The organism is Nostoc paludosum FACHB-159 (assembly GCF_014698835.1).
GTDB lineage: Bacteria > Cyanobacteriota > Cyanobacteriia > Cyanobacteriales > Nostocaceae > Nostoc > Nostoc paludosum.
In genome coordinates this window covers 1-57,671 of sequence record NZ_JACJTU010000041.1, presented here as the reverse complement: position 1 = coordinate 57,671, position 57,671 = coordinate 1, and the positions used below count along the sequence as shown (strand labels likewise).

The 57,671-nt window shown below is 39.8% G+C and carries 55 protein-coding genes (1 of these 55 running past the window's edge); 19 read left to right on the top strand and 36 right to left on the bottom strand.

The genetic code is table 11. From position 1 onward, the window contains the following. Positions 1-879 carry the start of an nSTAND1 domain-containing NTPase gene (locus H6H03_RS29445; protein WP_190958597.1) on the bottom strand. 3,771 nt of this gene lie to the left of the window's left edge, so 879 of the gene's 4,650 nt are visible here — the first part of the coding sequence; its start codon is at positions 877-879; the stop codon falls past the left edge of the window. 578 nt (positions 880-1,457) lie between these two features. Further along, entirely contained in the window at positions 1,458-3,230 is a 1,773-nt protein-coding gene (ltrA, locus tag H6H03_RS29440) for a group II intron reverse transcriptase/maturase (protein WP_242058034.1), read from the bottom strand. A gap of 422 nt (positions 3,231-3,652) precedes the next feature. On the opposite strand from ltrA (H6H03_RS29440), the gene H6H03_RS29435 reads away from it, so the two are divergent. Continuing rightward, positions 3,653-4,210 (top strand): hypothetical protein, encoded by a 558-nt coding sequence (locus H6H03_RS29435; RefSeq protein ID WP_190958596.1) that lies wholly within the window; start codon positions 3,653-3,655, stop codon positions 4,208-4,210. Between the two features lie 200 nt (positions 4,211-4,410). On the opposite strand, the gene H6H03_RS29430 is transcribed toward H6H03_RS29435, so the two are convergent. After that, positions 4,411-4,935: a hypothetical protein gene (locus H6H03_RS29430; RefSeq protein WP_190958595.1), complete on the bottom strand. Its 525-nt coding sequence runs from the start codon at positions 4,933-4,935 to the stop codon at positions 4,411-4,413. Positions 4,936-5,201: 266 nt separating this feature from the next. Here H6H03_RS29430 and H6H03_RS29425 point away from each other — a divergent pair, with 266 nt between their 5' ends. Next, positions 5,202-6,107, top strand: a complete 906-nt coding sequence (locus H6H03_RS29425) for a competence protein CoiA (RefSeq protein ID WP_190958594.1) — start codon at positions 5,202-5,204, stop codon at positions 6,105-6,107. 212 nt (positions 6,108-6,319) lie between these two features. On the opposite strand, the gene H6H03_RS29420 is transcribed toward H6H03_RS29425, so the two are convergent. Next, positions 6,320-6,763: a type II toxin-antitoxin system death-on-curing family toxin gene (locus H6H03_RS29420; protein WP_242058041.1), complete on the bottom strand. Its 444-nt coding sequence runs from the start codon at positions 6,761-6,763 to the stop codon at positions 6,320-6,322. Beyond that, positions 6,732-7,340, bottom strand: a complete 609-nt coding sequence (locus H6H03_RS29415; protein ID WP_190958593.1) for a Panacea domain-containing protein — start codon at positions 7,338-7,340, stop codon at positions 6,732-6,734. Before H6H03_RS29415 ends, H6H03_RS29420 begins: the two co-directional genes overlap by 32 nt. Before the next feature lie 1,052 nt (positions 7,341-8,392). Here H6H03_RS29415 and H6H03_RS40635 point away from each other — a divergent pair. After that, positions 8,393-10,159 (top strand): CHAT domain-containing protein, encoded by a 1,767-nt coding sequence (locus H6H03_RS40635; protein ID WP_242058040.1) that lies wholly within the window; start codon positions 8,393-8,395, stop codon positions 10,157-10,159. Between the two features lie 66 nt (positions 10,160-10,225). On the opposite strand, the gene H6H03_RS29405 is transcribed toward H6H03_RS40635, so the two are convergent. Both H6H03_RS29405 and H6H03_RS29400 read right to left on the bottom strand, forming a co-directional pair. Next, entirely contained in the window at positions 10,226-11,236 is a 1,011-nt protein-coding gene (locus H6H03_RS29405) for a tyrosine-type recombinase/integrase (RefSeq protein ID WP_190958592.1), read from the bottom strand. A 394-nt stretch (positions 11,237-11,630) separates the two neighbouring features. After that, complete coding sequence (locus tag H6H03_RS29400; protein ID WP_190958591.1) at positions 11,631-12,095, bottom strand: hypothetical protein; 465 nt, start codon at positions 12,093-12,095, stop codon at positions 11,631-11,633. Between the two features lie 531 nt (positions 12,096-12,626). Here H6H03_RS29400 and H6H03_RS29395 point away from each other — a divergent pair. Next, positions 12,627-13,541 (top strand): hypothetical protein, encoded by a 915-nt coding sequence (locus H6H03_RS29395; RefSeq protein ID WP_190958590.1) that lies wholly within the window; start codon positions 12,627-12,629, stop codon positions 13,539-13,541. 99 nt (positions 13,542-13,640) lie between these two features. Further along, a complete protein-coding gene (locus H6H03_RS29390) occupies positions 13,641-15,020 on the top strand; it encodes a CHAT domain-containing protein (RefSeq protein WP_190958589.1) in 1,380 nt (459 codons plus the stop codon). Positions 15,021-15,046: 26 nt separating this feature from the next. Here the strand turns inward: H6H03_RS29390 and H6H03_RS29385 are convergent, their stop codons facing one another. From H6H03_RS29385 to H6H03_RS29325, 13 genes are all read right to left on the bottom strand, one after another. Beyond that, entirely contained in the window at positions 15,047-15,556 is a 510-nt protein-coding gene (locus H6H03_RS29385) for a hypothetical protein (protein ID WP_190958588.1), read from the bottom strand. A gap of 332 nt (positions 15,557-15,888) precedes the next feature. Next, complete coding sequence (locus H6H03_RS29380; RefSeq protein WP_190958587.1) at positions 15,889-18,336, bottom strand: DUF4350 domain-containing protein; 2,448 nt, start codon at positions 18,334-18,336, stop codon at positions 15,889-15,891. A 353-nt stretch (positions 18,337-18,689) separates the two neighbouring features. Next, on the bottom strand, positions 18,690-19,100 hold the full coding sequence (locus tag H6H03_RS29375; protein WP_242058039.1) for a TRADD-N-associated membrane domain-containing protein: 411 nt from the start codon (positions 19,098-19,100) through the stop codon (positions 18,690-18,692). Then, complete coding sequence (locus H6H03_RS29370; RefSeq protein WP_190958586.1) at positions 19,054-19,710, bottom strand: hypothetical protein; 657 nt, start codon at positions 19,708-19,710, stop codon at positions 19,054-19,056. Before H6H03_RS29370 ends, H6H03_RS29375 begins: the two co-directional genes overlap by 47 nt. 1 nt (position 19,711) lies before the next feature. Next, entirely contained in the window at positions 19,712-20,104 is a 393-nt protein-coding gene (locus tag H6H03_RS29365; RefSeq protein ID WP_190958585.1) for a PadR family transcriptional regulator, read from the bottom strand. A gap of 184 nt (positions 20,105-20,288) precedes the next feature. After that, on the bottom strand, positions 20,289-22,076 hold the full coding sequence (locus H6H03_RS29360; protein ID WP_242058038.1) for a hypothetical protein: 1,788 nt from the start codon (positions 22,074-22,076) through the stop codon (positions 20,289-20,291). Beyond that, positions 22,073-22,621, bottom strand: a complete 549-nt coding sequence (locus H6H03_RS29355; protein ID WP_190958584.1) for a hypothetical protein — start codon at positions 22,619-22,621, stop codon at positions 22,073-22,075. The genes H6H03_RS29360 and H6H03_RS29355 overlap by 4 nt, the downstream gene beginning before the upstream one ends. 26 nt (positions 22,622-22,647) lie before the next feature. After that, the gene (locus H6H03_RS29350) at positions 22,648-23,364 is read right to left on the bottom strand and encodes a hypothetical protein (protein WP_190958583.1); all 717 of its coding nucleotides are present in this window, start codon (positions 23,362-23,364) and stop codon (positions 22,648-22,650) included. Positions 23,365-23,376: 12 nt separating this feature from the next. Further along, positions 23,377-23,637: a hypothetical protein gene (locus tag H6H03_RS29345; RefSeq protein ID WP_190958582.1), complete on the bottom strand. Its 261-nt coding sequence runs from the start codon at positions 23,635-23,637 to the stop codon at positions 23,377-23,379. Continuing rightward, positions 23,638-23,886: a hypothetical protein gene (locus tag H6H03_RS29340; RefSeq protein ID WP_190958581.1), complete on the bottom strand. Its 249-nt coding sequence runs from the start codon at positions 23,884-23,886 to the stop codon at positions 23,638-23,640. Then, complete coding sequence (locus H6H03_RS29335) at positions 23,864-24,007, bottom strand: hypothetical protein (protein WP_190958580.1); 144 nt, start codon at positions 24,005-24,007, stop codon at positions 23,864-23,866. Before H6H03_RS29335 ends, H6H03_RS29340 begins: the two co-directional genes overlap by 23 nt. A gap of 74 nt (positions 24,008-24,081) precedes the next feature. Then, positions 24,082-24,645: a hypothetical protein gene (locus H6H03_RS29330; protein ID WP_190958579.1), complete on the bottom strand. Its 564-nt coding sequence runs from the start codon at positions 24,643-24,645 to the stop codon at positions 24,082-24,084. Further along, positions 24,642-25,016, bottom strand: a complete 375-nt coding sequence (locus H6H03_RS29325; RefSeq protein ID WP_190958578.1) for a hypothetical protein — start codon at positions 25,014-25,016, stop codon at positions 24,642-24,644. The genes H6H03_RS29330 and H6H03_RS29325 overlap by 4 nt, the downstream gene beginning before the upstream one ends. A gap of 312 nt (positions 25,017-25,328) precedes the next feature. On the opposite strand from H6H03_RS29325, the gene H6H03_RS29320 reads away from it, so the two are divergent. After that, the gene (locus tag H6H03_RS29320) at positions 25,329-25,514 is read left to right on the top strand and encodes a hypothetical protein (protein WP_199339123.1); all 186 of its coding nucleotides are present in this window, start codon (positions 25,329-25,331) and stop codon (positions 25,512-25,514) included. A gap of 554 nt (positions 25,515-26,068) precedes the next feature. Further along, positions 26,069-29,347, top strand: coding sequence for a DUF5906 domain-containing protein (locus tag H6H03_RS29315; RefSeq protein ID WP_190958576.1), 3,279 nt, complete (start codon positions 26,069-26,071; stop codon positions 29,345-29,347). 138 nt (positions 29,348-29,485) lie between these two features. Here the strand turns inward: H6H03_RS29315 and H6H03_RS40630 are convergent, their stop codons facing one another. From H6H03_RS40630 to H6H03_RS29300, 4 genes are all read right to left on the bottom strand, one after another. Then, positions 29,486-29,665, bottom strand: coding sequence for a hypothetical protein (locus tag H6H03_RS40630; RefSeq protein ID WP_242058037.1), 180 nt, complete (start codon positions 29,663-29,665; stop codon positions 29,486-29,488). A gap of 28 nt (positions 29,666-29,693) precedes the next feature. Next, on the bottom strand, positions 29,694-30,050 hold the full coding sequence (locus tag H6H03_RS40625) for a hypothetical protein (RefSeq protein WP_242058036.1): 357 nt from the start codon (positions 30,048-30,050) through the stop codon (positions 29,694-29,696). Between the two features lie 332 nt (positions 30,051-30,382). Further along, positions 30,383-31,219: a hypothetical protein gene (locus H6H03_RS29305; protein WP_190958574.1), complete on the bottom strand. Its 837-nt coding sequence runs from the start codon at positions 31,217-31,219 to the stop codon at positions 30,383-30,385. Further along, positions 31,216-31,713: a hypothetical protein gene (locus H6H03_RS29300; protein WP_190958573.1), complete on the bottom strand. Its 498-nt coding sequence runs from the start codon at positions 31,711-31,713 to the stop codon at positions 31,216-31,218. The genes H6H03_RS29305 and H6H03_RS29300 overlap by 4 nt, the downstream gene beginning before the upstream one ends. A 516-nt stretch (positions 31,714-32,229) precedes the next feature. Here H6H03_RS29300 and H6H03_RS29295 point away from each other — a divergent pair. From H6H03_RS29295 to H6H03_RS29280, 4 genes are all read left to right on the top strand, one after another. Then, positions 32,230-32,658 (top strand): plasmid mobilization protein, encoded by a 429-nt coding sequence (locus tag H6H03_RS29295; RefSeq protein ID WP_190958572.1) that lies wholly within the window; start codon positions 32,230-32,232, stop codon positions 32,656-32,658. 4 nt (positions 32,659-32,662) lie between these two features. Next, positions 32,663-34,318 (top strand): relaxase/mobilization nuclease domain-containing protein, encoded by a 1,656-nt coding sequence (locus tag H6H03_RS29290; RefSeq protein WP_190958571.1) that lies wholly within the window; start codon positions 32,663-32,665, stop codon positions 34,316-34,318. Positions 34,319-34,523: 205 nt separating this feature from the next. Continuing rightward, positions 34,524-35,216, top strand: coding sequence for a hypothetical protein (locus H6H03_RS29285; protein ID WP_190958570.1), 693 nt, complete (start codon positions 34,524-34,526; stop codon positions 35,214-35,216). A gap of 63 nt (positions 35,217-35,279) precedes the next feature. Further along, entirely contained in the window at positions 35,280-35,921 is a 642-nt protein-coding gene (locus H6H03_RS29280; protein WP_190958569.1) for a hypothetical protein, read from the top strand. Between the two features lie 336 nt (positions 35,922-36,257). On the opposite strand, the gene H6H03_RS29275 is transcribed toward H6H03_RS29280, so the two are convergent. From H6H03_RS29275 to parA, 5 genes are all read right to left on the bottom strand, one after another. Further along, the gene (locus H6H03_RS29275; protein WP_190958568.1) at positions 36,258-36,671 is read right to left on the bottom strand and encodes a hypothetical protein; all 414 of its coding nucleotides are present in this window, start codon (positions 36,669-36,671) and stop codon (positions 36,258-36,260) included. Positions 36,672-36,849: 178 nt separating this feature from the next. Beyond that, positions 36,850-37,107, bottom strand: a complete 258-nt coding sequence (locus tag H6H03_RS29270) for a hypothetical protein (RefSeq protein WP_242058035.1) — start codon at positions 37,105-37,107, stop codon at positions 36,850-36,852. 203 nt (positions 37,108-37,310) lie between these two features. Beyond that, on the bottom strand, positions 37,311-37,583 hold the full coding sequence (locus tag H6H03_RS29265) for a hypothetical protein (RefSeq protein ID WP_190958566.1): 273 nt from the start codon (positions 37,581-37,583) through the stop codon (positions 37,311-37,313). Positions 37,584-37,935: 352 nt separating this feature from the next. Continuing rightward, positions 37,936-38,160 (bottom strand): hypothetical protein, encoded by a 225-nt coding sequence (locus H6H03_RS29260; protein ID WP_190958565.1) that lies wholly within the window; start codon positions 38,158-38,160, stop codon positions 37,936-37,938. Next, positions 38,150-38,791: a ParA family partition ATPase gene (gene parA, locus H6H03_RS29255; RefSeq protein ID WP_190958564.1), complete on the bottom strand. Its 642-nt coding sequence runs from the start codon at positions 38,789-38,791 to the stop codon at positions 38,150-38,152. The genes H6H03_RS29260 and parA overlap by 11 nt, the downstream gene beginning before the upstream one ends. Before the next feature lie 281 nt (positions 38,792-39,072). Here parA and H6H03_RS29250 point away from each other — a divergent pair, with 281 nt between their 5' ends. The 3 genes from H6H03_RS29250 to H6H03_RS29240 all read left to right on the top strand — a co-directional run bounded on the left by H6H03_RS29250 (position 39,073) and on the right by H6H03_RS29240 (position 41,603). Next, positions 39,073-39,993 (top strand): HipA-like protein, encoded by a 921-nt coding sequence (locus tag H6H03_RS29250; RefSeq protein WP_190958563.1) that lies wholly within the window; start codon positions 39,073-39,075, stop codon positions 39,991-39,993. Beyond that, on the top strand, positions 39,990-40,772 hold the full coding sequence (locus H6H03_RS29245; RefSeq protein ID WP_190958562.1) for a DNA-binding protein: 783 nt from the start codon (positions 39,990-39,992) through the stop codon (positions 40,770-40,772). The genes H6H03_RS29250 and H6H03_RS29245 overlap by 4 nt, the downstream gene beginning before the upstream one ends. 600 nt (positions 40,773-41,372) lie before the next feature. Next, on the top strand, positions 41,373-41,603 hold the full coding sequence (locus H6H03_RS29240) for a hypothetical protein (protein ID WP_190958561.1): 231 nt from the start codon (positions 41,373-41,375) through the stop codon (positions 41,601-41,603). A 134-nt stretch (positions 41,604-41,737) separates the two neighbouring features. Here the strand turns inward: H6H03_RS29240 and H6H03_RS29235 are convergent, their stop codons facing one another. Further along, complete coding sequence (locus H6H03_RS29235; protein WP_190958560.1) at positions 41,738-42,118, bottom strand: hypothetical protein; 381 nt, start codon at positions 42,116-42,118, stop codon at positions 41,738-41,740. 321 nt (positions 42,119-42,439) lie between these two features. Between H6H03_RS29235 and H6H03_RS29230 the strand changes: the two genes are divergently transcribed. Continuing rightward, positions 42,440-42,937, top strand: coding sequence for a hypothetical protein (locus tag H6H03_RS29230; protein ID WP_190958559.1), 498 nt, complete (start codon positions 42,440-42,442; stop codon positions 42,935-42,937). 196 nt (positions 42,938-43,133) lie between these two features. On the opposite strand, the gene ltrA (H6H03_RS29225) is transcribed toward H6H03_RS29230, so the two are convergent. Further along, entirely contained in the window at positions 43,134-44,906 is a 1,773-nt protein-coding gene (ltrA, locus tag H6H03_RS29225) for a group II intron reverse transcriptase/maturase (RefSeq protein ID WP_242058034.1), read from the bottom strand. 422 nt (positions 44,907-45,328) lie between these two features. Here ltrA (H6H03_RS29225) and H6H03_RS29220 point away from each other — a divergent pair, with 422 nt between their 5' ends. After that, positions 45,329-45,640: a hypothetical protein gene (locus H6H03_RS29220; protein ID WP_190958557.1), complete on the top strand. Its 312-nt coding sequence runs from the start codon at positions 45,329-45,331 to the stop codon at positions 45,638-45,640. A 336-nt stretch (positions 45,641-45,976) separates the two neighbouring features. Here H6H03_RS29220 and H6H03_RS29215 read toward each other — a convergent pair whose 3' ends face one another. The 5 genes from H6H03_RS29215 to H6H03_RS29195 all read right to left on the bottom strand — a co-directional run bounded on the left by H6H03_RS29215 (position 45,977) and on the right by H6H03_RS29195 (position 52,746). After that, positions 45,977-46,990, bottom strand: a complete 1,014-nt coding sequence (locus tag H6H03_RS29215; protein ID WP_242058033.1) for a DUF1822 family protein — start codon at positions 46,988-46,990, stop codon at positions 45,977-45,979. 9 nt (positions 46,991-46,999) lie between these two features. Further along, positions 47,000-47,650 carry a sigma-70 family RNA polymerase sigma factor gene (locus tag H6H03_RS29210; RefSeq protein WP_190958556.1) on the bottom strand — a complete coding sequence of 217 codons (651 nt, stop codon included), beginning with the start codon at positions 47,648-47,650 and terminating at the stop codon, positions 47,000-47,002. 211 nt (positions 47,651-47,861) lie between these two features. Then, complete coding sequence (locus tag H6H03_RS29205; RefSeq protein ID WP_190958555.1) at positions 47,862-50,741, bottom strand: DEAD/DEAH box helicase; 2,880 nt, start codon at positions 50,739-50,741, stop codon at positions 47,862-47,864. 143 nt (positions 50,742-50,884) lie between these two features. After that, positions 50,885-51,994 carry a ParB/RepB/Spo0J family partition protein gene (locus tag H6H03_RS29200; RefSeq protein WP_190958554.1) on the bottom strand — a complete coding sequence of 370 codons (1,110 nt, stop codon included), beginning with the start codon at positions 51,992-51,994 and terminating at the stop codon, positions 50,885-50,887. Beyond that, complete coding sequence (locus tag H6H03_RS29195; RefSeq protein ID WP_190958553.1) at positions 51,991-52,746, bottom strand: ParA family protein; 756 nt, start codon at positions 52,744-52,746, stop codon at positions 51,991-51,993. The genes H6H03_RS29200 and H6H03_RS29195 overlap by 4 nt, the downstream gene beginning before the upstream one ends. A 171-nt stretch (positions 52,747-52,917) precedes the next feature. Here H6H03_RS29195 and recD2 point away from each other — a divergent pair, with 171 nt between their 5' ends. The 3 genes from recD2 (at position 52,918) to H6H03_RS29180 (ending at position 57,322) form a co-directional block, all read left to right on the top strand. After that, positions 52,918-55,239 (top strand): SF1B family DNA helicase RecD2, encoded by a 2,322-nt coding sequence (gene recD2 / locus H6H03_RS29190; RefSeq protein ID WP_199339122.1) that lies wholly within the window; start codon positions 52,918-52,920, stop codon positions 55,237-55,239. Between the two features lie 20 nt (positions 55,240-55,259). Further along, the gene (locus H6H03_RS39865) at positions 55,260-55,457 is read left to right on the top strand and encodes an AAA domain-containing protein (RefSeq protein ID WP_199339121.1); all 198 of its coding nucleotides are present in this window, start codon (positions 55,260-55,262) and stop codon (positions 55,455-55,457) included. 749 nt (positions 55,458-56,206) lie between these two features. Continuing rightward, positions 56,207-57,322 carry a hypothetical protein gene (locus tag H6H03_RS29180; RefSeq protein ID WP_190958552.1) on the top strand — a complete coding sequence of 372 codons (1,116 nt, stop codon included), beginning with the start codon at positions 56,207-56,209 and terminating at the stop codon, positions 57,320-57,322. Positions 57,323-57,671: the final 349 nt, after the last annotated feature.

The window sequence follows — 57,671 nt, the reverse complement described above, 5'->3', positions numbered from 1 at the left end:
CATGACAATAATTTGGGGAATATGTAGCGTTTCTAACTCAGATGCTAATCCCAAACCATCACAGGAATTGAAAATTGCTACAGCTAACCCATTGCTAATAGCCTTTTTCAAGCCATATTTGAGGTCATCAGTAGTTAAGCTTTCCTTGTTCTCATTAATGTATATTCGACCACTATCTCCCACAGTTTGACTATGACCTGCAAAAAACAGGATATCCCAAGGTCTTTCCCATAAGGAATCGTTGATTTCGTGACGTTGGGGCTGTACTAGAAAAGTGACATCGGCATCAGGTAAGCTGTTGAGCAACTTTCGGTCTGTTTCGATATCAATACCAGTACTGTTGCCCAAAATCGCCAGAATTTTGACTTGATCTCTTTTGGTAGGGGTTTTCGCTATGATAGGTTTTTGATAATCGGTTGCACTCAAAGCTAGTTCGGCATTGGGATATTCTTCCACTAAATCCCAAAGATGCCAAGGTATTTGTCGCAACTGCTGACTAGATGTGCGAATTAGCACCCGCACCAATTCTTTTTCTTGTAATTCCTTTAACCAACTCTCCCGGATAGGGCGAAAAGACTCCGAAAGCAGCCAGTTGTTTAGTTGCTTTTGTAACTCAGTTGCGGAATTTTTACAATCTTCGTGCTTCTGGGCAATAGAACCATCGTAAGTAACTTTTATAGCTTTGATACCGCGAGGAGAACTCCCTAAACTACGATAGTGCGATCGCCACTCGTCAATTGTTGTTTGTAAAGGAGCAATTGGGGGTAGATTACCAGTGATTTCTTTATGGGGACTAACACCTTCAGTCGCAATTGAAAGCGTTACCCGTACACCCTGCTGTAAATTGCCATCTAGCTTTAGAACAACCAACTTTGTCATCGGCAATACCACAATTGTGTGATGCACAAATCATCATGAGTATATATCTATAGTTGTTTGCTACTTTATGCAAAGGAATAAAGGCTGCAATTATCTTTTCAGGGGTGTACAAGTAAGTGGGATTCAGCCGGGATACGCGCAAATTGGGACATGTTGTAAAGTTATGTTACGCAGATGCTTGCAAATGCTTGATTTTGCGTTGTTTTAACACCAGTTCGAGCGCGCCACTCCCCGGGAAAACATCCCCTAAAACAACCATTTATGGGGTAAAAGTTGAAAAATTTTGATGAAACTCTTTCTGGGTAGCGTTTTCAGCCGTTGCATGGCGGCTGATAGCAGCTTCGCTACTTTCTCCCCTTTATGGGCAAGTTGGAGAGACTGAATCGCGTGAAGAGTTGATTTTAGTGTGCAAAAATTTGAATGTCTTAGTACCATTTTTGGGCAAGTTAGTAAATTGCAAAATTGGTTTCTGCAACATTTGTTTACAACGTGTCCCAATGTTAGGGTCGAGGGGAACATTACTGTTCCACCCCTCCCATCCGAAACCGTGCATGAAAGTTGTCCCTTCACACGGCTACTCAATGTGTTTCCCTATTGTCATGCAGGGACTTCTGACTACCATCAGTGGCAGTTTTGACATCGTGGCAATGACGGTGCAGTAATTGAAGATTGTTCCATTCCTTTTTACCTCCACAACTCAGGGGTTTGATGTGGTCAATCTCCAATAAATCACCTTCAAGAAAATTTAAGCCACATCCCATACATTTACCTTTCTGTTGCTTAAGGAGGTTCCTTTTAGTAGTAGGTAAATTGGGATGATTACTTAACCTTAAACTCCAGTAGATAGTGTCACCATCATAAAGACTTTTATCACTTCTAACTTTTACATAATCGTTAACACTGGAGTGAAATTCGATATGTGATAATAACTTTAATCCGTTACTATCTGGTCTAGTTGTGAATACCCAATGGTTGTCGCCTATGGTATGCCAATACTTTTGATGACCGTGATAAATACTTCCGGTTTGTCTTTTAGCCCATCTTCTTAGACGAAGATAAGTTATTCTATCTAACCGGGCGAAATCCCCAACAGTTCCAGCGTCTGAAACTCTATAAAATGTAGCCCATCCCCTAATAATAGGGTTAAGTTCTTTAATTAGTTCCGCTTGGGAACGTGACTTACATTTTATGATGATGCTTTTCATCTTATTTTTGTGAGCATCAATCGCCTTTTTTGAAGGGGTAATGAGGGTAATGAAACCAAGACGAGTACCGAAACTATTTTTGTTTTCTCGGTATTTACCCACTTTTTTATGCTGAATATGGTGTCCCAGAAAATCAAATCCTGCTTGACCATCTTCACTTAAATCTGGGTGCAGTGTATGTGCTACACGGGTCTTTTCTGGTTTCAGTTCTAAGCCAATACCTTTGAGCCAAATTCTGATGATTTCCTCACACCGATTAATGACCGCTCGTGATTCGTGTAAAACTATGAAATCGTCCGCATACCTAATGAAGGTCGGTTGGCAGATTTTATAGCCGAATTTGGTTTTTGACCCTCTTACCTTCCCACTTTTATTAGCCGGAAATTCTTGATTAATCAGGTCTTCTAAACCATGTAAAGCAATGTTAGCTAATAATGGCGAAATTACCCCACCTTGGGGTGTGCCAGAATTTGTAGCTATCAGTTCTCCTGAATCTATGACTCCAGAATTAAGCCAAGCTTTTATTTGTTGCTTAACTTTTCCCTTCATGTTTAGTTTCAAAAGTAATGCTTTCTGATCAATGCGGTCAAAACATTGCGAAATATCTGCATCTAGTACAAATTTAGCTTTTGATACTATGCAGTTTTTGATATGTTTAATGGCATCGTGGCATGACCTACCTTGTCGAAACCCATAACTGGATGCCTCAAATCGAGCCTCCCATTCTGGGTCTAAGGTAGCTTTGACTGCGGCTTGTAGGGCGCGGTCAAACATAGTGGGTATTGAAAGCGGGCGTTTTTCAGTTTTCCCTGGTTTGGGTATCCAAATTCTACGTGTTGGTTTGGATTTACCATTTATTCTTAGCCCTTTTGCTAGGTTGAGACGTGCTTCTGGGGATAAGGATTTTACCCCATCCACTCCTGCCGTCTTTTTACCTTGGTTATCTTGCGTTACCCTTCTTACCGCTAGTACCCTATTCGACCAAGACCTCATTAAAATTCGCTGAAGTTTACGGACTCGCTTGATATCACCACAACGCGAAGCGGCGTAGATGCGTTTTTGCAACTTGAAGACGTATTTCTCGACTTTGCGCCAATTTATATTTCTCCATCCCTCAGTATTCTCAATTGAATCTGACTTAGGCATATTCATTGCTACTTACACCCCTAGCTCTATGCACATTGCGGGTTACGTCTGCTTATCCCGGACGTTACTCCATCCCTTTTCGGGCTTTAACCGTTACTTCGGTTTGGGCGTTTGCTTCTTAACCCATCCCTCCCAAATAAAACTTTTAGCCTGACCGCCTACCTATGTATCGACCACCACAGGAGTTATAATTTGGTTTACTTCGTTCCTGATATCCATTGTTTTGAGTCTTTAGGGGATGCCTATCCACCGGGGGTCTAGGAAGTGCGCTGTTTCGGTTGCAAGAACCTAACAGTCCTTACCCTTTCGGTTATTTCCGAACCAAGGTGTGTCCGAAACACAAGCTTATATCCCTTGGTGAGATATGACGATGGCTCAACGACATTTCGCTTGCTCTCCCCATAAACTCTTGCTTGCGGCTGGTGTTTTCAGCAATTATCACCTTTATCCGCTTTCGTCCCCGCTTTACGGATTTGATAGTCATTCTCCTCCGTAGGGGCTACCATTTTCTGGTAGTTTACGTGCTTTCAACCCCGCACCAGGGTGGTAGGACTTGGTTTTATAATTCACCTCACCTACATGGGTATCAAGTTGTCATCAGTAGAGGATTAAAGTGCGGACTCAACCCCATCAGGGGTTACTCTACTGAAGCCTGGAATCCACCGAAATATTTGGTTTCTCCAGAACGAATCGCACTTGCAGGTATCCCGGCTGTACCCCGAATAGAGGTTGAGCGCCAAGTCTCCTGTCAAGCAGGTATTGCAGACGTAGTTACAAGAAATGCAATCTATGAGATTAAACTACATCTCAACAAAACCGAGGTCTTCAAAGCAATTGGGCAAGTTCTTCTGTATCGTCAATGTATAAACCCAAATTGTGAAGCTATTATTGTTTGCAAAAGTAGCCAAGTAAGAGATTTATATCAAGTTATCAAAGAACTTGATGTGCAAATTTTTGAATGGGAGCCAGAGCAAAAGTAAATATATACTTTATTCCAGCACAGGTGAGTGAGTGTGATCGCATTGCCTAATCCTCAGTTGAATGTCAAAGATGCGATTGCCCCGTTGTTATGTGGGAAACTGAGATTCTATCACCGATAAAGTTTGTTATTGGCGTTTTAGTGAAAGAGCGAGGTCTACATGACAGTGCAGATTTGAGAGGCTCAATCATTGTGATAAACTTAAAGCTTTAGTTCTGGAAATATTACCTTAATTTCATTCCAGAGTTCTATAATAAAGCTCCCTATCAAAAGAATTGCTCCAAAGATAGCTGTAATGATAGTTGGTAATAACAACCAAAACCATATGGAGTAAGTTCTCGCTTCATGTTCCTGTTCAAATTTTTGAATATCATTGATTATATTTGCAGAGTTATTCTCCCTCAACATTTGATTTATCTTTCGTTGATAAAGTGTAGAGTTAATCATGTTATATACTTCGGAGCCAATAAAGAAGCAAAGTGAAATTGCGATTAATAGCCCAGAACTTAGCATTGTTATTTTGGGTAAATCATCCTTTGCAGACTTCCAAAAAGTAAAGAAGCCAGCGTAACCCGCAGCAATAATTAGATTTGTATATGACCTAGTTTTTTCATAAGTACGGGTTTGCACATCCTTTAAGAAACTGATTACTTTTTTCTGTTTATCATCATTAATGTATTGCAAGACTTCGTTATGGCTCTTAATTAATTTCTCTTGATCTCCCATAACCTTTCTCATTAGCGGATCATACATCAATCAAACCTCACATAGCGTCTAAATTTATACTAAACTGTCAGGCTCATGCTTTTCTTATAAAAGTAAATACAACCAAAGACTAAATGTAACTAAGTTACAAGGTTTGAAAAGACTGGCTATATAGAAATTCCAGCTTTTATTTTATTAAAACCCAGCATTTTATAAATTAATGTATTATTTTATACATTAATTTCCCGTAGTAACTGTTAATCTTCACTGAAAAATAAAGGTATATTATGTTTTACGCACTGGATGAATCAGGAAATAAAATACTTCCAAAACCTAATATCAAAGGTTTTTGTCCTTGCTGCAAAGGAGAAGTAATTGCTAAATGTGGAGGCATAAAACTGCATCATTGGTCACACAAGACCCTTACACAATGCGATCAGTGGTATGAAATGACAGCTTGGCATTTGGGATGGCAAAGTTTGTTTCCTGTAGAATGTCGAGAAGTAGTAATCCAGAAAGACGATGTTAGCCATCGTGCTGACATAAAAATTAATAATTTAATTATTGAATTTCAACACTCGACTTTGAGTAAAGCTGAAATTGAAGAGAGAGAGTTATTTTACGGTAGTGATGCTAATAAACTAATTTGGGTTATTGATGCTACTAATAATCGTCTATATGATAAATGGAAAGAACAGTTAATTACCGAAGAAGTTAAACCCATTCTCATAGTTGATCAAGACAGTAATATTTATTTCAAGCTAGTAGGATATTCTAGTATTTCTATAAGTAGAAAGCTTTCTTTACCTATAGGATTAGTTGTAAGCCCTAAATTTCCTGTATTTCTTGATACAGGCGAATATATTGCTTGCCCACTTGAAAAATCAGCTTATGAAATAAGCCATACAACTTACTATTGTAAATGGGGGCATCAACAAGGAAGCTATAATGACTTCTTCATACTGGTAAACAAAGAAGATTTTGTTAGGTTATTACCTAGTTTACCAACAAATTTAAGCAAGTTTGAAAGTATTAAATTTTGTGATGAATATACTCTTTCTAAAAGAGAAGAGCGTATAAAAGATGCTAAATCTAGGGAAGAAAAAATAGCTATTAAGAGGAAATATTTTGAAGAGCGCGCCCGTCGCAAAGAAGAAAAATTGCTTGCTGAAAATAAACGTTATTTAGAATAACTTTGCGAAAACCAAAAAATATCAAGTGATCAATTCACTAAGAAATATAAAACGACCCCATATTTTTAATAAAGGATTTCAAAAATAATATGCTAAGAATGGATTGGAGTAAAAAAGTGCAATCCCTAGTCTAGAGCTAGTTTCGCCCCGATGTCGGTATACTACTATTTTCCGACTTGTATAGCTATAGAATATAGTGATAGCTATTGACCCTAACACCAATTATCCTCTTCTTCTATCTGTAATTGAAAAGTAATGAGATGAGATTCAATTATATTTGCTACGTCAGTTTTTTCTAATTCATCTGTAGATACTTTTAAAGCTAATTCATACAATTCATCATCGGATAAATCTAAGTTGTAGCCATTCACTCGTAAAAAAGCTTCCATTACACCAACAGACGTGCGTTTGTTACCATCAATAAAGGCGTGGTTCTTGGCAATGTGATAAAGATATGCTGCTGCCTGCTCTGCAATTGTGGAATGTAAAAATTCACCAAAAAAGGTAGCTTTGGGTTGAGATAGGGCTGACTCTAAAAGTCCTATATCTCTTATTCCAAAGCTACCCTCGAATGTTTCAATTAAATCATCGTGTATGGCGATGGTGGTTTCAACATCAATAAATTTAGGCTCTAGCAAGACGACGATAAACCTCATATCGCTCTTTCTTAGAAGCTAGATAAGCTTGAAAAGCCTCTGACTTCCTAATATCAGATTTTACAGAAGAAGTTACAGGTTTTACATCTGATTGCTGTTCAAAATTTTGGTTACTGGGTGGAAGCAGATGAGCTTTTAATGAATTATCGGAATTTACACGAACTTTGAAATGCTCTTTCATGGCTTCTTGAGTAATTACTTTTTGTGGATAAGCATCAATCCAAGTTGGCTCTTTGTGAGTCATCTTTACCAGCGAAAACGCATCTAAGTGACCAAGCTTTGAATAAATACCATTCAGCAATGCTATTTCAGATTCACTGTAAATGGAGATATCAAAATTGTCTGGTGCTGGAATAGGTGAAGACCCATAACAAGTAAATTCCTGCCACAATAAAGAGGTAACAGGCCCATGTTCCCATGCTTTAATCTCCTCAGCGAAGAGAGCTTTATCATAGAGAGCCAAATGAAAACCTTGAGCATAATAAACAAGTTTTTGGAGTTTTAAATGTGTCACAGTGCCAGACACAGTTTTGGCTATCCAAATAAAGTAATTTGCTATATCAAAACAAGTCAGCACAGAGACCTCCTTTGGACTTGTCATAGTACGCTCTATTTTAAGAATACAAAATTTTAGTCTAACTTCCTTAAAAACAATTAAAATTATAGTATTTTTGTACTAAATACATTATACTACTTTCTCGTTCTACAGGCATTAAGTTGGGTCAAAGGGAAGAATTAAACGTAGTCGCTTCTAATGGCTTTATCTAATTCTGTTTAACTGCGGGCTGTCGAAACTCTTACTACCCAAAGCTTCTAGAGCCAATTTTCACGGATCAACTACTTTAATCCCTAAAAGGGACTGAAACTAGATTTTTTTTATTACCAATGCGTCTGGCGATTTCCGAGACAATAACCCCCGCCACTATAGAAGTAACGACCCTTTCTACTAAATCTATAGCTAACGGTTGAAAATCCATCACCAAATAGCACGAGCAACTGCTTGATTATAGTACGTCTGTTTTCTTAACTCAAGTAGTCTAAGCCTCATTTCACAACTAACAGGTGATCGCATTGGCTGACTCGTAGTTCTGTTGATCCCGGTGCGCTCGCCCGTGTTATGTGGGAAACTGAGATTCAATCACCGATAATGAAATTTATCGGCGTAAATAGAAGGTTCGTGTCACCAAGTGCAGCCTATGGCTATAAACCTTATACAGCAACAGTTACAGAGATTGATACGAGATTTAAGTGTGAGCGTAAAAAGATAAGTTGTACAAATACTTTTTCTAGGGCAGAGACAGTAAAAAAACTTTGCCTAAAACGGTATTAAAATTTTTGGCTCGTAAAACTTACTTACAGGTTATTCCTCTAATTTAATTTGTAAACCATTGTTTACCTCTGGTCGCTCAAAAACCCCAAACTAAGAAAATACCGTTCCGAATTTCTTACTTTTATTTGTCATAAAATTAGTAACTATAAGATACTACGTAAATTAATCAACATGACACTACCCCCTCTTATCTACTTAAACCAATGCACACAACTGAAATTACTTAAAGAGAGTGAATGATCATTGCAAGATTGCCTTTTGGAAAGTTTCTTAATCTTCTACGTAAGAGCGGTAGAAGCATGGGAGCTTCATTTCTTATAATTTTTATTGCTCGAGAAGCAGACTGTCCTCGTCTTTTCAGAGATTTAGAAAATACTTGGTCATCCTTACATGACTTGACGGGGCGAGAAATTCTGTTTTTAACAATTGATGGAGTTGAAAACTTGCCAGTAGAAAGGGGAGAATACACTTACCAATCCAGATCTAAAATCGGAAGTGTTAAAGGCTCTTTTGGGACGATAATCTATTCAGCAGGATGTAAATTGTTGAAAGATATAACTGATGAGAGGTATGGCTCTGAAGACGTAAGGCCTTGGATCATTGACCACAAAAGTTTCATTCAACAAAATCTTCAACCAACACGAAGAACCCCAGGATGGAGGGATCAACAAACACTCGGTATCTCATCACTAATAAGTGAATTAGAAAATGTATCTGAAGAAGACGTTCCTTGCTTATATATTGAAAATCTTATAAGTAAATCAGCATATAAAATTCCAATTCAGTCCATACTTTCTGCAAATTTATCAATTTATGCTCTAATAAAATCTTCTCTAGCTTGTTTTAAAAAACCTATTGAGAAAAGGCATTTATTAATTAAAAATCAAAAATCTTTAATAAGTAAATTAAGAGATGACATTACAAGATTAGAACAAGAGTTAAAACCTTATCATTTTAGCAGAGGCACCAGAAAGAAAAGGATCGAGGACAAGGTAAATAAAGTTGCGTGTAGTTTGATTTGGCTAAAGACATTAATCGACTCAAAGCCCGATTTAGATTCAAATCTTAAAAGTTTTATAAATGAAGCTTTAGCAGGAAATGTTCAAAAATCTGATATCAATCGAGTGATAAATTTGCTAAAAAGCACATTTGATGATAACTTTCTTACAGAACTGAGAGCGCATCTGAATAGAGTAGTAGATAGCCATACTCATGTAATCAATAAGATGTCAGAAGCTATACAAAAAAGGCTGGCAGATCAGCCAATATTAATATCAATTGAGTCAGAAATACAAAAGAAGAATAAAGAAATAGAAAAGATAGACGAAGTAATCAAAAGATATGATGAAGAGATTAGCCTTTATAAGGCTCGCTCATTAGAAGAGTCTGTCCAAGAAGTATTAAATTCTGCCAAACCTCAATCTCAGATTTTGGCACCAGCATCTGAAATTTCTAATATATCTTCTGTTTCCTCTCCTAACATTCTCCAAAAACAAAATAATCAGCAGCAGAAAATTTTGATTTTGACAGCAATTCCTCACGGATTACGTTTGGATAATGAAATTCGAGAAATTGAAGAAGCTATACGAAGATCCGCTAATCGAGATTTGTTTGAAATTCGGATTAGAACTGCTGTACGTCCTCAAGATATTCGTCGTGCTATTGCAGAAGAACAGCCTCAAATTGTTCATTTTTGTGGACATGGCTTGTCAGATGGCAGCTTGCTATTAGAGGATGATGGCGGAAATGATAAGCCAGTTGCACCAAAAGGTTTAGCATCACTATTTAAGTTACACGCTGATTATGTAAACTGTGTTCTGCTGAATGCCTGCCATACAGAAAAAACTGCTATAGCCATTAGCCAATACATTAATTATGCAATTGGTATGAATCAGCCAATTGAAGACAAAGCAGCGATTGAGTTTGCGAAAGGTTTTTATGATGGACTAGGTTATAAAAATTCAGGGAATCAAGATGTGTTTGAACGAGCATTTGAAGAAGGCATGGTTGCCATTGAAATGGAAAATATTTCACAAGGGATGATACCAGTCTTGAAAAAAAGATGAGGCAAGTAAAACGTCAATTAAGATATTTGATTGGATAAAGTAGAATTAACAGATGTGACCACCAATTTAATCCAACCCATCCATTAATAGCTCGGACATCTCCAGTTGATCGCGATTGCGGTTATCGTCGTAAATTTGCAGCGTATTTAATTTGGCGTGTCTGCTGAGTTTCTGAGCTTTCCGCACATTGCCATCAGTCTTTTCAAGTACAGCAGTAATCGCACTGTGGCGGCAACGGTGCGGACTCATTTGCTTCTCAACCCCAGCCCGTTTAAACAAGCGTTTGACTATTTTATAGATGCCATCCCCGGTTAACCTGTGACCTTCTGCATAAAAATCAACCGAAGTAAACAACGGGCGGGACGAGGACATATCACCACCACGCGCAATCAACCAGTCAGTAATAGCTGTCACAGTAACTTTTGGCAGATTAACTGTCTCTCGAACTTGCTTGCCCTTACCCAAAATTGATAGCGTTCCCTTAGAACTGTCAAAATGTCTCAAGTCCAAGGTACTAACCTCATTTCGCCTCAAAGCATTGCCCCACAGCAGTAGCAATAAAGCATAGTCCCGCTTTCCTGCCAACGTCGAGCGATCGCACTCCTTAATTACGCTCAAAAATTCTTCTTCAGTGACACCGCTAGTATCGCGGTAAGCCTGCACTGGGATACTGTCTACATCGACAGCATAGTTACACACCCCCAGCTTTCGCCCGTAGGCCACCAGAGACTTAATTGCCGCCAGCCGTCGGTTAATCGTGTTGGGTGCTAGTCCAGCTTCAGCGAGTATGGCTCTATATTTAGTCACTACCAGCGTTGCTTTGTGGCCCTCCAGGTGTAAAAACTCCAAGATAGAATCACGGTTAGGGCGCAGGCCAGTCATGCGGACAAAGAAATCTGTGATGTCGCGGCGGTATCCTTTACGGGTTCCCTCACTATTTTTTGACCTCAGCAACTCCTCTAGCACGTCCGGCTCAGAATCCACGACACCAGCAAAGTATGCCTCAATTTTGGCATTGAGAGCATTTTCTAATTTTTGGAGTACAACTAACTCAACGGATTCTGTATCTTCGCTCATGACTCCACCCCGGCTGCGGTATTGAAAACGGCACTTTCCAATACCGTTCTTTATTATGCAGCTGTCGGGGGTCAGGGTGATTGAAAAATTGGTTTCTCCTTTAATTGTGAATCGTTGCTATCAAGAGAGTGATATCAACGCTCACCAGCAGTCCCAGATTTTCATACTTAGCAGTCTGCACCAAATTCTACACGACTGTCTATACCGAAACTCAATACTTTACTCTGTGCGATCCTGTTCTGTCTGGGTTTGAAAATTTACCACCTCTGAAGTGATTTCCTCAACGGATAAATCAACAGACGAAGCCACTTCGGAGATGATGTAGCCCATGCTCAAAAAGCGTGCTGCTGCTTTTAATAAGATTGATTTTATTTATTTTGGTACATCAACATAATTATTTCGTTCTAGTCCACCAGCGTAATATCTTCAAATTAGATTCTATTTCCTTCCAACAGTTGGCTGTAGAATCTGTTTTTCTAAGTGCTTCAAGTGTTTTATCTACATAGTCTAAATTCGTTATCCCTAACTGTTTTCTTAGTTCATTATCAACTTGAATATCCTGCTTAAAATATTCCAAATGATTGGGTAACTCTCCTTTCTCCCTGGTTGGCATATTAGGGATTTTATTAAGTTGTTCTTTGATTTTATCTACTGCCTCAATTGCTTCTTTTGGGCTTGGCTTTTTAGCTTGTAATTTTAAATCTTCTTGAGAGAAATCTTTTTCTTGTCCAGAGGTATCTAACTTGACTTTAATTTGTGGTTCTAAAAAGGCTGAAAATATTCCCTTATAAACTTTATCGTCAATGACTTCGCCTTGTCCATTCGGAGTTATAACCCTATCACCCTTTTCAACGCTCATAATTGGTATTACCCCTAACTTTAGTTATTAAGTGACTACCTATTGATATGGCTTATTATTCATTTTAACTGTATTAGAGGTTGAATGTATAACGAAAAACAAAAACAGTTAAGACAATAGCATTTCACGCACTATGTGCTGTTGCATCCTTGCAAATCCTTATCTTGCTTGAGTTTTATCCAGCCGTCAAAGAACGAATAAGCCAACAAGTAAGTCCGCATTAATCTGGAATCTGGCGCAACTATTTTTGCGAGTAACCAATAGAGTAAACAACCAATTTCCGCCCGCGACCGCAGCACTATCGACCTTTCTGTTGTTGACAAACACATTAAGCAGCTTTGTTACCATTAAACTGTCTTAGTCTAAAGTCCGCTAAATAGGAATTTTGTTAAACAAAAAGAAATAATTTATACAACATATTAGTCAGGTAGTATACTTGACTGTGTTGTTAAATGTTAGTAAATATACACAAATTTGTTAATCTGGGATTTTTACCTGTTAGTACTTTAATTTTTTCAACAGAGGCTCTCTATGAATACCCCTAACAGCTTGGACTTCGATTTTGACTTTGATGGAACAGAGCGCTCGCAGTTTTTAAATAAATTAAATGCTTTAGATTCTTATTTAGGTGATGACAGTCAAGGTCAAGCTCTAGAAAGCAATAAAACTTCATCTTTATTAGCACTACTCAATCAAGACGGAGCAAAATTTGCTCATTATCCTGACGTTTACAGGCTTTCTGAAAGTGACTTTAACAATTCTGGCATAACTGTACCCAAAAAACTCCAAGAACTCAGCAAAGATTACAATTTTTATTGGATTGAATTTCCTATCACTTTATGGACATCCTCTAAAGATTGGTATTTTACTAAACTGGAGTGTGTAGTGAAATTCTATTCGGAATTTTCAGAAGTACATTTGCAACCCAAAGCCCGTACTATCCTACCAGATCGTAAGTTTCAACAACAATTTCAAGCTAACGGCAATATAGAAGTTTGCATAGGAGAAAATCTGGAATTTGAAGCAACCACTGGACAGTTAAATCTACAAGCTGGGGAAGCACAGGTTACGACTAATGTAGGTGCAAATGCGAAGCTAACAAGTAATTTAGGGCTAGTGGCAGGGCCTTTTACTTACTCTCTTAAGGCAGCCAAAATAGAGCATAATAATCCTGGTGATTCTCTAGTAATGTGGCGTATTGATGGGGCAGAATTCTTTCAGGAAAACCATCCTACTTTGATAGTAGTTTTACAAATACCAAACTCAGTAAAAGAAGTTAAGGTTGATGCTGCACTTCAAGCTTACCATCGTCCTCATTTCTGGGCTGGTATATTTCATAAATTAAGTGATTCAATGCGTATTTTTTCTAGGAAAGAGAGAGATTTTTGGGAAAAAGGTGCTCCAATTAAAGCTCAATCTCCAACATGGAATATACCTATTGGTTAAGAATAATTGGACTTAAAACAACTAGTTTTCATTATTGAGTATGGCTAGTATTGCCATACTCGAAATGTCAAAAATAAAACTTATAATAAATAATTTTAAATGAGTAAGCCAAATATAATTATTTGCGAATTATTAGTTGAAAGCTACGAAAAAGTTCGTTTCCGTAGAAGTGATACTGGTCAAGTTACGGGAATTTTAAATCTAGCTCGTTTTTCTAGACAGATTATGAGATTTGAAAATCTCCTGAGAGCTAACCAACTCAAGAGTCGTCAAGACTTTGCCAAACTAGGCACACTCTTATATAGATGTCTTTTTAATGGAGCGGTTGAAAATTCATTTAAGCAAATTATTAAAGAGATAGAGGATTCCAAGAACAATAAAAATCCCAAAATATTTAGAATTCAATTAACTTTTTCTGAAGAGGTAAGTGATTTAGCTGGTATACCCTGGGAGTTTATTTATTACCCTGATAGTGAAACTGTAGAGGGTTTTTTTCTAATAGATTACTCTAACTTAGTTATTTCTCGCTATCTTCCTTTAGAAAAGGAAATTCATAGTATGAGGAATGAAGAAGATTTATTAAGATTTTTGATTGTGATTTCTGAACCAGCAGGATTGGGCGAAATCTTGAAAGATTCTGTAATTGAAAAAATTCAAGATTTGCAAAATTATTATCCTGGTATTAGTCTAGATATTTTAGAAAAACATAGTAGAAGACAGATTCAAGAGAAAATTGCTATTAGGAAACCACACATTTTTCACTATATAGGACATGGACGATTTAACTGGCAAGACCAAAAAGGAGAAATTGCTCTACTAAACTCCGATCTACAGACTCCTATCTGGATTTCTGATGACACTTTTGCAGACTATTTTAAAGACTTTAAACCTAGTTTAGTTGTACTTCAAGCTTGTCAGGGTGGCGAGGGAGATTTTACAGCTAATTATGCAGGTTTAGCTCCAAAGTTAGCACGTAAAGGAATCCCTGCTGTTATAGCTATGCAGTATCCTGTAACAAATAAAATTGCTAACGTTTTTAGTCTTGCATTTTATCAAGCACTAGCAAAAGGTGAATCAGTTGATACTGCTGTACAGCAAGGACGCAGAGAAATTGTTTATGATAGTGATGAGTATTACGATAACCGGGATTTTGGTAATCCTGTTTTGTACATGAGTGCGCGTGATGGTTATATTATTCCACGACTCAAAACTAAAATATTTGATGCCGAAGATTTAAGAAATTCGCCATCAGAATTAGAGAAAGCTATGAACACTCTTTTTAATTCAGAGGAGTTAGCCAACCTTGAACAGTTCGACGATCTTGTATTTAGTCTACGTATGAGTTATGAAGAACTTCCTGGTGAAACGCCACAGGAGAAGATAAAAGCATTAATTGCTTACTTGCAAAAAAATGGTGATATTGGAAGCCTAATCAACGCTATTAAGCACTTAAAACCTGAATCTTTTAAAGATAAATAATATAATTTTATTTCTCATGAATAATATTACGGGTTAGAGTTTTGAAAATTTATAAAAACTTCATCTAAAAGAGAGAGTTGCTTTTGATCGTCAAATTTTCTAATTAAGCCTTCAATCTTACCTTGAATTGTCTTATTTTTCTTTTCATTTTTAATTATTTCTAAGTTATCGTATTCTACAGGTGGTATGCCAAGATTTACTATGTACAGATTTAGTGTTTCTACAAAAGAGCGGAGTTCTTGAGTTTTTTCCTTTAGAAAATAATTAATAAAATTTTTACGGAGATATACTAGCTTTGGCGAATTCTCATCCCAGTGTGGTTGATTTCTATAATTTTTTGTAACTGGAATACTTTGGGAATTTGTTTCCGTTGGTGTGGCTTCTTCTTGTTCTTCTTCCGATGATACAGCCGATGAACTGTTCTGCTCAATAAGCTTGAACGACAGTATGTAGCCTTCAGAATTGTCAAAACTCGCTAACCAAGTTTTGCCAATAATATCATTAATTTTAATATAAAACTCTCGGTTACTACTCAAAATTGCAGCACCTCTTAACCAAAAAATATAGTATGTTAATTAAAACTTTTAGCTTTAAGATATACACAATACAATGTTAATTTCTGCGATTTTGAATCAGTAGTTGTTCAATACATCTTGTTATTCGTGCCTGGTATTCTCCGGAATTGTTTATACAGTTTCTACAATCTTGATCGGCTCTATAAACACCGCTCAATGAATCATCAGAAATAGGCCATGGTCTAGACCTTGGGTGTTTGAGTTTTTCTACACATCTCAAGAACTCATTCCTCTTTTGTCCGACAAGTAAGTTTGCTATATCTTGAATTTCGTCTTCAAGCCAACTCATGATCTTACCACTCCAAGTATCTTTTGATTACTAAATTTACTGGACATTCAGGGTGTAAACAATGACGATGGCATTGCAACCGTTGTTGTTCTGCACGAATTTCATTAACATGTTTCCTCAGTAACTTCCAAATGCTTTTTAGGCGTTCGGTTGGTGAAGTAACATTATTATCGTTATGTTCGCTCAACAAATCTTCCTCAATCTTACCAGGAGATAGGAGAAATTCTACCCTTCCACCGTGTTCAATAATACCAAAATCTACTTCTGCTGCCTTAATTACAGCCTGAACTACGCACTTGGAACCGCATTCTGTACCAAAGATGCTTTGAATCTCCTCTAAGTATTCATATCCTTCCTGATATCTTGAAGGATAGAAAGGTTCAAAATGTTTAAAGTATTCACTGTTTTGTTGAAGTAATGTTAAATACTCGTCGTTAAACAAAAAGTTTTTACGCCGATAAACTGTTTGACTGACACTCCCCTTGAGACGACGTAGTATAGTTAACTCCATCCACGTAGCAAATCCTTCATTTAGGATAATACTACTGTGGTGCAGAGTTTCAATTGCTGACTTGTATTCATCCTGAAGAAAAAGTTGCAGGTAGGGAGATTTCAACCCTTCGTGATCCACTTTGCGAAGCAATCCATGCCGATATAAGATTGCTAGTTGCTGTCCTACTTTTGTGTGGTTGTAAAAAAATCCATGACCGTACTTTTCATGTAAAAATAACGCTGCAATATTACCTTCTAGCCATGTTTGACCGTAATGCTCATATCCCTCTATACCCTGGAAATTGTATGCTAGCTGTTCCTCAAAAAATGGATGTTCTTTGATAAGATGGGCTGCTAATTTTGGGTCGTAAGGAATACAACATCCATGTATAGGTGAATAAGTAGGCGCAATCGACTGTAGTAATTTTTCAACTAGAGGTGAAAAACGCTTAGTTTCACTTCTAGCTGCTTGTAGTGCTTCTAGAAGTTGCTCTTGGGTACTGTAGTTATAAAGGCGATTTACTTGTTCTTCGGGAGTAAATAATTGAAAGGGAATTTGTCGTATTACTTCATTATCAAACTCTTGGCGTATTTGAGATACTTGATAATTAATTTCTGCTGCTAAGGGTGTCACTACGTCGCGTTGTATTTTTTCAATTTGGTTTTTTTGAGATGGGTATGCATGAACCAAGCGAGTAATTTTTTGGTTGATATCGTTGATATGGAGAGTAATTAACCAATCACCTGGATCTAAGACTGTTAAATACCATCGTTCTGTTGATATTTGTTCTACTTTAATATGAGTTAGGGGACACTCTAGTTGCATTCTTAGGGGAACAGCTTTCGCATGGTTTTTCCAGCGAGCGATCACCTGAACTTCAAAAGTAACTCCTGTTTCGACAATTTCTTGAGCTTTACCTTGAGGATTGAGAAATACAAGGTCAAATTCTGCATCTGGTAAACACTGGAATTGAGCAACTGGAGCAAAAAACAAAGATGAGATTTTACTAGTTTCGGAATTCTCAAGCTCAGGAATGTCTATAGTTAATCTGAGAGTTTGCTGTCCTATTTGTTGAGGAATAACATTCCATTGCACTTGAGTTTGTCCGTAACCTGGAAGAAAACGAACTGTTTTATATGGTTCTTGAATTAGAGCATTTTTATCTGATTCCAAGACACAAGTTATATTTTCTAACCGTTGCGATTTGGGATTAGCGATAACAATTGAAAATTTGGCACTTTGTCTGTAATTTACCTCTGTAGGAATACGAGAAACGCGACAGTCTAATGAATTTTGATGAGCTAGCCAACAAAGGATATTTGATGCTAGTTTTTGATTATTACCTGTATTAATATATTGATTGCTTAAAATTAAATAATTCCCTAAAACCACAACTCGACCTGATTGATTATTACCAGGAACTTCCACAGTTGCTATCAGAGTTTTACCTGTATAAGGCAGAGTTGCAATTATATCAATTGGGTAAGGAGAATTGGGCAGTGTTTTTACATAAACAGGCTCTTTAATATTTAATTGAGATACTTCAGAACTAATATAGTGTGGTAATAGGTTAAACACTTTTTCTGGAGGATGATTTAATAACTCCTCAAAGCGCATTCCCAAAGTTTCCAACACCGCATTTATACTGTCATCTTTATTTATAACAAGGGATTCTCGGTCACTAGCAATCAGAAGTGAGTTTCCTTGTTTTACAAAATTAACTATTGTTTTTACTTCCTCTGCGCTCAAAGCAGATTTAGGAGCAGCCAGAATTAGCAATTGAAAGTCTTCAAGTACCTGATGAGTCAGTGATTCTTTTTGAAAGAAGATTGCATCATCACCAAATAACTGTTTTACCTGACCGCACAGGATTGTCCATGCTTCTTTTGGAGTATTGTCTTCCTGCAACTGCGAGCAGGACAATTCCCCATGACATTCATCAAATAGAACTTTTATCACTGGAGTTTTAAGTACATCAACGAGCTTTTATTGTATTGTCTTAAGTACCATCTGAAACACTTAGTATAGTAGATTTTTTAAACTTGGCAAGTAGTTTATAAACTGAGACGAAAGGAAGCCTCCAACTATTAATCAATACTCTATCAAGGAAAGGTGTCGCCTTTTTTCGCCAAGAAGTAGACGAACTATTGGGGGAATTCGTCGCCTTTTTGCAGAGGGCGAATCTCTTGGACAGGAATTAAAACCAGACTATGAAACAATTCGCGAGCGCATGATTGCAGTCCGAAGAAAGCTCAATCGCACGTTCAACAAACTGAAAAAGGAATACGTAACCGTTTTGTGAACGGTATGGCTTAACTTTTTTCTTTCCACTCCTTTGGGATCTTATCTAACCTGTCATTAGCATCCTTGGCAAATTTCAGGGAACACACACTCGAAATGGCCCCCGCAGCAGTAGTGATAGAGCCTTCTTTAACAGTACCAAATAACAAAAGTATTGCTCCCCCTACAGTAACTATGCTACACAATAAAGTTGTAAACCAAGCCAAGTTGAAACTTTGACGAGCTTGGCGTAAGCGTTCTGTAGCGATGCTTAATTTGATTTCTGAATAAGGATTATAGGCAGGCTCAGGATTTGAAGATAGAGAAGAGTTTTTCATATCATTATCAATAACATTTGAATTTTGAGGAATAAACTGGTTGTATAAATTCCCTAACCTAATTGGTTGTACGTTGATCACCAACTTGCTTTGTGGTATTACCATCTCGGTAATCTGACCACCGAATCATTAATTTAGCCCAACCCATTTCCAGCAATCGTTGAGTAGTTCGTAGTTGGAAAACTAGTCTCGAACATTCAGAATCAATCCAATCATGTTGTAACTCTTCTAAGTCACTACGCCAGTCTTCCGGAAGTTTTTTTACAATCCATGCAGGTAATTTTGGACGGTGTTTAAATTTTTTAGGCTTACTACAAAAATCCTTGATTGCTTCATTAAATTCTGCATTGGCATTCTGAAAATTTTTCCTCGAAGTCTGCAATATTTTTATTGCATCTTCTAGCTCATGTTGAGCTTGCAAGAGATTATCTCTATCGCCATAGTTGCACTGATTCCCAGATTGAAGCGTAAATTTGATGGCATCATCCATCATCTCAATTTTGCTAATTACTCTGTTTATCTCCTGGTCTTTATGCTCTACAAACTGTTCCATGAATGTTTTAATTCTGTGTCTGCCACAAAACAAAACTATAAACGAGATTACTACTATTAATGTTGGCACTAGCCATAGCAATACTAATACTGGCAACAGCACAATCTGCAATATTATTGGTAGTTTAGGTACAAGTTTTAAAAACTTATTAAAAGATTCCATTTTACACCCCTTCTATTCCTAGTTGACTTACTGGTTGCACGAAACCCAACTGTTCAATAAACATTGGTTTCCATCCAGCAAGATGGGCACGGTATTCCTGAGCTTCTCTAAGCACCCGTTCCCCCAAGCCAGTGATTACGTAATACTTACGCCGCGCACCACCAGATTCAGTATCTGTTTCCTCGCCCCAACGGGGTTTAACCAAACCTTTTTTTTCCATTCGATGGAGAGTAGGGTAGAGGCTACCAAATCCTATCTGGCGCTTGCCAAGGCTAGCTTCATTAATAGCGTTCATAATTTGCAGTCCGTATAGCTCTTTGCCACACAACACTGTGAGCAGGTCTTCTTCAAGCGCTGACAGGGTGATTAATTCATCATTGTTTTTCTTATTCATGAATACTTTGCAAATTAGATGATATTGATTTAATTGATGTATTATACAAATTTGATATAGACATGACAAGTGTATTTTTAAGTACTCTAGTCAGTAACTTGGTACGACAAAAAGCCCTCAGAGAAAACATCTGAGGGCTTTTGGAGGAAATAGGTGTAAAAATCTTACTAAAACAATTGTACTACTAGTTATCACCCATCAACTCTTTGAACTGTGCGTAAGCTTCCTTCCAAGCAGCTGAACCGCCCTTTTTGCACTGCCAGAGCTTCTCAATGATCTCTGTTTGGTTCAGTTCAGTTCGCAGTTGGTTGATCAGTTCCCTGCACTGCTCACGGGTTAGTTTCAATGGTGTGAACCACTTTTCATTTGACGCAGAATCGTTAGGAGGCTGTTGGTTCAGTGGTTCAGTTTGTGGTTCGGATGGTTCAGGGAACTCTAGGCGGCGGTAAAGTTCCTCTAGCGATGGGCGGTCTTGTGGTGTGACTGGGCGATTGCTCACTCCAAAATCCGATATTTTCTCTGCCATAGTCGGCAGATTAACATCAAGCCATTCGTTGGAACTATCAAGTTTTACCTTAGCTTTACCCGTAGATTTAGGCTGTAGTGTAACTGGGTCCACTTCAGCCAAACATTCAACTTGCAGCATTTTAGAAACGAGATTATGTAAGCCTTTAATACCAAATAAACACGTAGTCGTGTTGTTGTGAGCAACCACAGTTAAAGGCATCTCTTGTTTACGGCTTTTAGTTAGTGCCAGCTTGCCGAATTTCTCCAATAATTCCGCATCTTTTATGAAGTCAGCGTAGGTGGTTGCCTCCTCACAAATTAGGGCTAAAGCTTTCCCCTCTGACCACAGTTTTTGTCGCCATTGGTCTTCACTGAGAGATGAATTATTGAAAGTTTTTAGTCGTGATTCTAATTCTTGAACGTAGTCACGGATTTGCTGCTCGATATCTGACCAGGAGTGGTAACTTTCAACCCCTCGCCATTCTGCGCGGTTACTGTCCGGGTCAAGGACAATAATACGGTAGCCTGTCTGTTTTTTCTGTTTAACAACATAACGAGCCAGCCACGATTTACCGCCGCCTTGGTTGCCCCAAATCAGGGCAGTTTGTTTAACTAAGTTTTGCACCCATGCGGTTTTATTGTCCTGTGGTGCGATCGCTCCTGCTTCAGAACCAGTAACCTTATCTGACGGGTCAATCGTCCCCTGTAAAGTCTGGCTACCTTGTAGATAAGGCGTTTTCATCTCACGAAGCTGTTTAATGTACTCTGCTTTCTGTTGCTCGGTCATCCCCGCCGTTTGCGCTTCAAAAATGGCATCAATTGCCTCCATTTGGGTCACTTCAATTTCCATGTGGGCGTAAATCTCAGCTTTTTGGATATCCACAGTGCGATCATTAGCGACTAGATCCAGGTCAGCTTGTAGTTGGACTTCTGCGATCGCAATATCTCGGTAACTCTCTAGTAACTCGGCTCTAGCGGACATCTTTGCTCTTGCTGCGTCCCGTTTTTGGGCAATATCAACAAAAACTGCCCTCTGTTTCTCCTCATGCTGGCAATGGCGCAGCATCCACCCTGCAAGCGCAAACCCCAGGAATCCCCCAAACACCCAAAACGGCTTATATGGGTTAGTCGCTTTCACCAGCCCATTAACCCCCATAGCTGGGTCACGCACTACTTGAGGGGGCATTCCTTCTAGCTTCCACTGCTCCCAGTAATGGGGGGTCATTCTGAAAGGACAGTTATTCTTGTCGTTACATTTCAGTGTTTTATTTGGTGTTGTGACACAGAAGTAAATGCGATCGCTTGACTCCCCTCTCCACGCCATTGCCGCCGAGCTAATACCTACAGTTAAACTCAACCCAATGGCAACGGCTTTAAAATCCATCGGCAACTGTCCAAACCACAACATTAAACCCGATTGTTGTGACTCGGATAACTGTTTATGTTTATCGCTTAAATAATTCATTTACTCTTAGAGCCACCGAATAAAAAAATCATTAATATCGCTATAACTATCGCCACACCAGCACCACTCACCCAACTTGAATAATCCGCAGTTTTGGGCTGATACATCTCTTGAATTGAAGTATTAGCACTCTCCTTAGAACTTCTCGCTTCATTCCATTCACTAATCGGTTCGGAAAGCGCACACAATAAAGCCAGTGATGCACTACAACCAGTCATTAAATTAGTGACGAAATTGTTAAATCCTTCACCTGTTGCAGTCGCAGTAAAATACAAGTGTGCAGTACCCACAGCTAGGAACATTCCAACTGGGTGAATTTGCAGCAGATGAAAGGTAAAAATAACTGCCGAATTTAGACAACTGCCAGCGACAATTTCACAAGCATTACCAGCACGTCTAAATGTTCTGCCTCTGTTATTTTCTGGCAGTGGTGGTAACTGTTCGGGTTGTTTCTGCTGATGTTGTTGTTGTAATTTCTGTGCCAGCCCTTCATAGAGAAAAGGGCTGACGCTATGAGGATCTTCATTTCGTTTCCTTACTAGCATCAGCCAAGTCCTTATTAATTAATTACTTATCTGTCGCCCAATTTGTTCCACAAGTTACCCAACATTGCACCCCATCCCCTGACTGTTCCCGTTGCACTAACACTTGACGATGGTGCTGAACTTTGCGATTGAAATGGTATAACTTCCTGGGGTGTTTGGTTCGGTTCTAATGCTCTAGAGCCATACCGCGCACGGGCTAAAAGTTGTTGGCGTTTTTCTCGCAGACTTGTTGTGATAGCTTGTCTTTCGGCTTGCACAACTTGCCTATTTTCGATGCTGCTAATCTTATTTTCATGCCTCCAAAATTCCGCTTGTAAATCATGGTGTAATTGGGCTGCCACTTCTGCAAGTCCGTGCTTACGTTTTTGGTCAATTCGCAGCAAGTCGGCTCTATCTTGGGCATCTATTTTACTCATCTCCGAATCAAACTCGGAATTTAACTTGCGAATTTTGGCGATAGCACCCGCAACATAAGAACCGTATTGTTTACGAAGTTCGACCCAGGTAACTTGTCCGAGGGTTAACTTCTCCATCGCCTCAAAGACGACCTTGGCGTTGTCCAGAAATGGCTCTAGTCTGTCACTCAACTCTTGGGCATTATTGGCGTAATCTGCGAACTGTTCTAGCTTATTTATATCGGAGAGATAGCCCAGAATATCAGCTTCAAATCCTCCCCAGTTTTGCGCTTTTTCATCAATGTGGGAACTATGACCGATTACGGGATTACGTATTGCAAAATCCATTGCGCTCATCTCCTAATAAGGTATTACGTCATAGTCGATATTGCTGTCTGGTTGGGACAACTTATCCCAGTAACCCATATCTTCAAAGCGATTTAAATCTAAGTTGCTGTGCGCTTGCAGTTCCCAGCCCAATTCAGTTAAAGCTTGTTGGGCATCTGCGACATTGACATCGGGTTGAAAATCAAGAGCTTTGAACTGTGGATGTTGGCGAATTGCTGAAAGTATTTCTTGTCCTTGTGCAATCAATTCTGGTAGTGCTTGAGTCTTCATCATTCACATAAAATACTTTGAAAATCTCAGTCTCGATTCAGAACGTTCGTCGATACAAAGAGGTAAGTATTTAATCTCAACATTTAAAGATTCATTGAGATTTTTAGTTTGCTGCGAACTGGTATATACATAACTACCAATAAATGCAGGAACTACAATACAACCCATCAAAATTAATGGATGTACCTTTAATGCTTGCCACTGATATGCTGCTTCTAGAGAGTCTCTATTAGCGTCGATTTTGATTGACATACATTGCTAAACCTACGACAAATAACCCCACACCGACTGGTGAAATAACTGCTGCTATGCCACCTATTAGAGACAAAGTAGCGACACCAGAATAAAAACAAGTTGCAGTGATTACGTGCATTTTTCTTTCTCTTGAAATACTCAACAACAACGATAAGAAGCGACTGTCTGACAATGCTAATTTATAGGCAATATCTAGATGTTTGCTGCCAGATTCATGATTTCTTCTAATGATTTCTGAACAGTTCGTTGTTTCGGGGTAATGCCCCTTTGGGCTAAAAAATCTTTAGCATCAACTCCTTTGATGGAGTGAGCAGCAGCAGTTAACTCACCCGCTAACTCATCTAAGTAATCTTCTAAACCGTTTCTGATTGTGTTGGAATGGATATGAACGAAATTATTAACAACTGATTGACCACTGATAAATGCCAGGGTGGAAGTAATTTTATCAATGGTTAAGGTGTAGTTTCCGGCAAACTCACTCAGAGCATTTAATGCTCCATTAATGATTTTTTGTTGTTCGGGAACTGGCAGAGTATTGTTAGTTGATGGCGCAATCGCAGCTACTTGTCCATTATTTTCTTGTTCGGCTTTCTGTTTGAGGATTTGAACTAATGTTTCAAACTCAGCAAAACTGATTTCTTTGAGGCTGTCAAAATCATCTGGGTGCGATTCTTGCAGAGACAATCTAATAATTTCCTCTGGCATTTCTAGCAGTTCACAAACTTCTTTGATAGAAACCATATCTTTCGTTTTCATGCTGCATTACCTCTAGTTACTTGATGAAATTGGCTTTGAAATTTTGCTGGACTAAAATCTTCGGGATGCTTTTTGATATAGTTCTTTACCCGTTCAGCCGATTTGAGATTTTGCATCACACGACCAACACGACTTAGCACCCAGCTTTGGTAGGGTGACAATGGGCAAGAACGGTCTGTACTGCCATCTGCTTTGACTGGGTAGGCTTGGCGATAGCTTTCTATGCGGTACAGTGCGATGCTGTCCCAACTGACTAAAGTTGAACGAGCAACGTTAAGAATTCTTGCGAGTTCAGATTTCGTAACATAACTTGAGCAAAACAAGCCAGGGGAGTCTAAATCAAGTCCCCGTGCGGAATTTGACGCTTTCATAGAGCATCTGTTAATTAATGGGCAAATAGTGATTAATAGCCAGTGGTAAGTACTGGCAGTTGTCAGACAGATATCTGGTAATCACCGTTGCATTGTCACGTCCACACGCTAAAAGGTTTGCAACATGGGCTTTTCTTTGGTTCGTGGACAGGAATCGGTTGACGGTGCTTGCTGTTTTTCTGTCTTGTTTGTTATGTTAAAGCATAAGTTGCTACTTAGCAACTTAATAACTTACATAAATAGCAACTCAATCGTTCTGTAACCCTTATGCTTCAATGGAGAGAGAAGTTGCGAAATTTATATTTAGCTACTATGCCCGCTAAAAAAGATGACCCCGATTATGTAGCACTTCGGGGTCACATCCCAAAGGAGTTATTCAGAAAATTCAAATTGTTTTGCCTTGAGCGTGAAATTGATAACAGTCAAGGCTTAGAAGATTTATTGAAAGAGTATTTTGACTGGAAAGACTCTCAACAAAAACAGGATGGGGCAGCGTAGAGCGAGCGATCCAACCAAAGTGGAGTGACACGATGAATGAATGACAAAGAAAAACACTATGGCTACAAAACAACGACTAGACCGTGTTGAAGATGACCTAGCAGTAGTAAGACATAGGAGGTGATTAAAGTGAAGCGCCAAAAAAAGACAAGTCAAAATAGCCCCTCTGTTCAAAGAGCGGCTACCGACTGATATGATAATTTTTACAACTGAGAAGCGGGTTAGCTAATCTCCTGCAACTTCTATCAGTGGGGCCTGAGAAACCTAAAAACTGATTTAGTTACGGGGGGGTTGCTTTCTAATGAATGGAACGCGGGTTTTGTACCCGTAAATCTATATTACAAGATTGTTGACCAAATCTTGTTACTTTCTGCTGGAAAAATTCCCGTAAAATGTGACAGATTTTTTGCACATCTTTGATTTCACCAAATGCGGATAAGACATTTAACAAATTGGTGAGATCAAAAGAATAAGCAGCAGTCCTGAAATATATCCAGCATTTATGGCACAGAACCCGCTCCAATGCCCACCCATACCAGGAATTGGAGTTAACAATGACACTTATAGGGTTACTACCAAACAACAACATCAAGACTTTTGACATTCGGAACTTTACAGAAAAACTGACTCCAACCAAGGAGAAAAATCGTTATATCTGCCCCGTGTGTAGCGGCAACAACCTGACTATCGACCCGGAAACGGGCGAGTATCAATGCTGGAATCAATGTGAGTGCCGGGATATTAGGGAAGCGGTTTCTCCCTGGGAGGAGGTTCGGGGGAGCAGGGGAGCTTTTGGGCAGAGGGGCAGAGGGGGAGGGGAGCAGAGGAGCAGAGGGGTAACTTTCCCCCAGGTGCGCCCGTTACCTAAAAAAGAGCCAGTCCCAGTCCCAGCAGATGCGACATTAGCAAGACTGGATACTCCAGTTACAGACTGCCCCCAACCTCAACAACCCTCACTCATCCCCAAACGAGTGAAAAGGCAGGTGGCAACAGCCAAAGCTAACTTAGCCAACGTTGTCGAAACCGTCTACAAATATTCTCCTCACCAACAGGTATCTCGCTTTGATTGGCCAGACAGCAGCAAAACCAAAGGCAGCGATAAAACCTTTGTACAGTGCCACATTGCTGCTGACGGCTCATGGCAATGGACTAAAGGCGATGATGACTGGAGTGCATACCGACTCGACGAAGCTCTAGCCGCCGCGAAAAACACCCCAGGCACAGCCGCAATACTATGGCAAGAAGGCGAAAAATGCGTAGAAATCGCCAGAACCCACCAAATTGCTAGCTCCACCTTCCAAGGCAGTAATTGGAGTGAAGCAGAAATCAAACGCATCCTCACCCAAATTAAAACAGAATTGCTCATAGCAGTCATGGTGTTCTTGTATGACCCAGACACCACAGGCATGAAGAAAGCCCAAACTTTTCAGAAATGCTGCATCGATGTGGGCTTGCCCTGCGTCCTAATTAACCCCAAACAAATTTACGACAATTTACCCCATGAAGCCAGCGACATCGAACAAATTCTGGCGCAAATGTCAGTCCCTGATTTTATCCGCAAACTAGAAGAGGAAATTCACGCCGCCGTGGACGGACAAGCGGAATTTGACCAACGAGTCCAAGAAGCCAATGATTTTCTCGCCGACATCCCCGACGACTTCCAGCCCTTAAGCGAAATCACCCAAAAAGCATTTGAAATGCTCTACGGCGATAAACCTTGGATTTGTGCCTTAGACAAACTCTACTGTTGGGATAACACCTACTACGAACACAGCCCCGATGTCGTCGAGTTAAGACGGATTGCTAACTTTTGCAACAATTACCCCGTACTCCAAGGCAGTCAAATTCGTTTCCCCTATGCCAACCCCGCAGCTGTCGAAAAGATTTTACGCTGGGTGAAAATCCGCGTCGGTGTCAGACCCGATGCACTCAACCCACCGGGGATCAATTGTGTTAACGGTGTTTTACAAATTATCTGGGAGAATAAAATCCCCAGTTGGCAACTAATTGAGCATACCCCAGACCTTTACTACACCTACAAACCCATCGCCCTTTATGACCCCAATGCTGATACTACTTATTGCGATCTCCTCTTGTCTTGCCTCGACCCTGCCCAAGCAGAAATCTTCTTGCGAACCATAGCCGCCTCCCTTGACCTCCCCACCGTGCGAAAACACAAAGGCCGCTTAATCAAGGGCTTGCTGTGTCGGGGCGATGGCAACAACGGTAAAGACACCCTGCGGGAAGTTGTCAGCCTGATGTATGGCAAGCGCGGCATCACCGGCTGCACCTTGACTGACTTTGCTGCCTACGACGAGGGGCGAAAATTCTCCTTGGCGAAGTTAGTCCATAGCCGCGTCAACTGGGCCACCGAAAATACCAACACCAACCGCTTAGACAAAATTCAAAGTTTGAAAGCCTTCATCACTGGCGAACCCCTGGATGCCGAACGTAAGGGCGTAGATAGTGAAGAATTTACCCCCAACGCCATCGCCTTATTTAACGTCAACGACACCCCCAACCTGCAAGGGACTCTAGAAGCAATCATCAGCCGCTATGCTGTGCTTTCCTTTAACAAAACCTTTGTCGTCAACGCCGACCCCACTAAAGGCGAAATTGAAGCCGACCCCCGGTTTAAATACGACCCCATCTTTGTGCAAACAATGGTTGTCCCCGCATTTTTAAACCGCGTCCTGCAAGCTTTGGTAGACCTAATGCGGGATGGCATTGACTACAACCCCACAGAAGCTGCCTTAGCTGCCATTCAAACCGAAAATTGTCACCTGTTCCAGTTCTGTCAAGATGTGGGCTTAGACTACAACCCCAACAGCATCTTAACTGCTAACGAAATTTGGACAGTTTTAGAACAGTGGTATCAGGATAACGGCACACTGGACTATGAAGAAACCAGTAACGGCAAGTTTAAAGCCGTTTGGGTAGACCAAGCCAAACCCAGCGATAAAAATATCAAAGCCCCGAATCAAATTATCCCTCGCTTTTTACAGCTATTCCCCAAAGCTAAAAAACTCACCATACCCCACCCCAGTGGCAAGAAAACAGTTTTGGCAATCCAAGGCATTGGCTTTAACTCTAGTTCACCACCAGATGAGTCAAGTTCATTGTCAATAAGCTCATCTCCCACCGCAATAAGCACCGCTAGCACCCCAATTCCACCCCAATTCCCACCCCAAAAAACCACGCAAAATCAAGACCTCCACCCCACCCACCCCAATTTCCTTTCTGCCATTGAAGAAAAAATAAATCATCATCATCAATGTCAATTCCAAAATGAACATCCCCAACCACAAGAAACAGCACCAACAATAGCCCAAACCTTGATGAATCAAGAACAACAACCCACCACTCCATTACCAAAGTCACTACCAGAGCCATTACCAGAACCATTACCACCCAATCCCAAAGAGAATCACAATAGTGAAACCAATCCAGCCCAATTGGGGTGGGTGGGGTGCGATGCCCAGAAATCAAGCATTCTTGGGGTGGCAACTGGGGTGGTAACTGGGGTGGCAGACACCCTTATTGCGGTGCAAACTCCCCTTGTTGAGAATGAAATTGCCACAGATGACACTAACTCATCTCTTACCCAAACAGAACCAACACCCAGTATTAATAAAGGAACAAGAGTCAGAATTCGTCCTCATACATTAGGAACGGTACGTGATGGTAAAGAAGGTGTAGTTATCCGCGTTAAAACTGAGAATCATGGCGGTAGTATAATCACCAAATTTATTGTTTGGCTTGACGATACAACTCTTGACCCCAGCTTGCGGCAAGTAGAATGTTTTTCAAGTTGGCTTGAGGTATTGCAGTAGTGTATAACCTCTCGTTAATACACTGAAAACTCAACTATTATTCTCAGTGCTATCGGCTAAGATAGCCTAGCTCTGCTATGGATAAACTTGAAGATTTAACCCATCGAGAATCATTAAAAATCATCAGCTAAATCCCATTTACCTGCGCCGATTAGGGTCAGTACCAAGACGGCGTTCAACTCGTTGTAACTTGGTATTAGTCCAACCAGTATGCTCTAAAATCTGTTGGAGATAACTGTAAAAACCGTCAGAGATTTTCACCGGAATAAAAATATTGACTAGAAAGAAAATCGACAAAGTAAATAAAGCCGTAAACATTCCAATCGTGCCATATTTACTGATAGGTTCAGCGCGATAAACCTCTTTTTCTATCGTGATAGGTTTCGGAGTCGGAGTATTCTTCAACTCCTGAATGGTCGTAGTCAACCTGTTCGTGTGACTCACTAGGTCGCTCCAATTCGACTTGAGCGCGGCGACTTCGCTCCTCAGCCCTTTGAACTCTAAGTTCTCGATTGTGGGCGACGATGCGGGAGTATTCTGCAATTGCGTCATGAAGAGAGTTAATTGCTGCATCAAATCGGCGTTGTTCTGCTCGAACTCGTGCGAGGAGAGATTCTGAGTCTTCAACTGTTCCGTCAACATCTCGATAGTCACCATAGCCTTGCTGAGAAGTTGATTCTGAATCAGATTCGTTTGCGCCCATGCTTGTAACTCCGCCCTATCGCGTTCCCGTTCAGTTTTTTGTGACTGCTTAAAACTGTCAAACTCTTTATATAATCTGCCCAGTGCCGTCTTCACCTCACCCAGTTCACTGGCATCTACAGAACTACCAATTGAGTCACTCTGATGACTAGAAAAGCCATTGCCGTTGCCATTATTCATAAGTCACACACCAAAATTAATACTTGAGATTAGGTGTAATGTATGGCGTAGAGGATGGACTAAAAACTCCGACCCTAAACCCCAGACTCTAACCCTCTCCTCAGTCCAAAATCATCAATGATTGCAGCCATGCCCCTCTGAGCATAAGCATGATTACTCACTAGCTTTCTTTTGAACCCGACGAGAAGTAGAAGCAGTTACTTTAGTCTGACTTGACTGAGTAGAAGCCTGAGTTTTCCGAGAAGTATTTGACTCAACTGCTGGTTGATTGTTCTCAGATTTTTGTAAACCCAAATAAACCCCAGCCTTCTCCAACTCCGGTTTAGCCTGATCTAAAAACCCACTTACCAGCAGATAATCACCAAAAGGAAAACCATTCTCCTCAGTCGCCGCCGAATAAGGCAGACCTTTTTCCGTCAACGTGTCAAAAGTCGAGTAATCTAGCTCAGGCATTTCAATTTCTATACCTTTAAATTCAGCTATAGCAGCCGAAGTTTTGCTATTCTCCCAGCGCAGAAAACCCGAACCCTTATCCCAACAGAGATTTTTCACCACCACATAATCAGCCTGAGAGCCACAGAATTCCGCCATAATTTTTAAACTAGTAATCACCGAATAACCAAGATTTAATACAGTCACCAGCGTTACCCGATAACCCAAATCACCAGCAATCTTGAATAGCCCAAACTTACTGATAATCTCCCGCGTTTTATTGCTAGATGCCCCCGGCATATCTACGACTATTGAGTCTGGTGATTCCGCTTTAATTTCCGTAAAAAAGCGTTTCGCCTCAGCCACCTCCAGGAAATTTAACAGCCTGACACCATTACCAAAATTTTGATAATACTCATACAACTCAGGATTCTCTGTATCAGCATCATAAGCGAGATAATTAATCCCCTTCGAGTGCATTACATCCAATAGCAAGCGAGTAAAAGCAGTCTTACCCGTACCGCCCTTCCCGCCCAAAATCATGACAATGCGTTTCATAAATCACTCCTGTCAGTGACATTAAACTGTCCATGAGTCTTAGCTGCTGCTCTTTTTCCTTTAGTGGTTTTATTTGTAGAATCAGAAGATTGTTCACTCGGCTCTGACAATGAATTAGATGAGCCATCTGAATCAACTGCTGAGATACCATCACCATTTGTAGCCTCATCATCAGTTGATTCAGATGCTAATTCAGAAATTGATTGCTCAGATGAACCAAGAGAATTATCACCAGATATATCAGTATCAGTTGCCAAAGCTTTCTTGTGAAAACTCTTAATACCACTAGCAGCTAGTTCAACACCATGCTCTTTGAATACCTCAGCCACATCCGAATAATCGTAACCAGCAGACAACATATCCTGAATAGGTTTAGCCAAACTCTTGACCAACTCCTCAAGACTGATAGTTTTAGGAGTGGCCGCTTTTTGTTTAAGGCTGGCTTGAATGTCGTCTAGTTTAGATAAAAGGACGGCTTTAGGTTTGCGAGGCATAGTCAGCAGTAGTAGTAACAAATTATTCAATTGTAAAGAAAAATAGTACAAAAGAACTTTAAGATTCTTGTGTAGATGTGACGAATAGAAACAAAAAACAGCTACACATCTGCCCTTTTAGATTAGGCTAAAAAATATCAAAAACAAGAAAATAGGTGCTGGCTCCTTACCAGCCCTCACACACAGCCACATCTCAGGATTGCCCTAGATTACACACTGTGGCGTTGCTGCTAGATCCGCGCGATGCCCCGGAGATTGGGTTGCCCTGGTTCTCGCGTGGGGGCTTAGGCAAGCAATACGCCTTAACGCGCTCCGCGCTGCTTTCCCTGCGGGAAAGAGGCGTTCATTGCTTGTTGGGGGTGTCCCCCAAACCCCCAGTAAACAAGTATCTTAAAGGGGGAAATCAGTCCAAAAGTTCCGGGTGATTCGCCTACCTGCTCGGCACTTCGTGCCATAGCAGCTACAGCGAATCACCCGGTTAAAAAAAGAAAAATTCAGATAGCTAAAAGCCCAGTTATGCAAATAGACCCCCGCACAAACCTGAGTAATCAACTAGCAGATGCACTAAATAACCGGACAATAGAGCCAGATACAAAGCGAGAAATAACCATCACCTTTAGGGTAAGCACTGCCGAAAAATCTAGGTTAGAACAACGGTGCAATGGAGTCGTGCAAAGTGACTATATTAGAGCGAGATTATTTGATTACCCTTTACCCCAACCAAAACTGACTATTCCTGAAGTCAACAGACAAACAATCTACGAACTAAAAAAAATTGGTAACAACCTCAATCAACAAACCAGAGCCATCAACGAAGCAGTAAAAATTGGTAGCCAACCTCTAACCAATAATGTCAAAGAATATCTGCAAACTATAAAAGAACTAGCTGCCTTATTAGAACAAACTCACGCCAGCTTATCTCAACCGATAGCAGAAGAGGATTAGCGAAATGATTACCAAAATCAAAGCCAATAAATCATTTCGCGGCACTACCAAATACGTACTAGAGAAAGAGAAAGCCCAGATTATTGGCGGCAATATGTACGGGATAACCACCGATAAATTAGTAGAGCAATTCACCCTGTCAGCCCACCTCAACCCGCAACTAAAAGACCCCTGTTATCACTTAATGCTCAGTGTACCGAAGACTGACAGAGATTTAAATGATGAAGAATTAGCTAATCTTTCTCAACGTCACTTTGCAAATGTCATTGTGCTATCACGGCTAAAAGGTGATGAAGCCCAAGTTAAACAACCTCTAAAAAGAATATCTGACACCAAACTAAACCAGCTAGTTGATGAATTTATAGAAACAGAACTACCAGCCTATGACTTCTTCATAGCCCGACACTCAGACAAAAAACACGACCACACCCACATCGTTGCATCCAGGGTCAATAACCTCGATGGTAAATCAATCCGCACCTGGAATAATTACGCCTATTCTGAACACTCAGCCCGACTATTAGAACGAGAATTTAACCTCACACCAGTACAGAGTAGTTGGGAAAGTAAACGGAAAGCTATGACTCGAAACCAACTGGAACGGGTAGAGCGAGATGGACTTCCAGGCGAAGAAATAATGAGACAAGCCATTGAGCAAGCCGCTGCTTCTAAACCCACAATGCCAGAGTTTATTGAGCGATTATGGTCAGAGCATCAAATCAAAGCCATCGTGAGTTATTACAGTCATGGTGCAGTCAGAGGCATTAAGTTTGGTATTGATATCGGCTCAGTTAATGAAGATGGTTCGCCCCGACTACTGTGGAAACAGGGAGGTAATCTCAATAAATACAAATGCTCATTTAGCAAACTTCAAAGTGAATTAGCCATAAATTATGAACCATTACGGGATGATGCAGAAATTAAACGCCTCACTGACCTCATAGAATCAGCCCCAATTCCGCCAATTAATCAACAAATAATAGAGCAAGCAACATCTACTATAACTACAGATAATCTGGAGATATTACCCAAACAATCCGAGCCTATAACAGAAATTAAACCCCCAATAACTCAGACTCAATCATTAGAGCTATACAGGCATTACAGCTTAGAACTAGAGAATGAATTGTTCACAGACAGAGATAAACAAGTAGCGGTCAGAGCCATACAAGATGGTAAAACCGACCCAGAAGTTGCAGAAATACTCAAAGCCAGCCCCGCACTATGGAATCAAGAAGAAGCCAGAGCTTTAGTATTGATTGCTAAAAATCAGTTAGCCAAACAGCAACCATCACCTGAATCACAACAAGCAGAACAACAGCAATTAAGACAAGAATTATTAGCTATAGCAGTCCCCGTAGGTGTAGAGCTAATCAATCACCTAATTGAAGATACTGGTAAAGATAGCCTGAAATTTAAACACTCTAGCCTATCAAAACAGGGTAGAGAATTAGTGTTTACTCATGATGAGCGAGGAGAGGTTTTTCGTGTCCAAGTCAACCGTAACCCTCAAGGTGAGATTGAGTATTCTGTAGTAAATATAGGTGAAGTCAAGCAGTCAGATATTGAAACTTGGCAAAAAGCCAAGCAGATATTGCTGGAATATATAGAACATGAACGACAGCAATCAATCACTCGGACTAGAGGATTATCACGGTAAAGAAAAGTGAAATGTAGTCGAGCAGCAGTTGCAGTTGAACTATTATTTAAAGTTGGTTTCCTGGCTACCTATAACTGTTACAATTGTCTAGTTCAAAATTATTAACTGAAACTCCTGATTTTACCCGTCTAGTTTACTGAGAATTCATACTAGAGATATTTGATAAATCACAAATTATTTCCAGGAAATCTTTAAAATTGAGAGTATGACTATTCCTACCGATACACAACAGTTATCACCAAATAATAAAAATCTTTTCGCCCCTATAGACTCTCTACAATATCGGGCAATTGGTCGGATATGGGGACATTATGTTCCTAGTGCCGAGAATATACGTAAAGGGGAACTAATCACAACAGACGGTGTAATAATCAATGTCAATCTCATGAATCAAATGGTTAAACTGGTTGCTCATCATCTGGATTTATCATCAGATTATTTGTGGACTGCTTATCCTAAAACTCCACAGAATGATTTGGAAATAGGGCTTTATCTCAGTTTGATTAGCGTGAAAGTAGTCCCAAATTATACGGAAATCATCAAAACTGAATTACAGTCTCAAGCTGATATTTTTTCCATCCAAGGAGAAGTAATATATCAGGACTTTGAATTGGGGATAGTGACAGTAAAAATTCGGCGGACACCTCGGACAGAAAACGATAATCCTCCTGATTTTAAGTTAAGGCTATTAGGATTTTTACCGCCTAAATCGGCTGGGCATTTCTGGCATCTTCATGTGCAGCGTGTAGGGACTAACTTAGTGATTCAATCAGGGGAATGTATTAAATTTATGCGTCAAAAGCAATCAAAAGCTAAAAAGTTATCAACTCCTCCATCTGAAAATAATCACGAGTCAGTCTCAGCTAATCCTACGCTACAGATAACCGAATCAGTTTAATCATGACTGACTTTGTGTTTGCTTCCCCCATACCAAAAAGTATTGAGCCGTAAATAACTCGTTATGCCCAAGCGTAAATCTCAAAAAACTAACAGCCAATCATCACCAGAAATAGCCACGCCTCAAAAACCTGCTATTCTGCGTATCGTTAAGCAAAATCCTACAGATACATCAGCCAATAGTTCTGCACCACTGGAGTTATCAACTGCTGTACCAAAGGAAAATAATCCAATTGAGCCTGAGTTAAAAGTAAATAATCACCAGAGTGAAAGTATTAAAGTTTCAGAAAAATATAGTAATCCTGTCCTGACTTCTGATGCTGCGTCTCAAACAATAATCTCTGATAATGAACAGTCTGACTTACCTCCGCTTATAGAGACAACACCAGTTAATGTAGAAGAATTAACTGCAAATGCTGAGACGGTATTTGAGGTTTTAGGAGAAACTGAACTAGATAAAGAACTGACGCAATCAAGTAAAAAACTATCATATAAACAATTAGAGACAGCAACTAATAGCCAGGGACAGACCTTTACCGTAGGTGAGGAAATAGAAATTAAAACTGGTAATTTTGGCACTCAACAGGCTGTAATTACGTTTTTATATTCAGCACCAGATGGAAGTATTTGGGCTAGTTACAGTCCTGTGAGTAAAGAACAGAAACAGCAATGGCGACGGGGTTTCTGCCGGATTGAATATTTGTAGAGTTTGGGTTAAATATTGTAGTGCGATGTATTACACCAGAGCCAAATAAATATCTAAGCAAGTAAGAAAAGCAAGTAAGAAAAAAATTTGATTCCCTGGTTAGAAAGAGGTATTTATAAAGCTGACCGCCGCCAATGAGGTGTAACTTCCTTGCTCAGTCGCGGCTATCATAGAAATCCTGAGCGATTTTTTAATAATGTATAAATATAAATCTATAAAATAAAAGCTATCACACTGCCATAATTTTCATAGATATACACAGCCACCTTAAAGAACAAACATATATAAAATTTAATTGAAATTTTTAAGACTGCTTAAAATTTAGTTTCCTGAAGTTTATTTGCGCTGTACGATAATCGACTCTACACCGTTCATCTGTAAACGAGTATACAACCAATCCATTTCTACTTTAGTCCCGCTATAAATAACCCCAGATTTAGCATTAAGTTCTTTTAGCTTTTGATATAACTCGTTTGTAGATATTCCAAAAATCTGACGCAAACATTTGATAATAAGCCGCTTTTGTTTTTCAAGATTTTCAACTATTATTTCCCATTCTCCTTCCTCTAAAAATACTTTTTGGCGAATATCTTCTGGTAGTAAATTTACGTCATCCATTTCAATGGCAGCACTACAAAACGGGCAATTATAAGAAAGATACCATCTTAATTTCTCATGAATTGCTGTTTGGTTAACTTCAATTTCTATTGAGTTATGGCATTTATAGCATTGACCTATAATTATAGTCATACCTTCTGTAAAATTTTTTAAGTTGATAAGTGCGATCGCTAATTTTGGACTACTGCTTTTTAAACACTATTTTAGGAAATGTCGTGATATATGGGTTTGACGACATTAAAGTAGATTCTATAGTTAGACTAACTATAGATTTTTAAGAACTTTATTTCAGTTCTTAAAAGACAGCTATTTAAGTATTAATACTCTCAGCATTAGGGTTCAAAAAAATTTTAATCATTTTAGCTATTTGATATTTACTTGCAGAACCAGAACTATAAAGATAAGTTAAAGGTAAAATTTCACCCGAATTTAATATAAAAACAACTCGATAGACAGTACTTTCTTCGCCATCAGTACTTTCGACCTTTACATCAACAAGTTCATCTAATTTATGCTGAATAACTAGTTTCCCAAAAATTCCTAGCCATCTGCTACGAGTTAAAGTCATGAGGTTGGCTTCTTTATCAAAAGAGCAGGTTATAGACACATCACTAGTTATAATTAATAAAGATAGTACCTCCAAAAAAAGACTTATAATACAATAAAATATTACTCCACAGATTATTAAGAATAAGATTGTAAATAACAAAAAATTGAAATCAATTTGCATAGATAAAAAGGATCACTATGTCATTTTTGTTAAAGTTTAAGCTAAGAAATCTGTTTTAGCCAGTACCGCGCAAGTGAGTTGCTCGGTCGAAGCTCTTGAGGCGCTTGAGAGTGCGATCGCACTTTGGAAGCCCCGACCGCACAATAGAGATGCACCGCATTGGCTTGAAAAATCACTGATAAGTCTCGGCTGTGACAAATAAAACTCAGAAATTCGCGGCGGGATTTTCTTACTTTTGGATGCTCCGCCCCGTCGGAGACGATCGCAATTTTCTCCCATAGCCCCGACCGCGCAACAAGCTTGCGAAACCGCACCTACTTCAAAACCTTATCTAGCACGGCTTTTAGCATAGATATTAGATTAATTTCTTACTTTTTTCTTACTTGACTTGATTATCATCAATAAATTACTAAAAAATCAACAAAACCATTGATGAAAATCTATATTTAATGCTGATATCTTCTGACCCTAAAAAAGTCAGATGTATCTAGGACATACTTGGTAAATCGTCCTACATTTGTAATTATTTGTTACACAAACTGCCATGACACGGTGCTTCTTGCTGCGCCCAGAGGCGATTGCTTTCAGCACCAGCGAAGCTGATCGCCTTTTATATAGAGAGATTTAGTTATGAGTATTTGAGTATTTACTCAAATGAAGTTTTACTCAATCTTTGGAGACTGGGGTATCTAGATACGCTTCTAATGCCTGGATCACAATGTTGGTAATGCTGCTACCCTTGCCTTCCTCTATGGCCCGTATCTTAACTTTGTTGTGTAAGCTGACTGGTATTTCCGCATTGAGGCGGGTAGTTTCTTCCTTACTTGCTTCTTCAATCGCCAAGTTTTTCTGCTCGTGGTCGCGTCGTGTTTTCTTTGCTTTAAGCACCATGCTTAAGTACCTCCAACACTTCCTTTTTGAGTGTATTAATTTCTTTAGCCGCATCGCTGCTGGGGTCACTGAAAACAGTTAATCCCTCGGCTGCCGTGGTGGGGTAGACTACCCGTTGAGTCGTGCCTGCCTTAAGTACAGGTAACCCGTAATCTGAGAGTGCTTGATTAATCTCCCCACTGAGCTTGGTATTTTTGATTGCTCTGCTAATGACAAAAGCGGCTTTTGGTTTACCGTTGGTGACTTCTCGACGTGCGGCGATAATATCAACCAAGTCTGCACAAGCCCAAATATCATAGGGGCTTGGCTGTACAGGTATAAGAACCAAATCAGCAGCCTTGACTGCAGCTGCACTAAGCTTGGCGATTTGCGGCGCACCGTCAATTACAATCCAGTCGTATCCTTGCGATATAGCTTGTAAGTCCTTAGCTAGTGTTTCTCGGTCTAGTCCCACAACCGGGATGATGTTCCCTCCACTTGCTTCGTTCCAATCTCTAGCACTGCCCTGTGGATCTGAATCTACCAGTAATACTGTGTAACTATCCCGCTTCAGTGCATGAGCAAGATTAGTAGCAATCGTTGTTTTACCTGAGCCTCCCTTCTGGTTCAGGATGGCGATAACTGTTGGCATTTATGGACTCCAGCATTTGAGTAAACGTTCATTTGAGTAAATACTCAAATCATCAAAGCATTAATTCTGAGTAATGACAAGTTAAAAATCAAACAAAATTCTGAATCACGAAAGAGCGAGTTTTAGTTGATGAGATAGACTACAGTATTTTGAGTAAACACTCATTTGAGTAAGTATTCATTTGAGTAAATACTCAAATTTTTTTAAGGAAACCTTGTTATAGATGAAGCAAGCTATGCTTAATGAGAGCGAAAAATGCCTACTGATTGTCAATGACCTAAATGAATCCGACTCCTGAATTTCCTATCATTTTTGTTACCGAAGCCGATTATGAGCTTTCCAGTAACGAAGTGATGGGCAGTAAGTATAAATTTTGGTTTGAGCATGAACAACTTGGTCGCTGCCTATATAAGCAAGCGCGACAAAATTTAGGAGAAGATTGGGCAGAGAAAGTAGCATCAGAGTTGTCTTTTCTTTTAGGATTACCCCACGCCACTTATCATCTAGCTGAAACTTGGGAAGGTAATCGGGGTGTAGTTTCACCGAACTTTTTACCACCAGGAGGGACGCTTGTTCATGGCAATGAAATTCTCACGCCAGTTGTGCCAAATTACCCAACTTTCGCCACCTACGGCGTATCACAGCATACAATAGATATTGTTGTGCAAGTGATAGAAGCATTGGATGTGGGACTGCCAATAGCTTGGACACCACCGAGCGGTATCCAAAAAGCCGTGGAAGTGTTTGTTGGCTACCTTCTGTTAGATGCTTGGATTGGCAACGGAGATCGTCACCACGAAAACTGGGGTTTTCTACGAAATAGGGTAGCATCCACAGAAACTATACACTTAGCACCCACCTATGACCATGCCTCTTCTCTAGGACGTGACCTCCCTGACGAACAGAGACAGAAACGCTCAGTCGAGGCTTATGCAAATAAATGTTATTCTGCTTTTTATAACAGTGTTGAAGACAAAAAGCCCCTAAAAACTTTTGATGTATTTCACCGAGTTGCTTTCCGTTACCCCCAAGCTGCCCATATCTGGCTGGCTCGTCTTGAAAGCATCTCAAGAGCGAATACACGCTTGATTTTTAATCGCATTGACAAATCGCGTATCTCAACTGTTGCTATTGAGTTTGCACAGAAGATTTTGTCAGTCAACCAAAATAAGCTACTTGATTTAAGGAAATCGCTCCAGTGAAGACACAAAAAACACTATTTTTAGCTTGGCAAGACCCGGAGAGCCGCTCTTGGTTTCCCATTGGTCGGTTAACATTTGACGGTGCAAGATACAAGTTTGTCTACACCCAAGGTGTAAAAGAGGCACAACAGATGTGCAGTTTTTCACCTTTATCTTCATTTCCTCACTTAGAACAAGTATATACATCAACCCACTTATTTCCAGTTTTTTCTAATCGGCTGATGTCCAGTTCCCGCCCTGATTACGCCAATTTTCTGCAATGGCTGAATATTTCAGAGCATGAAGTAGATCCACTGGCAATTTTAGCCCGTAGTGGTGGACAACGGGAAACAGACAGTCTCGCCGTCTTCCCCTGCCCTGAGCCAGATGCAGCAGGCCAGTATCAGTTACACTTTTTCGCCCACGGGCTAAGACATCTACCTGAATCTGCAATTGAGCGGATTAATCACTTGGAGCCAGAAGAGAAGTTATGGTTAGCTCACAAATTTCAAAATCCTCATGATTCCCTGGCATTAACTCTCCATAGCGAGAATCACTGTATCGTAGGTTACTGCCCACGGTATTTACGAAGTGAAGTTTTTGAGCTTCTTCGTCAAGATCCTTCTTCAGTAGACCTGCGTGTAGAGCGTGTAAATTTACCACCTACACCGTTCCAGTTCCGTCTATTATGTAGGATAACGGCTTTACGCAAAGACAATTTTCATCCCTTTTCTGGTGAAGAGTATCAGCCGCTCATCAAGGAAGATGTTGCTACAGCATCCCTGATTTATCATCCTTAAATTATTTTCATAGCACGGATTTAAGCATCATAAGTTAACAGTAATACTATGTAACTAAATTGCTTCAGTGTACTAGGAACATCTGTAGCAACAAGTGTTATCTTCTAGCTTCTGTTTTGCTTTAAAACGGCTATAACCCTTATTATTTAAAGATTATAGCTTTTTGAGTAAAAACTCATTTGAGTAATTACTCAAATAAATACCAAGTTGATTCTAGATAAGGACAAGTCAAAAATAAAACAAAATAGAACTAGCTTTCTGGCTTGCATCAAATTAAGAAACTCTGGTAATTAATTTCTTACTAAACATTTTCACAACTTAAAAATATCAAGGTATTTGAGAGCTTCGGCGGTGCAGCTTTATTGTGCGGTCGCCACTTGGATAGACTTTGGTGCAATTTCTGGAGATTGGGATAAAGACAAGTAAACATTAAATTGGTCAGATATTGATTGCATCTCGTTCTTTATCCGTGGTAGGTGCGATCGCTAGATTGTAACAAACACCTTTTCCTCATCTATACTGATGCAATTTTTCAACCGCATATAGTTTTACACTTATCCAAAGGTATAATAAGGCTGTAAATAACAGCATAATTATTTTATGCTTAGAGAAAAACAAAAGCAGACTGATCGCTTAAAAATTCTGGAAAAAGTCTACGAATCAATAGAACAAAGAATGACCACCAATTCAGTTGCAGTATATGTTCAACTTGCAAGGCAGTATGGGAAAAAATACCAAATAGAAGGTTTAGTAGAAAGTTGGATTCTGGAAGGAAGAAACGTTTTTTTTACTCCTGAAAGTGCAAAGGCATGGGCAGATACCTTACCATAAGTTAAATAGATATTAAAATTAGCGATTACACAATTCACCTCCCTGCTATCATCGCTCACCCTAGTTCCCATGTCCAATGACTCATAAATAAGTTAATGATAAAAATTAATATGTTTCATCAGTAAAACCTAGTCTCAGTCAATACCTAGCTCATTAGCTATTGATAGAGCATGATCGTAAAAACGTTGAGAGTTCTGTTTTTCAAATGCCAAACAAATATCATTAATTGTACTTTGATCTTCTGATTCAATAATGATATTTACATAGAAAGCTTCTTTCCAAATCGCTGCTTTCTTAATATTAATAACCTTGACATCAAAATTATAATTATAGTTGCCTATTTCCGTGAGGTTTTCTAATTCATCAAGGAATCCTACTTTAAAATTACGAACTGTGAAAATATCTCCTACTTGTAAAGGTGGATTGGATGTATAAGTAGCAATTAAAATATGTCCATTGCGGATGTTTGGAATATTTAAACGTAAAACCAGATTATATAAAATTTGTGATTCCATTACTTTTATATTATTATAATAATTGCTAAAATTTTATCACTGTTACTATTGAAATGTAATAATTAATTATAATAATTATTATAGAGAGTTTTACAAGTGGGGCATCATCTAAAAGCCAATTACCAAAACCTGCTTCCGTTTCTATTCTGGCGTAACCTCTAGATAACGTTGCAACATCTCCAGACTCTACTCCCTGGACTGATAGCTACGCTACCCAACGAAAACGGTGATAGCTATGGTGAAGCATTTAAGGCAGAACTCAATCAGCCAACCATAAAACCTATTGAATTTAAGCAATCTAGATTTTTATAATTTTTTACAATGTCAGAAAGTCAACAAAAGCGCTCTTTAATAGACGTTATTACTTGTAATGGTAAAGCAGATCCTCTGTTTTTATTTGAAGAATATACTTTCATTGAAGAAGACTGGAAAAAAGAATTTTTTGATTATTGTCTAAAATGGGGTTATATTGCTTTAATTGAGCAAGAAGCTGATACAAAACAATGGATTTTCCATAGCATAAGTCACGGAGCAAGCAATCGAATTTGGAAAAAACCAATCGCTGATAATTTTGAAAAGTTAGATAAATTAAAATATCTGACAGAGAAGAGATATGAAGAACTTTTTGTAACTTATTTAAGGAACCAAGGAATAGGGGTTCAGCCGGGATACGCGCAAATTGGGACATGTTGTAAAGTTATGTTACGCAGATGTTTGAAAACCCTTGATTTGACGTTGTTTCGATACCGGATTGAGGGTATCCTCTCTTGCGAAGACATTCCCGAAAAAGGTCATTTATGGGCAAGTTTAAGAGACTGAATCGCGTAAAGAGTTGATTTTAGTGTGCAAAAATTTGAATGCCCTGATACCATTTTTGGGCAAGTTAGTAAATTGCAAAATCTGTTTCTGCAACATTTGTTTACAACGTGTCTCTTTGTTAGGGTCGAGGGGAACATTACTGTTCCACCCCTCCCATCCGAAACCGTGCATGAAAGTTGTCCCTTCACACGGCTACTCAATGTGTTTCCCTATTGTCATGCAGGGACTTCTGACTACCATCAGTGGCAGTTTTGACATCGTGGCAATGACGGTGCAGTAATTGAAGATTGTTCCATTCCTTTTTACCTCCACAACTCAGGGGTTTGATGTGGTCAATCTCCAATAAATCACCTTCAAGAAAATTTAAGCCACATCCCATACATTTACCTTTCTGTTGCTTAAGGAGGTTCCTTTTAGTAGTAGGTAAATTGGGATGATTACTTAACCTTAAACTCCAGTAGATAGTGTCACCATCATAAAGACTTTTATCACTTCTAACTTTTACATAATCGTTAACACTGGAGTGAAATTCGATATGTGATAATAACTTTAATCCGTTACTATCTGGTCTAGTTGTGAATACCCAATGGTTGTCGCCTATGGTATGCCAATACTTTTGATGACCGTGATAAATACTTCCGGTTTGTCTTTTAGCCCATCTTCTTAGACGAAGATAAGTTATTCTATCTAACCGGGCGAAATCCCCAACAGTTCCAGCGTCTGAAACTCTATAAAATGTAGCCCATCCCCTAATAATAGGGTTAAGTTCTTTAATTAGTTCCGCTTGGGAACGTGACTTACATTTTATGATGATGCTTTTCATCTTATTTTTGTGAGCATCAATCGCCTTTTTTGAAGGGGTAATGAGGGTAATGAAACCAAGACGAGTACCGAAACTATTTTTGTTTTCTCGGTATTTACCCACTTTTTTATGCTGAATATGGTGTCCCAGAAAATCAAATCCTGCTTGACCATCTTCACTTAAATCTGGGTGCAGTGTATGTGCTACACGGGTCTTTTCTGGTTTCAGTTCTAAGCCAATACCTTTGAGCCAAATTCTGATGATTTCCTCACACCGATTAATGACCGCTCGTGATTCGTGTAAAACTATGAAATCGTCCGCATACCTAATGAAGGTCGGTTGGCAGATTTTATAGCCGAATTTGGTTTTTGACCCTCTTACCTTCCCACTTTTATTAGCCGGAAATTCTTGATTAATCAGGTCTTCTAAACCATGTAAAGCAATGTTAGCTAATAATGGCGAAATTACCCCACCTTGGGGTGTGCCAGAATTTGTAGCTATCAGTTCTCCTGAATCTATGACTCCAGAATTAAGCCAAGCTTTTATTTGTTGCTTAACTTTTCCCTTCATGTTTAGTTTCAAAAGTAATGCTTTCTGATCAATGCGGTCAAAACATTGCGAAATATCTGCATCTAGTACAAATTTAGCTTTTGATACTATGCAGTTTTTGATATGTTTAATGGCATCGTGGCATGACCTACCTTGTCGAAACCCATAACTGGATGCCTCAAATCGAGCCTCCCATTCTGGGTCTAAGGTAGCTTTGACTGCGGCTTGTAGGGCGCGGTCAAACATAGTGGGTATTGAAAGCGGGCGTTTTTCAGTTTTCCCTGGTTTGGGTATCCAAATTCTACGTGTTGGTTTGGATTTACCATTTATTCTTAGCCCTTTTGCTAGGTTGAGACGTGCTTCTGGGGATAAGGATTTTACCCCATCCACTCCTGCCGTCTTTTTACCTTGGTTATCTTGCGTTACCCTTCTTACCGCTAGTACCCTATTCGACCAAGACCTCATTAAAATTCGCTGAAGTTTACGGACTCGCTTGATATCACCACAACGCGAAGCGGCGTAGATGCGTTTTTGCAACTTGAAGACGTATTTCTCGACTTTGCGCCAATTTATATTTCTCCATCCCTCAGTATTCTCAATTGAATCTGACTTAGGCATATTCATTGCTACTTACACCCCTAGCTCTATGCACATTGCGGGTTACGTCTGCTTATCCCGGACGTTACTCCATCCCTTTTCGGGCTTTAACCGTTACTTCGGTTTGGGCGTTTGCTTCTTAACCCATCCCTCCCAAATAAAACTTTTAGCCTGACCGCCTACCTATGTATCGACCACCACAGGAGTTATAATTTGGTTTACTTCGTTCCTGATATCCATTGTTTTGAGTCTTTAGGGGATGCCTATCCACCGGGGGTCTAGGAAGTGCGCTGTTTCGGTTGCAAGAACCTAACAGTCCTTACCCTTTCGGTTATTTCCGAACCAAGGTGTGTCCGAAACACAAGCTTATATCCCTTGGTGAGATATGACGATGGCTCAACGACATTTCGCTTGCTCTCCCCATAAACTCTTGCTTGCGGCTGGTGTTTTCAGCAATTATCACCTTTATCCGCTTTCGTCCCCGCTTTACGGATTTGATAGTCATTCTCCTCCGTAGGGGCTACCATTTTCTGGTAGTTTACGTGCTTTCAACCCCGCACCAGGGTGGTAGGACTTGGTTTTATAATTCACCTCACCTACATGGGTATCAAGTTGTCATCAGTAGAGGATTAAAGTGCGGACTCAACCCCATCAGGGGTTACTCTACTGAAGCCTGGAATCCACCGAAATATTTGGTTTCTCCAGAACGAATCGCACTTGCAGGTATCCCGGCTGTACCCCTAAGTCGGCGTTAAAAAATCAAGCTATGTGACGAAATGTAAAATCAACGAATAGCTTAGAAATTGGTCATTCTACAGTTCTTACAAAACTAAACATACATGGTTTTTATCGTGCCGACTTACTTACGTTTATAAGTAGTCGTGCAAAATAAATTATCTACTTAGGAAAGGGAACACGGAAGGAATACAGCGATTTCAATCACGTTGAAAAATGGCTAAATATTTATGCGTAGGTACTTATGAGGTAAATTGACTCAAAAACTGTGTTAGTTGGTTATACTGAAAGCCTATTTATATAACTTTGAATGGGCTGATTATCTGGTATCTGATTTCTCTGCAAGTCCCTTAATTTCAGATTAAAAAGTTCTCTATCACGCTGACATCTCCTAAAACTATCTTGACGCTGAAATTATCTCCCACAGCAGCGTTAAACTCCAATGAAATTTTTTTGTTATCGTTTTTTGCTTTAGCTTCCATAACAGCAGTTTCCTCTTCATCTAAAATCATCACATGAAGAGAGGATGGCAAGTACTCTTGACCATTTGTTGGATGTAACTCTACAATAATTTTCATATCGTCAAAGTTGCTTTCGTCATGACTGACTTTAACAACTATCCCTACTGATTCCCTATTAGCTTTTATCCCAAAATCAATCAATTTAGCCCGTTCAACAGAGTTTTTTAACCCCTTTTCTGTACTTCTAAATTGCCAAGCTGGTTCAGTTAAGAATATAGATTCAATTGTTGACCAACTAGACTCAAAAATATTCTCCAACCATCTTTTTAAGTTGGCAACATTTTGACTAGATGAATCCAAATTCTGACTGGATGATACCAAGTTTTGATTAGATGAATCCAACTTTTGACTCTTAAATTTAGTTGTTTGTAATTCTAGAAATTCTAAATAATTCAGGAAATTTTCTAGAGGTTGTAGTTGGTTAATAGGAAAGTTATCAATTGATACCTCCTTGACAAATCCTAACAACTTGGCTGATTGGAAAGATTCACTTATTTCCACAACTACATAGCCAATCCGGTTTGATTGGACTTTCGGTGGTACATAAACAAACTGTGCATTTTCTAACACCGGACGGCATTCCAATTTCCCCAAATTTGTAATCAATAAATCAGCTACATCCATCAGAGTTTGTTTTACTAGATTCCAACTGTCACTCGCTTCTAGGTCAGTCTCAAACTCCATACATTCTAGATAGAAATTCACGAAAGATACAGACAAGGTATTAAGCAAAACCTGCTGGCTTTTTTCGGGTGTGGCTTGCTCTCTTGACCATTTTTCTGCTAGCCTGCGAGCGACGGTTGATATCGGACCAGTAAATGTAGAAATAGTTGCCATGTCACTCATCATTTGTTTCCTCTAAGTTAAGTCTTCACCACCATATAAATCTCTAAATTCGTCGCGAAATTTTTCTAAAGTTCGCTGATAAAAATTACTTAATGTTGCCACTGGAATATTCAATTCTTCGGAAATGTCTTTCCAAGATATACCTGACCATCTTTTGACAGCAATTTCCTGGAAATTTACTTGCGGATATTTTTTGATATGTGCTTGTTTAAAAATCCCTTTTGGGTCTATTTCTATATATCGTCTGATTTTTTTAAAAGCAAAGATATAATTATCCTCGTTCTCGCTATCGTCAAATACCAAATCTTCCAAGTTTTCTAAGACAGAACTTTCGACATTAATTTCATGGACTTTGCCAATTATTTTGGGAATAGCCTCTTTAAAAAAACGTTGACTCAATAACATATTGACCCAAGTCATAAATAAAGCCCGTTCCGGGTCGTACTTGTCAATATTTTTACAGATATACAAAAATAGGTCTTGTACTGCCTCCTGATAAATTTGTTCGTAAACTCCTTGAAATTGACCGTTATATGGGTGGCAAAGTTTGCCTGAGCGGTATATACCATCGATTAGTTTTGATAAAGTTATCCGTCTAGCAGTTGTACCTAGTGGGTGTTGTTGGGCTTGTAGAGCTAGCTCTTGAAGCTGTTGCTCGTTCATATATTTATTTGTGAGAATCTTATTCCTCTAAAAACTATCGGATGTTAATTGTGGCTTTTATCGAAATCGTCTAGTAAAGGTTACAAAAATTTACAATATAATTTTTGGGGAGGCTTCCCGTGAGCTTTCAGACTAGTGGGCGATGTGGATGCTCATTAATTTTGCCACTTCTAGTGTCCCTTACAGATTTGACACTCGCCAACGATATCATTCAATCCCCAGGCGAGCGAATTTCCCCATGTTGCCGAATATGTTCAACTAACCGTTTGGTTTCACCACCTGCTAATTCTAGTTCCCTAACATTGCCCACCAAAATAAACAATTCCTTAGCCCTACTAACGGCTGTATTCAGTAAATTGGGTCTGCGGTTAAGGAACCAAAAACTATGCTCTTGGTGACACTGGTAAGGAGAAAAGATAATAGCTGCTTTCTCCCCACCTTGAAAATTATGAACTGTGCCAATATCATCCCAAGAAAAGTTTCGCCAACGGTTAGATAATCGATACCTAAGCGCGTTAGCTTGCTGCAAAAACGGCGACATTACCCCAATTGTCTTTGAGTTATCCTCCGAGCTAACAGAGTAACCTTGCTTCAGCAAGGATGTAATTACAGCTTCTACAGCTTCGATTTCTTCTGGATTAGTGTTATGGGTGTGGCTTCCCTCGACATGGTAAGCCAGTAGATGCGGTTCTGTTGCCGTCTGGTGATTATTGGAAAGGATTTGCAGACCACCGGGATAATTGGGGCTGCAAAACTGAATAATGTCTGGGGTACAACGGTAATGATTTCTGAGGATAATGCCATTGCCATTGTCCCCTTCAGTACCACTAGCACCAGCAGCACGATGATAAGCCGTAGCTGTGTATTTGGCAGTGGGGGCATAGCGATAGTAATCTTCATTCCTCATGCCCCGATCCAGAAAAGCAGTTTTGAAATATTGCTTGATGGTATCGTCGCTCATGTTAACAATTGGCTCAATCTGTTGGGGGTCGCCTGCTACTACTGCCTGTTGCGATCGCACCAGCAAGGGAAATAATTGATGTATAAGAGTTGTCCCCGCTTCATCCACCAGTGCCAGCTTGATGATATTAGGCTGAAGAATTGGCAACATATTACGCATTGATTGAAGGGTGGAGGTAATGACAGGAAAAATCAAGCTCAAGTGACTTAAGATGGCATCACTATCAGTAGACAGTTTGAGCAATGCCTCTCCATCCCCTGCTAATACGCTGCCGTAAGTTTCTAATGCCCTCATAACGCTATCTTTGCGTCGGAGAGTTTCTTGCAACAGAAACGCCCAGGCACGTTGAAATAGTTCTAGCTGCAATTGGTGATAGTCACGGTAAAAGCGACTGTAAAAATCTGCTTGAGGGTAACTATCAAGTTGTTTTTGGATTTGTTGCTTTTGAGCCTGTTTTAGCTCTAGTTCCTTATTTAAAGCCGCTATTTGGCGTTGAATTTCAGTTACTTCCAGGTTTAGATTGCGCCATTGCCGTGACAAACCAATTTTTTGGTGAACGCAGGTGATTGCTGTGCTTAAACTGGAGGGATCAATGGGTATTTGAAAGGGATGCGCTGTAGCTAAGGTGTTTAAAACAGCCGCGTTTACTCGATTCGCCAAACGCTGAAAAATCCGCTTGTCGGTAGTAGCATTGAGCCAGTCTAAAGCGCGTTTTGTCATGGAGTCAGAATCTTTTGGCAGTTCGCGTTCTGCTTGGAATAAAGCCTGTTGTATTTGCTGATAGGCATCAATGGGAAAATTTTCGTAAGCAGCCAAACTTGATAGCTGTTCAGTTAGGGCTGGCAACTCGGCAGACTTAGCAGCAATATCGTTATTGAAAGATTGGATTTCTACATCCAATTGCGATCGCCGTTTAATGTCAATAACTTTTTGAGCAGTATTCAAGCGGTCTTGATCTTGGAGTTGCTGAATTTCACTCTCGGCTTGCAGCAATTCGAGTTTGGCTTGTTGCCAAGCAGATTGATTAAAGAGAGCATTACGCAGCCAATCTTGGGTTGATTGCAGTTTGGGTAAGGTTTCCTTACGGATATTAGCTTGGTTGCCGCCTGAAAGATAAAACTGTTGAGCAGGAGAATTTATAGTCAGTCGTTGTTGGAATTTTTTAACGGTGCTGTTATTAGCCCCGACAAAGAATATTAAATTATTTACATCATCTTCACCGTGAACAAGTCGTAACGCTCGATTTACTACTTGCTGTGCTATGAGGTGCAGAAACACCTCGGTTTTTCCATTCCCCGGTGGCCCACAAACAGCAGTTAGTAAATTCTCCTGGGCGTGTTTGAGGACAGAGGCTTGAAATTCATCAGGTGCATGAGAGGGAAAAGCACCCCAGAACATCACTTCATCTCTGGGTGATTGTGGCTGACCCCAGAGGTACTGCATCGCTGGATGAGTTTCAATTAGCCATTCAGCCTTAGAGTCAGGTTGTTGCAGTTCCTTGAGGATTTCTTGTATGTCTTGCTTGAGAAGGGCGTTATAGGGGGTAAAGTCGCAGCGAAGTAAATAAGGTTGTCGAGAGGTTTTATAGTTTCCTTGGGGGAAGTCTACCAGTTCGAGAAAGTCTCTCAGCGTTGGGAATCTTCCTTTAAATGTGTCTTCTAAAAATTTCAAAATTCCTGATGCAACAATCAGTGATTCAGCTTGTTCTTCCTCTAGTTTGTATAGCCGCATTAAATTAACAATGACTGGCTGAAACTCGTATTCGGTCAAGTCCCAGCCAGTTTTGCGGTAATTTCCTTTAAGAATGTTTGAAATATCGATGGTGAACAGAGGCAAGTATTTCAGCTTTTGGTCTTTGCCCTTGCCGTTGATTATATAGATTTGTGGAAAAGCGACAGCCATCTGAACATCATTTTTGTTACCTCTAGTGGCTGCTTGTTGCTGTTGCTGAAATTGGGTAAATACTTCACTATCAAGGAGTAACTTGTTGCCAACAAGCTGCACTCCCTTATCTACTACTTTTGAATAGATATCTGAAGAACGCTCGACCTCAGCTTGAGTCAGTTCCTCTAACCTGATGTAATTTAACCAAGCTTGTACTATCTGTTGGAGTTTTTCTGACTCTAGCATGGGAACACTTGTAGAAGCGACTGTACTACTGGCATTAGATTCAACTTAATACTTTTTCGCCTTTGTTGCCAGAATTACCCAGTAGCAGACGGTTTTCCACAAAAAATTTAACAATTCTACTTACTCATAATTGATGGGCGCTATTACTCAACACTCGTCAGCGCCTCCAGTTGGGACAGCAGTTTTTCGATTTGCTTACGTTTTTTTGGATCTGACCAGATACGTGATTTTTTTAGTTTAGTGGTCGCAGCAGTAAAACGTTCTTTGTAATTGTTAGATTCAGTTTGAGAGTTAGAGGCTCTTGGTTTATTTTCACTAATGCGCTGTTTAATTTCGCTTAAAGACCAATTGTTAGTAATAGCTTGCTCTACAAAGGCAACGCGCTCGTCTAAATCCTGAATAGTAGCAATGGCTTTGGCTTTGGTGTACTCAATTGAACCATCCCTGAGTGCATCAAGAATATCTTCTGGCAGGTTTAGCAGTGGAAGACGATTCTTGACGAAAGATACCCAAGTCATTAAGCCCAATCCCTCAAATACTCCTTCAACAATTTTTAAATCTGGGTCGGCTACTGACTGATCATTGAGGGCGGAATTAGGGGTTTTGGTTTCGCCCATAACGTTATGGGTAGGTTGATCGCTATCGCCTTCATCCTCACTAATAGCGTTGTTATCAGAGTCACTTTCAACTGCGCCCATAACGTTATGGGTAGGCTCATCACCTTCATCATCGAGTGCGCCCATAACGTTATGGGTAACTGTAGATGCCTTGTTTTGTAGACGTTGTAGACGATACAGTAATGGGGGTACTTCCTCAAGGCTTCGACCTAGTTTGAGAGCCAACAGTTGCAGGATGCCTTCAGTTTCTTCGACTGGGTTCAGGTCTTCTCGCAGTAGGTTTTCTACGAGTGCCAGTTGAAAAGCTGCATTGTCGTCTAATTCTTTGATGACAACGGGAACTTCTTTTAAAGCAAGTTCTTGGGCTGCACGATAGCGACGCTCTCCTGCGACTAATTCGTGTTTGCCACCATCAACGGGGCGTACTAAAAGCGGTTGCAGGATGCCATGCTGTTTTATGGATTCGGTTAACTGCTTTAATGCTTCCGGGTCAAAGTAACGGCGTGGTTGTGTCGCTGGCAGAACAATCTGGTCTAGCGGCATGGATTGGGGAGAGCCAGCATTCGCTATACCTGTGGTGTCCCAAGGTACTTCAATTTTGCTTTTAAGGGGTTGGGTGGCTTTAGTGCGTCTCATTTTAAGGTTGATAAACTAAGGGCTATTTTTTTGAGGATTTGGACAGATGGGTGCTTGGGGTCATAAACTGCCAAGGGCATTCGTTCCTCGGAAGCATCAACAAAAGCAGTAGAGCGCGGAATGGGCGGGAATACTGTTCCGGCTGAGGCTAGTTGTTCGGTGATGGCTGCTAGGGTACGGGTGTCTTGGGAGTTACGGGCATCGTATTTTGTGGGTACAAACCCAGCTATTTGTAGTTTGCGGTTGGGTTTGTTGCGGACGGTAGCGACCGTTTTTAACAGTTCGCCTGTACCCTCAAAGGCTTTGAAATGGGTTTCTAGGGGTACGAGAACATGAGTGGCAGCTACAAGGGAGATGTAAGAGAGTAGCCCTAAACTGGGAGGGCAATCTATGAGGATGAAATCGTAATTGTCTTGGATTGGTTCAATGGCTTCTCTGAGGCGGAAATCGCGCATGGAAGCATTAACCAATTGCATTTCTGCCGTAGCAAGAGAGATGTTAGCCGGGGCTAAATCCATGCCATGAATGTTCTCATGAATTGGCAGAGGTTGTTCATCCACGATGGCATTGTTAACAGTTTGCTCTATGTCTCTTGGAGCCAAGCCCATAAAAATGGTTAAGCTGGCTTGGGGGTCTATGTCGATGAGCAGGACACGATGACCCAATTGTGCTATTTGGTAGCCCAGGTTTTGGGTAAGGGTGGTTTTGGCAACACCTCCCGCCTGATTAAAAACTGCGATGATTCGGCTCATAAGTGAGTTGTTTTACCTGCACCGTTACAACTAAAGATAACGGTGAAAAGTCGTTTAGAAATGTTTATTTTTGTTCGTGGCTGCTATTTTATTTGAAAATGCGATCATCATATTAGGTTATAGCCGATTTAATTAGTTAAGAACGCTCTTCTTGTGAGGAGGATGGTGTGCATGATGATTTCATTCCCTCAAGTCGATAAACTTCCAGAACTAAGCTTGAGCGAAATCCAGCAGTATCTAGAAAGTGGACTTTTTCGAGGAATTGGAAAAAAAACTGCCCAAACTCTTGTCAACTACTTTGGCTATGACACCTTATTGGTATTAGATGCCCATCCAGAAAGACTTGAATCTATCCCTGGATTTGGTGAATCTCGAATCGCTAAAATTACCAAAGCTTGGTCAGAGAGTAAAGTCAATCCCACAAGAGGAATTATCGCCCAGCTTTTGGGTGTAGGAACATCACTACGATTAACCTTAAAGATTTGTGAGCATTATGGACACACAACCGCATTGCAACTCAAAAGCGACCCTTACAAATTAATTGATGATATTGAGGGCATCGGCTTTAAAACTGCTGATGAGTTGGCGATATCGTTGGGGATGTCGGTTGCAAGTGACGCTCGTTACTCCAAGGGTCTACTCCATGTCTTGAAGTCGGCTTTGAGTGAGGGTAACTGTTTTCTGCCTGAATCTGATTTGTTGGGGCGTGCTGTGTCTTTGCTAGAACGTCCTCACCACACACCAGACTATAAATCTTTGAATACAATTTTAGGTCAGTTAGTTGAGGAGCAGACTTTAGTTTATGGTGAGGTGGCCAATAGTGTTTATACTAGAGCCGCCTACCGTGCTGAACTGTCTGTAGCGTTAAAAATCCAAACTCTAATTAACCGACCAACTTACCCGACCGAACATTTAGAACATTGGTTAGCCGACTTTGAAGCGCCTTCATATCGTGAACTCTCACGCTTAACTACTGAACAAACCAGTGCCTTGTTAATGGCAGTTAAACACCCTATTAGTATCCTTACAGGGGGGCCTGGGCGGGGGAAAACCTATGTGCTACAAGCTTTAGTGCAATGGTTAACATTTCGGGGGGCAAATATAGCTCTTGCAGCCCCGACCGGAAAAGCAGCGAACCGGATGAAAGAGGCTACTGGAATGGAAGCCAGCACCATTCACCGTTTACTCCAATGGCAGGGGCTAGGGCAAAACTTTTACTATAACGAGGATAATCCCCTAACTATTGATTGGCTGATCGTTGATGAATTTTCAATGGTGGACATATTTTTATTTAATTCCCTATTAAAAGCTTTACCAACAAAAACCCAAATTCTGTTAGTAGGGGACTCTGACCAATTACCCAGTGTTGGCCCTGGAATGGTGCTGCGAGACTTGCTCTCTGCGGAAATAGTACCAACAACAAGATTACAAACAATTCATCGACAGCGAAAGGATAGCCCAATTATCTATGCAGCTAGTGAGGTAAATTTTGGCACAGTTCCGCCACTGGATAAATTTAATCAGGCTGAGTCCTGGATGGATGTGGGAGAGTGCGCCATGCTAGAAGCTAGTTCACCAGAAATGACGGCTAAAAGCATTGTCTCTTTAGTCGCATCGATGAAGAAAGAGAATGTCAATTTGAATCAAAACGTGATAGTGTTAGCACCCCAGAAGGAAGGGGCGGCTGGTGTGAACAATCTCAATAAACTGCTTCAGCCTATTTTTAATCCCCAAAAACCTAATTTGCCAGAAGTGGTTGTCGGCTCAGTGGTATATCGAGTCGGGGATAGGGTGATACAACTTAAAAATCGTTATGATACGCTCCCGCCAGTGATGAATGGTGAGACTGGTCAGGTGGTAGCGGTAGATGAGAAAAAAGAAATGGTGAAAATTTCTTGGGAGGGGGGCGCGATCGTCGATTACTATCCAGGTTTCTTTGACCAAATCATGCACTCGTTTTGTATAACGTGCCATAAGAGCCAGGGCAGTGAATTTCAGTATGTGATTTTCCCATTATTAATGGCTAACTACCGGATGTTAACCCGTCAACTGCTTTACACAACAATGACTCGCGCTCAGGGAACATTTATCGCAGTTGGGCAGCCAGAAGCATTAAAGATTGCTGTAGAGACTGATAAACCTGCAAAACGGTTTACTGGGTTGATGGCTCTACTCATTTCACCAATTGATGAACTAACCAAAACATTCTCACGTTTAAGCCAAGCCAAGGCGGTTGCTGCGACACCAGCAACCGTCACCGTGGCGTCTAGGCTACAGTCACGCCAACTCACTGCCACGCCCGGACAGATGACGACTATCGGTACTATCGCCCTACAAATGTATGAGGAAAAATATGGACATCGCCCGTCGAAGCAACTAGAACAGGTAGGGAAGTTTAAATTTAAGACTTATCACTATGAAATATCAGCAGTTGAGTTAATTGATTCAGCTATTGATTTGGTGATGAGAGAGGGGAGTCATAGAGAAGACTGATTACAGATTTTTGCGAACGCTTGGGTGCTAACCTAATTGCTTGCCATGTAGAAGGGAAGCTGGAGAACAACGTTAATTGGGCAGAAGTTGATGCAGTAGAAGCGTTGATTGAGGAGTTGTTAGCGGCGGGTTATTGCTTAAATTCTCCTGATTCTGACAACACAATTGGAGTGATTTCACCTTATCGCCGTCAAGTAGATGCGCTGACTCAACGTTAAAAATCTCGCTGGTCAGATTTTTCTCCCAAGAGCATTGGCACAGTTCACACATTTCAAGGTGGACAGAAATCAGTGATAATTTTCTCGACTCGCCAATGCCAATCAACTGATAGCCTTTGGTTTATTAATCGGGCTTTCAAAACCTGTTTTCGATAAATAATTTCCGACGTAGTATGAAGGCTTTGGGCTATGTAATTGCTCAACTTATGCTTTCAAAGTTGGTTAGAAAACAATGCACTAAAATCTTGGTCACTCACAAAGGAGTCAAGGCGATCTGCCATCGTGATGCAGAGGTTACCCTTCGGAAAAATAGCTTTGGCAACTTTAGCAGTTTCTGCTGGTACCAGTATAGCCCTGTTGTGGATTCAGTGACATCGAACGATACCTCAAGCGATCGCTTTTTAGATCCTAAATAACTCTTGATGGCATCAACTTATTTGTTAAGCAATATTTCGCCAGCAGTATCAAAATCTGACAAGAACCACTTTATCCTTTAAACAACAGTTTTAACGGCAATCTTATGGTTCTACCGACAGTGACACCTATATGGGTATATCTTCCCATAATGACAGCTTCGCTATATCTACGCAAATTTTTGTGCTTCTATAGTAAAAATTCTCCGTATAAACACTATTTTTATATGAAATTATTGACGATTTTTAGTATTATCTCTTACCGTTGAACCAAATGTGTTAAATTCCATAACGCATCTTGCCCAAAACTTTGAAAATCACTAATCTGAGAAAAATATGTCGCAAAAAAATGCAGAGATGTTTTTAGAAGAAATTTTTGAAAAGGAAGATTCTACAGGTTTTATAGAAAATATCGAATTACTCAATGATATATTTATAGAAGCAAAAAAAAGAGATTATGAATTTTCTGATGATGAACTATTATTGGCTGTTGAAGATAAAATAGAAACAATTCAATTATTTTTTCCAGAAAGAGACGAAGAACTTACGTCAGAAAACCTCTCTACAAGATTTCCGGCACCAAGAACACCAGAAGTATGGCTAAGGGCATCTGCACCAAGCTCTAATAAAGAAATAAGTGTTGAAAGCTTAGAATATGGAGATATTATATTAACAAATATAAAAAATTTAAAAAGTACAGAAATACACTTATCTAAATTAGGGATTATAGGAGGACAAAAATTTACCTTGCCTCATTTAAAATTTGGTTGCCCATACACAGTTCATGCCTCGCTTTTTATTGGAAAATACAAAGGAGATAACAATCATTATGTAGCTGAAGCAATTAAAACAGGAATAACAACAACTAAATTTCCTTATGAAGGAGAAAATAAAAAAAATAAATATTTTGTTTTTAGAAGTAAAAATAAGGCTAAACATACTTATGGGGGGAATCTTAATTTTCCAAGTTTAGCGAAAGAAATAGCACAGAATTTAGTGTGCCAGAGAGAAAATGATCCTAAATTTGGAAATTACAATCTAGCACTATCATCTGATGAGCTATTAAAACTACTTACTCTAGAAGGAAGAATACAATATTTGATAGATAAACTACGAACAGCTACTGATAAAAAGAAAAAGCAAGAAGGAAGTGCAATAAGCTCTCTTTTCCTACGAGCAATAATAGAAAAATCAGATTTTATAAAATATGCACAAGAAATTTACAAAAAACCTCAAAATACATTTTTTTGTACCGATTTTGTAATAATTTGCTACGCACTAGTCGCAGCCAATGACTTTCTTCTAAGAGAAGTTTCAGAACAAGAATGGACAAAAGAGTATGCTAATGATTTCATATTATTAAGAGGTGATAGAACACCACCAAGACAGCTAGAACATTACTTACGATCAAACAAAAAAAACTGGGAATTCTTAGGTACACTAAAAAAATAATTGCGTTATTTGAAATTTATTTATCTTAAGGAAATTCCACGCAAAGCCCCTACCAAACCATCGGTGATAGGTTAAGATAAAGTGCCTTTTGTCAATCAGTTAAAATACTCAAGATAGCTTTAATAAGAATGATAATTGTGTGCAGGGAGAGGGGGAGTAGTAGAACAACATGCTTGAGTGACACATTTGAGCAGAGGAATACCACCTTGATATCTGGATGCCTAAGCCGGAAGTGCTGTAGTTGTAACGACCTGCAATACTAATCGCTCAAACCTGCAATCAAGACATTTACAAACCAGGATTATTTGCAACTATAATTACGCTTCAGCCAGGATTAATTGCAACTGAA

Bases quoted from the DNA above. Each gene is read 5' to 3' on its own strand.
- H6H03_RS29235 (WP_190958560.1), bottom strand. From the start codon at position 42,118: ATGGAATCACAAATTTTATATAATCTGGTTTTACGTTTAAATATTCCA.
- H6H03_RS29405 (WP_190958592.1), bottom strand. From the start codon at position 11,236: ATGAGCGAAGATACAGAATCCGTTGAGTTAGTTGTACTCCAAAAATTA.
- H6H03_RS29230 (WP_190958559.1), top strand. From the start codon at position 42,440: ATGTCAGAAAGTCAACAAAAGCGCTCTTTAATAGACGTTATTACTTGT.
- H6H03_RS29285 (WP_190958570.1), top strand. From the start codon at position 34,524: ATGACTATTCCTACCGATACACAACAGTTATCACCAAATAATAAAAAT.
- H6H03_RS29400 (WP_190958591.1), bottom strand. From the start codon at position 12,095: ATGAGCGTTGAAAAGGGTGATAGGGTTATAACTCCGAATGGACAAGGC.
- H6H03_RS40630 (WP_242058037.1), bottom strand. From the start codon at position 29,665: ATGTTTACGGCTTTATTTACTTTGTCGATTTTCTTTCTAGTCAATATT.
- H6H03_RS29275 (WP_190958568.1), bottom strand. From the start codon at position 36,671: ATGACTATAATTATAGGTCAATGCTATAAATGCCATAACTCAATAGAA.
- H6H03_RS29395 (WP_190958590.1), top strand. From the start codon at position 12,627: ATGAATACCCCTAACAGCTTGGACTTCGATTTTGACTTTGATGGAACA.
- H6H03_RS29335 (WP_190958580.1), bottom strand. From the start codon at position 24,007: ATGCACGTAATCACTGCAACTTGTTTTTATTCTGGTGTCGCTACTTTG.
- H6H03_RS29305 (WP_190958574.1), bottom strand. From the start codon at position 31,219: ATGAAACGCATTGTCATGATTTTGGGCGGGAAGGGCGGTACGGGTAAG.
- H6H03_RS29365 (WP_190958585.1), bottom strand. From the start codon at position 20,104: ATGAATAAGAAAAACAATGATGAATTAATCACCCTGTCAGCGCTTGAA.
- H6H03_RS29390 (WP_190958589.1), top strand. From the start codon at position 13,641: ATGAGTAAGCCAAATATAATTATTTGCGAATTATTAGTTGAAAGCTAC.
- H6H03_RS29340 (WP_190958581.1), bottom strand. From the start codon at position 23,886: ATGTCAATCAAAATCGACGCTAATAGAGACTCTCTAGAAGCAGCATAT.
- H6H03_RS40635 (WP_242058040.1), top strand. From the start codon at position 8,393: ATGGGAGCTTCATTTCTTATAATTTTTATTGCTCGAGAAGCAGACTGT.
- H6H03_RS29370 (WP_190958586.1), bottom strand. From the start codon at position 19,710: ATGGAATCTTTTAATAAGTTTTTAAAACTTGTACCTAAACTACCAATA.
- H6H03_RS29430 (WP_190958595.1), bottom strand. From the start codon at position 4,935: ATGGGAGATCAAGAGAAATTAATTAAGAGCCATAACGAAGTCTTGCAA.
- H6H03_RS29375 (WP_242058039.1), bottom strand. From the start codon at position 19,100: ATGGTAATACCACAAAGCAAGTTGGTGATCAACGTACAACCAATTAGG.
- H6H03_RS29215 (WP_242058033.1), bottom strand. From the start codon at position 46,990: ATGATGAGTGACATGGCAACTATTTCTACATTTACTGGTCCGATATCA.
- H6H03_RS29280 (WP_190958569.1), top strand. From the start codon at position 35,280: ATGCCCAAGCGTAAATCTCAAAAAACTAACAGCCAATCATCACCAGAA.
- ltrA (WP_242058034.1), bottom strand. From the start codon at position 44,906: ATGCCTAAGTCAGATTCAATTGAGAATACTGAGGGATGGAGAAATATA.
- H6H03_RS40625 (WP_242058036.1), bottom strand. From the start codon at position 30,050: ATGGGCGCAAACGAATCTGATTCAGAATCAACTTCTCAGCAAGGCTAT.
- H6H03_RS29350 (WP_190958583.1), bottom strand. From the start codon at position 23,364: ATGGATTTTGCAATACGTAATCCCGTAATCGGTCATAGTTCCCACATT.
- H6H03_RS29240 (WP_190958561.1), top strand. From the start codon at position 41,373: ATGCTTAGAGAAAAACAAAAGCAGACTGATCGCTTAAAAATTCTGGAA.
- H6H03_RS29360 (WP_242058038.1), bottom strand. From the start codon at position 22,076: ATGAATTATTTAAGCGATAAACATAAACAGTTATCCGAGTCACAACAA.
- H6H03_RS29320 (WP_199339123.1), top strand. From the start codon at position 25,329: ATGCCCGCTAAAAAAGATGACCCCGATTATGTAGCACTTCGGGGTCAC.
- H6H03_RS29195 (WP_190958553.1), bottom strand. From the start codon at position 52,746: ATGAGCCGAATCATCGCAGTTTTTAATCAGGCGGGAGGTGTTGCCAAA.
- H6H03_RS29420 (WP_242058041.1), bottom strand. From the start codon at position 6,763: ATGAGGTTTATCGTCGTCTTGCTAGAGCCTAAATTTATTGATGTTGAA.
- H6H03_RS29250 (WP_190958563.1), top strand. From the start codon at position 39,073: ATGAATCCGACTCCTGAATTTCCTATCATTTTTGTTACCGAAGCCGAT.
- H6H03_RS29355 (WP_190958584.1), bottom strand. From the start codon at position 22,621: ATGCTAGTAAGGAAACGAAATGAAGATCCTCATAGCGTCAGCCCTTTT.
- H6H03_RS29425 (WP_190958594.1), top strand. From the start codon at position 5,202: ATGTTTTACGCACTGGATGAATCAGGAAATAAAATACTTCCAAAACCT.
- H6H03_RS29180 (WP_190958552.1), top strand. From the start codon at position 56,207: ATGTCGCAAAAAAATGCAGAGATGTTTTTAGAAGAAATTTTTGAAAAG.
- H6H03_RS29260 (WP_190958565.1), bottom strand. From the start codon at position 38,160: ATGGTGCTTAAAGCAAAGAAAACACGACGCGACCACGAGCAGAAAAAC.
- parA (WP_190958564.1), bottom strand. From the start codon at position 38,791: ATGCCAACAGTTATCGCCATCCTGAACCAGAAGGGAGGCTCAGGTAAA.
- H6H03_RS29345 (WP_190958582.1), bottom strand. From the start codon at position 23,637: ATGATGAAGACTCAAGCACTACCAGAATTGATTGCACAAGGACAAGAA.
- H6H03_RS29205 (WP_190958555.1), bottom strand. From the start codon at position 50,741: ATGCTAGAGTCAGAAAAACTCCAACAGATAGTACAAGCTTGGTTAAAT.
- H6H03_RS29200 (WP_190958554.1), bottom strand. From the start codon at position 51,994: ATGAGACGCACTAAAGCCACCCAACCCCTTAAAAGCAAAATTGAAGTA.
- H6H03_RS29325 (WP_190958578.1), bottom strand. From the start codon at position 25,016: ATGAAAGCGTCAAATTCCGCACGGGGACTTGATTTAGACTCCCCTGGC.
- recD2 (WP_199339122.1), top strand. From the start codon at position 52,918: ATGATGATTTCATTCCCTCAAGTCGATAAACTTCCAGAACTAAGCTTG.
- H6H03_RS29330 (WP_190958579.1), bottom strand. From the start codon at position 24,645: ATGAAAACGAAAGATATGGTTTCTATCAAAGAAGTTTGTGAACTGCTA.
- H6H03_RS29300 (WP_190958573.1), bottom strand. From the start codon at position 31,713: ATGCCTCGCAAACCTAAAGCCGTCCTTTTATCTAAACTAGACGACATT.
- H6H03_RS29270 (WP_242058035.1), bottom strand. From the start codon at position 37,107: ATGACTTTAACTCGTAGCAGATGGCTAGGAATTTTTGGGAAACTAGTT.
- H6H03_RS29295 (WP_190958572.1), top strand. From the start codon at position 32,230: ATGCAAATAGACCCCCGCACAAACCTGAGTAATCAACTAGCAGATGCA.
- H6H03_RS29315 (WP_190958576.1), top strand. From the start codon at position 26,069: ATGACACTTATAGGGTTACTACCAAACAACAACATCAAGACTTTTGAC.
- H6H03_RS29290 (WP_190958571.1), top strand. From the start codon at position 32,663: ATGATTACCAAAATCAAAGCCAATAAATCATTTCGCGGCACTACCAAA.
- ltrA (WP_242058034.1), bottom strand. From the start codon at position 3,230: ATGCCTAAGTCAGATTCAATTGAGAATACTGAGGGATGGAGAAATATA.
- H6H03_RS29210 (WP_190958556.1), bottom strand. From the start codon at position 47,650: ATGAACGAGCAACAGCTTCAAGAGCTAGCTCTACAAGCCCAACAACAC.